This window comes from Streptomyces sp. NPDC041135 (assembly GCF_055592085.1).
Map to the genome: position 1 here is coordinate 225,182 of NZ_JBVIYZ010000008.1, position 55,318 is coordinate 280,499.

56 protein-coding genes and 8 tRNA genes (2 of these 64 cut by a window edge) are annotated in these 55,318 nt (G+C 70.8%); 23 read left to right on the forward strand and 41 right to left on the reverse strand.

Annotated elements, in window-relative coordinates; genetic code table 11:
- The 3 genes from ACZ6CZ_RS20865 to ACZ6CZ_RS20875 all read left to right on the forward strand — a co-directional run.
- Positions 1-987, forward strand: partial view of a M48 family metalloprotease gene (locus ACZ6CZ_RS20865; RefSeq protein ID WP_469023123.1) — the 3' portion only. It extends 927 nt beyond the left edge of the window; the window shows 987 of its 1,914 coding nt (coding positions 928-1,914); its start codon lies beyond the left edge, outside the window; its stop codon occupies positions 985-987.
- Positions 988-1,199: 212 nt separating this feature from the next.
- Positions 1,200-2,696: a N,N-dimethylformamidase beta subunit family domain-containing protein gene (locus tag ACZ6CZ_RS20870; RefSeq protein WP_469023125.1), complete on the forward strand. Its 1,497-nt coding sequence runs from the start codon at positions 1,200-1,202 to the stop codon at positions 2,694-2,696.
- Positions 2,697-2,792: 96 nt separating this feature from the next.
- A complete protein-coding gene (locus ACZ6CZ_RS20875) occupies positions 2,793-3,692 on the forward strand; it encodes a phosphoribosylaminoimidazolesuccinocarboxamide synthase (RefSeq protein ID WP_469023127.1) in 900 nt (299 codons plus the stop codon).
- Between the two features lie 37 nt (positions 3,693-3,729).
- Here the strand turns inward: ACZ6CZ_RS20875 and ACZ6CZ_RS20880 are convergent.
- The 4 genes from ACZ6CZ_RS20880 to ACZ6CZ_RS20895 all read right to left on the reverse strand — a co-directional run bounded on the left by ACZ6CZ_RS20880 (position 3,730) and on the right by ACZ6CZ_RS20895 (position 5,048).
- Positions 3,730-3,805, reverse strand: a tRNA-Gly gene (locus ACZ6CZ_RS20880).
- Between the two features lie 536 nt (positions 3,806-4,341).
- Positions 4,342-4,414: transfer RNA gene (locus ACZ6CZ_RS20885), tRNA-Gly, on the reverse strand.
- 84 nt (positions 4,415-4,498) lie between these two features.
- A tRNA-Gly gene (locus ACZ6CZ_RS20890) sits at positions 4,499-4,570 on the reverse strand.
- 160 nt (positions 4,571-4,730) lie between these two features.
- A complete protein-coding gene (locus ACZ6CZ_RS20895; RefSeq protein WP_469023130.1) occupies positions 4,731-5,048 on the reverse strand; it encodes a histone-like nucleoid-structuring protein Lsr2 in 318 nt (105 codons plus the stop codon).
- Positions 5,049-5,402: 354 nt separating this feature from the next.
- Between ACZ6CZ_RS20895 and purS the strand changes: the two genes are divergently transcribed.
- From purS to purM, 7 genes are all read left to right on the forward strand, one after another.
- Positions 5,403-5,675 (forward strand): phosphoribosylformylglycinamidine synthase subunit PurS, encoded by a 273-nt coding sequence (purS, locus tag ACZ6CZ_RS20900; RefSeq protein ID WP_020940955.1) that lies wholly within the window; start codon positions 5,403-5,405, stop codon positions 5,673-5,675.
- Positions 5,672-6,376, forward strand: coding sequence for a phosphoribosylformylglycinamidine synthase subunit PurQ (purQ, locus tag ACZ6CZ_RS20905; RefSeq protein ID WP_469023132.1), 705 nt, complete (start codon positions 5,672-5,674; stop codon positions 6,374-6,376). Before purS ends, purQ begins: the two co-directional genes overlap by 4 nt.
- On the forward strand, positions 6,373-8,631 hold the full coding sequence (gene purL / locus ACZ6CZ_RS20910) for a phosphoribosylformylglycinamidine synthase subunit PurL (protein WP_469023135.1): 2,259 nt from the start codon (positions 6,373-6,375) through the stop codon (positions 8,629-8,631). Before purQ ends, purL begins: the two co-directional genes overlap by 4 nt.
- A gap of 131 nt (positions 8,632-8,762) precedes the next feature.
- Positions 8,763-9,560, forward strand: coding sequence for a maleylpyruvate isomerase family mycothiol-dependent enzyme (locus ACZ6CZ_RS20915; RefSeq protein ID WP_469023137.1), 798 nt, complete (start codon positions 8,763-8,765; stop codon positions 9,558-9,560).
- A 1-nt stretch (position 9,561) separates the two neighbouring features.
- The gene (locus ACZ6CZ_RS20920) at positions 9,562-9,741 is read left to right on the forward strand and encodes an META domain-containing protein (RefSeq protein ID WP_469023139.1); all 180 of its coding nucleotides are present in this window, start codon (positions 9,562-9,564) and stop codon (positions 9,739-9,741) included.
- Between the two features lie 61 nt (positions 9,742-9,802).
- On the forward strand, positions 9,803-11,332 hold the full coding sequence (gene purF, locus ACZ6CZ_RS20925; protein ID WP_469023142.1) for an amidophosphoribosyltransferase: 1,530 nt from the start codon (positions 9,803-9,805) through the stop codon (positions 11,330-11,332).
- A 34-nt stretch (positions 11,333-11,366) separates the two neighbouring features.
- Positions 11,367-12,467 carry a phosphoribosylformylglycinamidine cyclo-ligase gene (gene purM, locus ACZ6CZ_RS20930; RefSeq protein WP_469023145.1) on the forward strand — a complete coding sequence of 367 codons (1,101 nt, stop codon included), beginning with the start codon at positions 11,367-11,369 and terminating at the stop codon, positions 12,465-12,467.
- Between the two features lie 82 nt (positions 12,468-12,549).
- On the opposite strand, the gene ACZ6CZ_RS20935 is transcribed toward purM, so the two are convergent.
- Positions 12,550-12,801, reverse strand: coding sequence for a DUF3073 domain-containing protein (locus ACZ6CZ_RS20935; RefSeq protein ID WP_469023148.1), 252 nt, complete (start codon positions 12,799-12,801; stop codon positions 12,550-12,552).
- A gap of 320 nt (positions 12,802-13,121) precedes the next feature.
- Complete coding sequence (locus ACZ6CZ_RS20940; protein WP_469023151.1) at positions 13,122-14,231, reverse strand: Leu/Phe/Val dehydrogenase; 1,110 nt, start codon at positions 14,229-14,231, stop codon at positions 13,122-13,124.
- Between the two features lie 200 nt (positions 14,232-14,431).
- On the opposite strand from ACZ6CZ_RS20940, the gene ACZ6CZ_RS20945 reads away from it, so the two are divergent.
- The gene (locus tag ACZ6CZ_RS20945) at positions 14,432-15,274 is read left to right on the forward strand and encodes a DUF8083 family protein (RefSeq protein ID WP_469023155.1); all 843 of its coding nucleotides are present in this window, start codon (positions 14,432-14,434) and stop codon (positions 15,272-15,274) included.
- 564 nt (positions 15,275-15,838) lie between these two features.
- Entirely contained in the window at positions 15,839-16,045 is a 207-nt protein-coding gene (bldC, locus tag ACZ6CZ_RS20950; RefSeq protein WP_003949541.1) for a developmental transcriptional regulator BldC, read from the forward strand.
- 486 nt (positions 16,046-16,531) lie between these two features.
- On the opposite strand, the gene ACZ6CZ_RS20955 is transcribed toward bldC, so the two are convergent.
- The 3 genes from ACZ6CZ_RS20955 to hrpA all read right to left on the reverse strand — a co-directional run bounded on the left by ACZ6CZ_RS20955 (position 16,532) and on the right by hrpA (position 21,142).
- Positions 16,532-16,864, reverse strand: coding sequence for a DUF6274 family protein (locus ACZ6CZ_RS20955; protein WP_469023158.1), 333 nt, complete (start codon positions 16,862-16,864; stop codon positions 16,532-16,534).
- A 137-nt stretch (positions 16,865-17,001) separates the two neighbouring features.
- Positions 17,002-17,076, reverse strand: a tRNA-Asp gene (locus ACZ6CZ_RS20960).
- A gap of 94 nt (positions 17,077-17,170) precedes the next feature.
- Positions 17,171-21,142 carry an ATP-dependent RNA helicase HrpA gene (gene hrpA, locus ACZ6CZ_RS20965; RefSeq protein ID WP_469023160.1) on the reverse strand — a complete coding sequence of 1,324 codons (3,972 nt, stop codon included), beginning with the start codon at positions 21,140-21,142 and terminating at the stop codon, positions 17,171-17,173.
- Positions 21,143-21,325: 183 nt separating this feature from the next.
- Between hrpA and ACZ6CZ_RS20970 the strand changes: the two genes are divergently transcribed.
- The gene (locus ACZ6CZ_RS20970) at positions 21,326-22,384 is read left to right on the forward strand and encodes an ABC transporter permease (protein WP_469023163.1); all 1,059 of its coding nucleotides are present in this window, start codon (positions 21,326-21,328) and stop codon (positions 22,382-22,384) included.
- 398 nt (positions 22,385-22,782) lie between these two features.
- Positions 22,783-23,022, forward strand: a complete 240-nt coding sequence (locus ACZ6CZ_RS20975; protein WP_469023166.1) for a hypothetical protein — start codon at positions 22,783-22,785, stop codon at positions 23,020-23,022.
- Positions 23,023-23,568: 546 nt separating this feature from the next.
- On the opposite strand, the gene ACZ6CZ_RS20980 is transcribed toward ACZ6CZ_RS20975, so the two are convergent.
- The 3 genes from ACZ6CZ_RS20980 to ACZ6CZ_RS20990 form a co-directional block, all read right to left on the reverse strand.
- On the reverse strand, positions 23,569-24,627 hold the full coding sequence (locus ACZ6CZ_RS20980; protein WP_469023407.1) for an HTTM domain-containing protein: 1,059 nt from the start codon (positions 24,625-24,627) through the stop codon (positions 23,569-23,571).
- A 79-nt stretch (positions 24,628-24,706) separates the two neighbouring features.
- Complete coding sequence (locus ACZ6CZ_RS20985) at positions 24,707-25,474, reverse strand: DUF5819 family protein (protein WP_469023169.1); 768 nt, start codon at positions 25,472-25,474, stop codon at positions 24,707-24,709.
- Positions 25,475-25,673: 199 nt separating this feature from the next.
- Positions 25,674-27,119: an ice-binding family protein gene (locus tag ACZ6CZ_RS20990; RefSeq protein ID WP_469023171.1), complete on the reverse strand. Its 1,446-nt coding sequence runs from the start codon at positions 27,117-27,119 to the stop codon at positions 25,674-25,676.
- 774 nt (positions 27,120-27,893) lie between these two features.
- Between ACZ6CZ_RS20990 and ACZ6CZ_RS20995 the strand changes: the two genes are divergently transcribed.
- Positions 27,894-28,133: a hypothetical protein gene (locus ACZ6CZ_RS20995; RefSeq protein WP_469023173.1), complete on the forward strand. Its 240-nt coding sequence runs from the start codon at positions 27,894-27,896 to the stop codon at positions 28,131-28,133.
- A gap of 458 nt (positions 28,134-28,591) precedes the next feature.
- On the opposite strand, the gene ACZ6CZ_RS21000 is transcribed toward ACZ6CZ_RS20995, so the two are convergent.
- Positions 28,592-28,876, reverse strand: a complete 285-nt coding sequence (locus tag ACZ6CZ_RS21000) for a hypothetical protein (protein WP_469023175.1) — start codon at positions 28,874-28,876, stop codon at positions 28,592-28,594.
- 378 nt (positions 28,877-29,254) lie between these two features.
- Between ACZ6CZ_RS21000 and ACZ6CZ_RS21005 the strand changes: the two genes are divergently transcribed.
- Positions 29,255-29,617: a hypothetical protein gene (locus ACZ6CZ_RS21005; protein ID WP_469023178.1), complete on the forward strand. Its 363-nt coding sequence runs from the start codon at positions 29,255-29,257 to the stop codon at positions 29,615-29,617.
- Positions 29,618-29,909: 292 nt separating this feature from the next.
- On the opposite strand, the gene ACZ6CZ_RS21010 is transcribed toward ACZ6CZ_RS21005, so the two are convergent.
- The 4 genes from ACZ6CZ_RS21010 to ACZ6CZ_RS21025 all read right to left on the reverse strand — a co-directional run bounded on the left by ACZ6CZ_RS21010 (position 29,910) and on the right by ACZ6CZ_RS21025 (position 31,820).
- Positions 29,910-29,983: transfer RNA gene (locus tag ACZ6CZ_RS21010), tRNA-Phe, on the reverse strand.
- A 24-nt stretch (positions 29,984-30,007) separates the two neighbouring features.
- Positions 30,008-30,082 (reverse strand) — tRNA-Asp (locus ACZ6CZ_RS21015).
- Positions 30,083-30,119: 37 nt separating this feature from the next.
- Positions 30,120-30,192 (reverse strand) — tRNA-Glu (locus ACZ6CZ_RS21020).
- 80 nt (positions 30,193-30,272) lie between these two features.
- Entirely contained in the window at positions 30,273-31,820 is a 1,548-nt protein-coding gene (locus ACZ6CZ_RS21025; RefSeq protein WP_469023181.1) for a metallophosphoesterase, read from the reverse strand.
- Between the two features lie 146 nt (positions 31,821-31,966).
- Here ACZ6CZ_RS21025 and ACZ6CZ_RS21030 point away from each other — a divergent pair, with 146 nt between their 5' ends.
- The 6 genes from ACZ6CZ_RS21030 (at position 31,967) to ACZ6CZ_RS21055 (ending at position 37,841) form a co-directional block, all read left to right on the forward strand.
- Positions 31,967-32,317, forward strand: a complete 351-nt coding sequence (locus ACZ6CZ_RS21030; protein WP_469023185.1) for a metallopeptidase family protein — start codon at positions 31,967-31,969, stop codon at positions 32,315-32,317.
- Between the two features lie 85 nt (positions 32,318-32,402).
- Entirely contained in the window at positions 32,403-32,912 is a 510-nt protein-coding gene (locus ACZ6CZ_RS21035; RefSeq protein ID WP_469023188.1) for a hypothetical protein, read from the forward strand.
- A gap of 235 nt (positions 32,913-33,147) precedes the next feature.
- Complete coding sequence (locus ACZ6CZ_RS21040) at positions 33,148-35,331, forward strand: DEAD/DEAH box helicase (RefSeq protein WP_469023191.1); 2,184 nt, start codon at positions 33,148-33,150, stop codon at positions 35,329-35,331.
- Between the two features lie 187 nt (positions 35,332-35,518).
- Positions 35,519-37,060, forward strand: coding sequence for an amino acid permease (locus ACZ6CZ_RS21045; RefSeq protein ID WP_469023193.1), 1,542 nt, complete (start codon positions 35,519-35,521; stop codon positions 37,058-37,060).
- An 88-nt stretch (positions 37,061-37,148) separates the two neighbouring features.
- Positions 37,149-37,221, forward strand: a tRNA-Lys gene (locus tag ACZ6CZ_RS21050).
- Between the two features lie 383 nt (positions 37,222-37,604).
- Entirely contained in the window at positions 37,605-37,841 is a 237-nt protein-coding gene (locus ACZ6CZ_RS21055) for a helix-turn-helix domain-containing protein (RefSeq protein WP_469023196.1), read from the forward strand.
- 478 nt (positions 37,842-38,319) lie between these two features.
- On the opposite strand, the gene ACZ6CZ_RS21060 is transcribed toward ACZ6CZ_RS21055, so the two are convergent.
- Complete coding sequence (locus tag ACZ6CZ_RS21060; RefSeq protein ID WP_469023199.1) at positions 38,320-38,523, reverse strand: hypothetical protein; 204 nt, start codon at positions 38,521-38,523, stop codon at positions 38,320-38,322.
- Positions 38,524-38,674: 151 nt separating this feature from the next.
- Between ACZ6CZ_RS21060 and ACZ6CZ_RS21065 the strand changes: the two genes are divergently transcribed.
- Positions 38,675-38,920: a GntR family transcriptional regulator gene (locus tag ACZ6CZ_RS21065; RefSeq protein ID WP_469023202.1), complete on the forward strand. Its 246-nt coding sequence runs from the start codon at positions 38,675-38,677 to the stop codon at positions 38,918-38,920.
- 41 nt (positions 38,921-38,961) lie between these two features.
- Here the strand turns inward: ACZ6CZ_RS21065 and ACZ6CZ_RS21070 are convergent, their stop codons facing one another.
- The 23 genes from ACZ6CZ_RS21070 to ACZ6CZ_RS21180 all read right to left on the reverse strand — a co-directional run.
- Complete coding sequence (locus ACZ6CZ_RS21070) at positions 38,962-39,327, reverse strand: hypothetical protein (RefSeq protein WP_469023205.1); 366 nt, start codon at positions 39,325-39,327, stop codon at positions 38,962-38,964.
- 1 nt (position 39,328) lies between these two features.
- Positions 39,329-39,763 (reverse strand): hypothetical protein, encoded by a 435-nt coding sequence (locus ACZ6CZ_RS21075; RefSeq protein WP_469023209.1) that lies wholly within the window; start codon positions 39,761-39,763, stop codon positions 39,329-39,331.
- Positions 39,763-40,032, reverse strand: a complete 270-nt coding sequence (locus ACZ6CZ_RS21080; RefSeq protein WP_469023212.1) for a hypothetical protein — start codon at positions 40,030-40,032, stop codon at positions 39,763-39,765. The genes ACZ6CZ_RS21075 and ACZ6CZ_RS21080 overlap by 1 nt, the downstream gene beginning before the upstream one ends.
- 12 nt (positions 40,033-40,044) lie before the next feature.
- Entirely contained in the window at positions 40,045-40,386 is a 342-nt protein-coding gene (locus ACZ6CZ_RS21085; protein ID WP_469023214.1) for a hypothetical protein, read from the reverse strand.
- Between the two features lie 9 nt (positions 40,387-40,395).
- Positions 40,396-41,196 carry a peptidoglycan-binding protein gene (locus ACZ6CZ_RS21090; protein ID WP_469023217.1) on the reverse strand — a complete coding sequence of 267 codons (801 nt, stop codon included), beginning with the start codon at positions 41,194-41,196 and terminating at the stop codon, positions 40,396-40,398.
- A complete protein-coding gene (locus ACZ6CZ_RS21095) occupies positions 41,193-41,408 on the reverse strand; it encodes a hypothetical protein (protein WP_469023220.1) in 216 nt (71 codons plus the stop codon). Before ACZ6CZ_RS21095 ends, ACZ6CZ_RS21090 begins: the two co-directional genes overlap by 4 nt.
- Before the next feature lie 71 nt (positions 41,409-41,479).
- Complete coding sequence (locus tag ACZ6CZ_RS21100; protein WP_469023222.1) at positions 41,480-41,692, reverse strand: hypothetical protein; 213 nt, start codon at positions 41,690-41,692, stop codon at positions 41,480-41,482.
- Positions 41,689-42,489: a hypothetical protein gene (locus ACZ6CZ_RS21105; protein WP_469023225.1), complete on the reverse strand. Its 801-nt coding sequence runs from the start codon at positions 42,487-42,489 to the stop codon at positions 41,689-41,691. The genes ACZ6CZ_RS21100 and ACZ6CZ_RS21105 overlap by 4 nt, the downstream gene beginning before the upstream one ends.
- A 4-nt stretch (positions 42,490-42,493) precedes the next feature.
- Positions 42,494-43,576 (reverse strand): hypothetical protein, encoded by a 1,083-nt coding sequence (locus tag ACZ6CZ_RS21110; RefSeq protein WP_469023227.1) that lies wholly within the window; start codon positions 43,574-43,576, stop codon positions 42,494-42,496.
- Positions 43,573-44,631 (reverse strand): hypothetical protein, encoded by a 1,059-nt coding sequence (locus ACZ6CZ_RS21115; protein WP_469023228.1) that lies wholly within the window; start codon positions 44,629-44,631, stop codon positions 43,573-43,575. Before ACZ6CZ_RS21115 ends, ACZ6CZ_RS21110 begins: the two co-directional genes overlap by 4 nt.
- Before the next feature lie 12 nt (positions 44,632-44,643).
- Entirely contained in the window at positions 44,644-45,516 is an 873-nt protein-coding gene (locus tag ACZ6CZ_RS21120) for a phage distal tail protein (RefSeq protein ID WP_469023230.1), read from the reverse strand.
- 11 nt (positions 45,517-45,527) lie between these two features.
- A complete protein-coding gene (locus ACZ6CZ_RS21125; RefSeq protein WP_469023232.1) occupies positions 45,528-49,556 on the reverse strand; it encodes a phage tail tape measure protein in 4,029 nt (1,342 codons plus the stop codon).
- A gap of 3 nt (positions 49,557-49,559) precedes the next feature.
- On the reverse strand, positions 49,560-49,850 hold the full coding sequence (locus ACZ6CZ_RS21130) for a hypothetical protein (RefSeq protein WP_469023233.1): 291 nt from the start codon (positions 49,848-49,850) through the stop codon (positions 49,560-49,562).
- A gap of 20 nt (positions 49,851-49,870) precedes the next feature.
- A complete protein-coding gene (locus tag ACZ6CZ_RS21135) occupies positions 49,871-50,392 on the reverse strand; it encodes a hypothetical protein (RefSeq protein WP_469023236.1) in 522 nt (173 codons plus the stop codon).
- Positions 50,392-50,871: a phage tail tube protein gene (locus tag ACZ6CZ_RS21140; protein WP_469023239.1), complete on the reverse strand. Its 480-nt coding sequence runs from the start codon at positions 50,869-50,871 to the stop codon at positions 50,392-50,394. The genes ACZ6CZ_RS21135 and ACZ6CZ_RS21140 overlap by 1 nt, the downstream gene beginning before the upstream one ends.
- A 75-nt stretch (positions 50,872-50,946) precedes the next feature.
- Entirely contained in the window at positions 50,947-51,276 is a 330-nt protein-coding gene (locus ACZ6CZ_RS21145) for a hypothetical protein (protein WP_469023242.1), read from the reverse strand.
- 13 nt (positions 51,277-51,289) lie between these two features.
- Complete coding sequence (locus ACZ6CZ_RS21150; RefSeq protein WP_469023245.1) at positions 51,290-51,712, reverse strand: hypothetical protein; 423 nt, start codon at positions 51,710-51,712, stop codon at positions 51,290-51,292.
- A gap of 4 nt (positions 51,713-51,716) precedes the next feature.
- Positions 51,717-52,115 (reverse strand): hypothetical protein, encoded by a 399-nt coding sequence (locus tag ACZ6CZ_RS21155; RefSeq protein ID WP_469023248.1) that lies wholly within the window; start codon positions 52,113-52,115, stop codon positions 51,717-51,719.
- On the reverse strand, positions 52,115-52,525 hold the full coding sequence (locus ACZ6CZ_RS21160; RefSeq protein ID WP_469023250.1) for a DUF6093 family protein: 411 nt from the start codon (positions 52,523-52,525) through the stop codon (positions 52,115-52,117). The genes ACZ6CZ_RS21155 and ACZ6CZ_RS21160 overlap by 1 nt, the downstream gene beginning before the upstream one ends.
- Positions 52,522-53,073, reverse strand: coding sequence for a hypothetical protein (locus tag ACZ6CZ_RS21165; RefSeq protein ID WP_469023252.1), 552 nt, complete (start codon positions 53,071-53,073; stop codon positions 52,522-52,524). The genes ACZ6CZ_RS21160 and ACZ6CZ_RS21165 overlap by 4 nt, the downstream gene beginning before the upstream one ends.
- 1 nt (position 53,074) lies before the next feature.
- On the reverse strand, positions 53,075-53,590 hold the full coding sequence (locus ACZ6CZ_RS21170; protein WP_469023254.1) for a hypothetical protein: 516 nt from the start codon (positions 53,588-53,590) through the stop codon (positions 53,075-53,077).
- A 13-nt stretch (positions 53,591-53,603) separates the two neighbouring features.
- Positions 53,604-54,587 (reverse strand): major capsid protein, encoded by a 984-nt coding sequence (locus tag ACZ6CZ_RS21175; RefSeq protein WP_469023255.1) that lies wholly within the window; start codon positions 54,585-54,587, stop codon positions 53,604-53,606.
- Between the two features lie 16 nt (positions 54,588-54,603).
- Positions 54,604-55,318, reverse strand: partial view of a hypothetical protein gene (locus tag ACZ6CZ_RS21180; protein WP_469023257.1) — the 3' portion only. The gene runs 29 nt beyond the window's last position; the window shows 715 of its 744 coding nt (coding positions 30-744); its start codon lies off the right edge, out of view; the stop codon is at positions 54,604-54,606.

Genomic DNA, 55,318 nt, shown 5'->3' on the forward strand with positions numbered 1-55,318 from the left:
GTCGTCGCGGCGCTCACCGAGCTGTCCCGGCGCGACCGGCTGGCCGAGGGCTTCGCCTCCCGCCTGGGCGAGCGCCCCGCCTGCGACCTGCTGGAGGAGCCGGGCGCGGTCGACGAGGCCGCCTCCCTGCTCGCCGCCCGGCTCTTCCACGGCGGCCCCGCCGAGCCGGGCGCGCACTGGGCGCCGGTGGGCTGGCAGGAGTACCCCGAGGAGGTCGTCGACCGCACCTGGCGCGCCGACGCCGCCCGGCTGCACCGCGTCCTGGACTCCCTGGGCGTACGCCCCGCCCCTGGCTCCACCACCGACCAGGCCGGTCCCACCCTGGCCCGCGTGCTGGAGCACCTCACCGACACCGACACCGACCCGGCCGCCGCCGCGACGACCGCCCCGGACGCCTACCAGGCACGCGGCACGGGGGCGCGAACGGCCGCCGCCGACCACGGCACCGGCTCCCGCGCCACCGGAGCCCGAGCCGGCGCCTACGCCGACGACGACGAGGACGGCACCGGCAACGAGCGCGGCGCCGCTCTCGCCGCCGGGCTGAGCGCCGAGCTGGCCCGCGAGGAGGCCGCCTCGGCCGCCGCCCCCAAGGCCGCCGCCCGCGAGTCCGGCCCGGGCCGGGGCGCGGCCGGGCAGGAGCCGGCCGTGCCGGGCACCGCCGTAGCGGCGCCCGCCCCCGCGGGGCCGGACCTCGCCCTCTGGGACGACGCCGCTCTGCCCCTGTTCCCGCTGCGCCCCCCGCGCACCGCCCGGGAACTCCTCGCCGAGCACGTCACGGCGATGGTGTGCTGCGCCGCCGTCGACACGGCCGGTGGTGCCCCCGCGCTGGACTGGCTCGACGGCCCCTCGCTGCTGCTGGGCGGCGAGCGGGCCGCCGACCTCGGCCCCAAGGTCCGCAGCCTGATCGAGGAGGGCGACCCGGGACCGCTGCGGGCCTGGCTGGTCGCCACCGGCATACGGCCGGAGAAGCCGGTGCGGCTGGTCTGAATCGGGACCGCCTCCGCGTCCGGCCCCGGTCGCCCGGCCCGCGGTCCCGGGTCAGGAAACGGAATATCTGGTTCCACTTAAGGTCAATTCGCAACGACCAGTGACCGGACGCGTGCGTGATGTGATGTGCTGGGACCGACCTCGCGCGCGGCACGAGCGTGCGACCTACGCAGAGCGACCGAGACACGGGGGCATGAGGGAGGGGAGCGTCCATGGCCTCGGACCACATCCGCCGCTGGGAGTCCGGAGCGCTCGCGCATGCCGTCACCGACCCCTTCGGCCAGGGCCCGGTCCCCTGGCTGCGCGGCAGCGAGACCTACTTCGACGACACCGGCCACGTCGTCCCCTGGTACGTCGACCCCAGCCGCCCGCAGCCCACCGGTGAGAACCCCCGGGTCCCCGCGCCGCGCCCGGCCGGCGGCGGACCGCGCTCGGCCGACGACGTGCACCGGCAGATCAAGGGCTTCACCTCCACCGGCGCGGTGGCCCCCGGCGAGGCCATCGACTTCCACATCACCGTCGACCCGCCGCAGCAGTTCAGCGTCGACATCTACCGGATCGGCCACTACGGCGGCGACGGCGCGGCGAAGATCACCACCAGCCCGCGTCTGTCCGGCATCGTCCAGCCCCCGCCGCTGGCCGCGGACCGCACGGTCTCCTGCCACCACTGGTGGCTGTCCTGGCGCCTCCAGGTCCCCTCCTACTGGAGCGTCGGCGCCCATGTGGCCGTCCTGACCACCGCCGACGGCTACCGCTCCCACGTGCCGTTCACCATCCGCGACGACCACCCCGCCGACCTGCTCCTGCTGCTCCCGGACGTCACCTGGCAGGCGTACAACCTCTATCCGGAGGACGGCCGCACCGGCGCCAGCCTCTACCACGCCTGGGACGACCGGGGCCGGCTGCTCGGCGAGGCCGACGCCGCCACCACGGTCTCCTTCGACCGGCCCTACGCGGGCGCGGGCCTGCCCCTGCACGTCGGGCACGCCTACGACTTCATCCGCTGGGCCGAGCGCTACGGCTACGACCTCGCCTACGCCGACGCCCGCGACCTGCACGCCGGCCGCGTCGATCCCACCCGCTACCGGGGCCTGGTCTTCCCCGGCCACGACGAGTACTGGTCGCCGCAGATGCGCCGCGCGGCCGAGGTGGCCCGCGAGCACGGCACCTCGCTGGTTTTCCTCTCCGCCAACAGCCTGTACTGGCAGGTGGAGTTGGGCCCGTCCCCGTCCGGCGTCCCGGACCGCCTGCTGACCTGCCGCAAGCGCAAGGGCCCCGGCAGGCCGGTCCTGTGGCGCGAGATCGACCGGCCCGAGCAGCAGCTGATGGGCATCCAGTACGCGGGCCGCGTCCCCGAGCCGCACCCGCTGATCGTGCGCAACGCCCGCCACTGGCTGTGGGAGGCGACCGGCACGCAGGAGGGCGACGAGATCGCGGGCCTGGTCGCCGGCGAGGCCGACCGCTACTTCCCGCGCACCGCGCTCCCGGGGCACGACGAACGCATCCTGCTCGCCCACTCCCCCTACACCGACAGTGCCGGCGTCCTGCGCCACCAGGAGACCTCGCTCTACCGCGCCCCCTCCGGCGCCCTGGTGTTCGCCTCCGGCACCTTCGCCTGGTCCCCGGCGCTGGACCGTCCCGGCCATGTGGACGCCCGCGTCCAGCGCGCCACGGCCAACCTCCTCGACCGCATCTGCAAACGGGACTGAGCCCGCGCGCCCGCCGGACCCGTGCGACCCGCTGTCCGCGGCCGGTGTCCCGTACGGGACAATCGAGGCACTCAGACAGAACCACGGGGAGGAACCGTGTCCGGATTCGTCGAAAAGCCCGAGCCGATCGAGGTTCCGGGTCTGGTGCATCTGCACACCGGAAAGGTGCGCGATCTGTACCGGAACGAGGCGGGCGACCTCGTGATGGTCGCCAGCGACCGCATCTCCGCCTACGACTGGGTGCTGCCCACCGAGATCCCCGACAAGGGCCGCATCCTGACCCGCCTCTCCCTGTGGTGGTTCGACAAGCTGCGCGACCTGGCCCCCAGCCACGTGCTCGGCACCGACCTCCCCGAGGGCGCTCCCGCGGACTGGGCGGGCCGCACGCTGGTCTGCAAGTCCCTCGACATGGTCCCGGTGGAGTGCGTCGCCCGCGGCTACCTCACCGGCTCCGGGCTCGCCGAGTACCGCCAGAGCCGTACCGTCTGCGGTCTCGCGCTGCCCGAGGGCCTGGTCGACGGCTCCGAGCTGCCCGGCCCGATCTTCACCCCGGCCACCAAGGCCGAGGTCGGCGAGCACGACGAGAACGTCTCCTACGAGGAGGTCGCCCGCCAGGTCGGCGCGGAGACCGCCGCCCAGCTGCGCCAGGCCACGCTGGCGATCTACTCCCGCGCCCGGGACATCGCCCGCGACCGGGGCATCGTCCTGGCGGACACCAAGTTCGAGTTCGGCTTCGAGGGCGACACCCTGGTCCTGGCCGACGAGGTGCTCACCCCGGACTCCTCCCGTTTCTGGCCCGCGGACCAGTGGCAGCCGGGCCGGGCGCAGCCGTCGTACGACAAGCAGTTCGTGCGGGACTGGCTGACCTCCGCCGAGTCCGGCTGGGACCGCACGGGCGAGCGGCCGCCGCCGGAACTGCCGCAGCCGGTGGTGGAGGCGACGCGGGCCAAGTACGTCGAGGCGTACGAACGGCTCACGGGCACCAGCTGGTCCTGACGCGAAAGGCCCCCGGGGGAACCCGGGGGCCTTTTCGTGGAGCGGACGACGAGGTTCGAACTCGCGACCTCAACCTTGGCAAGGTTGCGCTCTACCAACTGAGCTACGTCCGCACTGCGCCGTGGCGCGGAAGCAACTATACCCAACCCGGCCCCCGCGCGGGACGCCCTCGCCGCGGGACACGCGGCGCCCGGCGTCCCGTCGAGGCCCCGGGCGGAATCTCGGGCGGGGTCCGCCGTGCCGCCGTTCCCCGGTGGGCCGCTGCCCGCCTCCGCCTGCCCGCCCGGCCCGCCCGGCCCGCCGGGCTCCCGCGCGGCCGGCGGTGGGACGAGCGCCCGTGACGGCCCGGGACTCAACTCCGGCCGCCGACAGGCGTCTTCCGGCGGTCGCCGCCGAGGCCGGTCCGCGCCGCGGCTGCCGGGTGCCCGCCGGGTCCGGCCGCCCGCGCCCGCTCCGGGGCGGACCGCGCACGCCGCCGCGAGGGAGCGCCGCAGGTGCCGGGCCGTCCCCGCCGGATGCCGAGCGGCGGTGCGTCGCCGGGCGGTCCTGCTTGCGCGGATGTGGCCGTCTTCACACCGTCCCCGCGTGCGGGCGGCGTGGTCCGGACAACGAGAAGACCCCGGTCCGATGGACCGGGGTCTCGTTCCCGAGCGGACGACGAGGTTCGAACTCGCGACCTCAACCTTGGCAAGGTTGCGCTCTACCAACTGAGCTACGTCCGCACTGCCCCCGACCGGCTCCCACCGATCGGTGCGAGCACCAGCCTACCTGATCCACAAGAGCCCTTGTGACGGTCGGCGGTGCAGAGCGGGTGACAGGAATTGCACACTGCGCCTTCCCCCTGGAAGGGGGATGTTCTACTACTGAACTACACCCGCGTGGACCTCGGGGGTTCCGGCCTTTCGGCCCTCGCCCCTCGGCGTGCTCCAGACATTAGCTGATCAGCAGGGGGGTAGCGCAAGTCGGTGGCCCCCGGCGCCCAAGTCGGCCCCTCCCAGGGTCCGCTGACGGGCCCTGGGAGCGGCTGCCCGCACGGCGTCACTGCGCCGCGGTGAACGCCTCGTAGACCTTCTTGGGGATCCGGCCGCGGGCGGGGACGTCCATCTTGTTCGCCTGGGCCCAGGCGCGGACCGCCGCGGGGTCGGGGGCGACCTCCGTCTGCCGGTACGCCTTGCCCGACCTCGACCGCTTGCGGCCGGCCTCCACGTAGGGCGCGAGCGCCTTGCGCAGTTTCTTGGCGTTGCCTTCATTCAGGTCGATCTCGTACGACTTGCCGTCGAGGCCGAAGGCGATCGTTTCCGCCGCTTCCGAGCCGTCGATGTCGTCAAAGAGAGTGACCACGACCTTCTGCGCCACGAATATCGGTCCCTTCGTGCGACACCGCGTCGCCATGACGTGCCAGGACGCCATGGGGGATACGACCCGGATGTCGACTGTCCGCCAGTTATCGAGCAAAGTATCGGCTATTGCCAATTCATTTGTACAGTGCCCGGCAATGCAAAGTGAAGCCTGACTAAATCCGCCCGCGTGTCCGGGCGCAATAGATGTCGGGGGCCGATCCGTCGAACTTTCCCAGAACTTTTCGCCGGACCGCCCGTTCGACACCTGATCGTGATGGCGGTCACGTAGCTTCCTCCAACTCTACCCGCGTAGAAATTTTGTGCGGGTAGTCTGAAGGAACCTGCTCAGCACCACACACCGGGAGTGCCAGTGGCACGCGTCGTAGTCGACGTCATGCTCAAGCCGGAGATCCTCGACCCCCAGGGCCAGGCGGTCCAGCGGGCGCTGCCGCGCCTGGGTTTCGACGGCATCTCGGACGTCCGCCAGGGAAAGCGATTCGAACTGGAAGTTGACGGGCCGGTCGACGAGGCCGCGCTCGCGCGCATCCACGATCTTGCCGAATCCTTCCTCGCCAACACCGTGATCGAGGACTTCACCGTCAAGGTCGAGGAAGCGGCGGAAGTCGCGGAGGCGGCGAAGTGACCGCTCGTATTGGGGTCGTCACTTTCCCGGGAAGTCTCGACGACCGGGACACCCAGCGCGCGATCCGTCTCGCGGGCGCCGAACCGGTCGCCCTCTGGCACAAGGACAAGGACCTCCACCAGGTCGACGCCGTGGTGCTGTGCGGCGGTTTCTCGTACGGCGACTATCTGCGCGCGGGTGCCATCGCGCGTTTCTCCCCGGTGATGGAGCCCCTCGTCGAGCAGGCGAAGGCCGGTCTCCCGGTCCTCGGCATCTGCAACGGCTTCCAGATCCTCACCGAGGCCCACCTGCTGCCCGGCGCGATGCTCGGCAACGACCACCTGCACTTCATCTGCCGCGACCAGAAGCTGCGGGTGGAGAACGCGGGCACCGCCTGGACGAGCGACTACCGCGAGGGCCAGGAGATCCGCATCCCGCTGAAGAACATGGACGGCCGGTACGTCGCCGACGCGTACACGCTGGACAAGCTGGAGGCCGAGGGCCGGGTCGCCTTCCGCTACCTGGTCGAGGGCGACGCCGCCGACGGGTACGGCAACCCCAACGGCAGCCTCCGCGACATCGCCGGGATCAGCAACGAGGCCGGGAACGTCGTGGGCCTCATGCCGCACCCCGAGCACGCCGTCGAGCCGCTGATCGGCAGCGGCCGCACCGACGGGCTGCCGTTCTTCACCTCGATCCTCAAGAAGCTGGTCAACGCATGAGCCGGACGCCTCTGGACACGGTCGAACACGCGGCCGCAACCCCCGACGTCGAGCTGCCCTGGGCCGAACTCGGTCTGAAGAAGGACGAGTACGAGCGGGTGGTGGAGATCCTCGGCCGCCGCCCGACCGGCGCCGAACTCGCCATGTACTCGGTCATGTGGTCCGAGCACTGCTCGTACAAGAGCAGCAAGGTGCACCTGCGCCAGTTCGGCGAGAAGGCCCCCCAGTCCGACGCGCTGCTCGTCGGCATCGGCGAGAACGCCGGTGTCGTCGACGTCGGCCAGGGCTACGCGGTCACCTTCAAGGTGGAGTCGCACAACCACCCCTCCTACGTCGAGCCCTACCAGGGCGCGGCCACCGGCGTCGGCGGCATCGTGCGCGACATCATCGCGATGGGCGCGCGCCCGGTCGCGGTCGTCGACCCGCTGCGCTTCGGCGCCGCCGACCACCCCGACACCAAGCGCGTCCTGCCCGGCGTCGTCGCCGGCATCGGCGGCTACGGCAACTGCCTGGGGCTGCCCAACATCGGCGGCGAGGTCGTCTTCGACGCCTGCTACCAGGGCAACCCGCTGGTCAACGCCGGTGCCATCGGCGTGATGCGGCACGAGGACATCCACCTCGCCAAGGCCTCGGGCGCCGGCAACAAGGTCATCCTGTACGGCGCCCGGACCGGCGGCGACGGCATCGGCGGCGCCTCCATCCTGGCCTCCGAGACCTTCGACGACGCCAAGCCCTCCAAGCGCCCCGCGGTCCAGGTCGGCGACCCCTTCCAGGAGAAGCTCCTCATCGAGTGCACCCTGGAGGCGTTCGCCGAAAAGCTGGTCGTCGGCATCCAGGACCTCGGAGCGGCCGGGCTGTCCTGCGCCACCTCCGAGCTGGCCTCCAACGGCTCCGGCGGCATGCGCGTGACCCTGGACGACGTACCGCTGCGCGACTCCACGCTCTCGCCCGAGGAGATCCTCATGAGCGAGTCGCAGGAACGCATGTGCGCGGTGGTCGAGCCGGCCAAGGTCGAGCGCTTCCTGGAGATCTGCGCGAAGTGGGACGTCATCGCCACCGTCATCGGTGAGGTGACCGACGGCGACCGCCTGGAGATCTACTGGCACGGCGGCAAGATCGTCGACGTCGACCCGCGGACCGTCGCCCACGAGGGCCCGGTGTACGAGCGCCCCTACGCCCGCCCGGACTGGCAGGACGCCCTCCAGGCCGACGACGCGAACAAGCTGCCCCGGCCGGCGACGGCCGAGGAGCTGCGCGAGCAGGTGCTGAAGCTGGTGGCCTCGCCGAACCAGGCGTCCAAGAAGTGGATCACCTCGCAGTACGACCACTTCGTGCAGGGCAACACCGTCCTCGCCCAGCCCGAGGACTCCGGCATGATCCGCGTCGACGAGGAGACCGGGCTCGGCGTCGCCATCGCGACGGACGGCAACGGCCGCTACGCGAAGCTGGACCCGTACCACGGCGCCCAGCTCGCCCTCGCCGAGGCCTACCGGAACGTGGCGACCACCGGCGCCAAGCCGCTCGCCGTCTCCGACTGCCTGAACTTCGGCTCGCCCGAGGACCCGGCGGTGATGTGGCAGTTCGCGGAGGCCGTCCGCGGTCTGGCCGACGCCTGCCAGCAGCTCGGCACCCCGGTGACCGGCGGCAACGTCTCGCTCTACAACCAGACGGGCGAGGCCGCCATCCACCCGACCCCGGTCGTGGCCGTCCTCGGCGTCATCGACGACGTGGCCCGCCGCACCCCGGTCGCCTTCCAGGAGGAGGGCCAGCTGCTCTACCTCCTCGGTGACACCCGCGAGGAGTTCGGCGGTTCGGCCTGGTCCCAGGTGGTCCACGACCACCTCGGCGGGCTGCCCCCGAAGGTCGACCTGGAGCGGGAGCGGCTGCTGGCCGAGATCCTGATCTCCGCCTCCCGCGACGGCATGATCGACTCCGCGCACGACCTGTCCGACGGCGGTCTCGTCCAGGCGGTCGTGGAGTCGGCGCTGCTCGGCGGCAAGGGCGCGCGGCTGATCGTCCCGGACGGGCTGGACGCGTTCACCTTCCTGCTCTCCGAGTCGGCCGGCCGCGCGGTCGTCGCGGTGCCGCGCTCGGAGGAGGTCCGGTTCAACGACATGTGCGGTGCGCGCGGCCTCCCGGTCACCCGCATCGGCGTCGTCGACGGCGACGCGGTCGAGGTGCAGGGCCAGTTCACGCTGTCCCTGGCCGAGCTGCGCGAGGCGCACGAGGCCACCATCCCGGCGCTGCTGGCGTAACGCCCGCGGCCCGGTCCGCAGCAGGCCCGCGGGCCCCGTCCGGAGTACCGGGCGGGGCCCGCGCGCGTCCGCGGCCGGAGCCGGGCGCACGGCCTTGGGCCGCCCCGCCGTGACGGCATAGGGTCGCTGCCATGCCCACGGCCAGACGACGCGCCCGCACCTACGACCCCGCCAGGACCCGCGCCGCGGTGACCGCCCAGCTCGGCCACGTACGGCAGGCCGTGCGCGGCCTCTCCGCCGGGCAACTGGCGCTGCCCACCCGGCTCGGCGCGTGGACCGTGCGCGACCTGGTCGCGCACATCGGGATGGCGGTCACCGCCGTCCACCGGGCGCTCGAGCGCCCGGAGCCGCCGAAGGCGGACGCCGTCCTGCTCGACTGGCCCTTCGCCACGGCCGCCAACGCCGGGGCCATCGACGAGTTCACCCGCGCCCTGGCCGACCGGCACCCCGACCTCGACGCCTACCTCGCCGGTGTCGAGGACTCCCTGGCCGCGGTCCTCGGCGAGCACTCCGGCGGCCGGGTGCTGGAGACCAACGCGGGGGCGCTGCCGCTGGACGACTACCTCGTCACCCGCACCGTCGAACTCGTCGTCCACACCGACGACCTGAACGCGGCCGTGCCGGGCCTGGAGGTGCCGTTCGACCGCCAGGCCGTGGCCGCCGCCACCCGGCTGCTCGCCGACGCCCTCGCGGTGCGGGCGCCCGGCGCCTCCACCGAGGTACGGGTGCCGCCCTACGCCGTCGTGCAGTGCGTCGAGGGGCCCCGGCACACCCGCGGCACCCCGCCCAACGTGGTCGAGACCGACCCGCTGACCTGGGTCCGGCTCGCCACCGGCCGGCTGTCCTGGGCGGACGCCGTGGCCGGGGCGCAGGTCAGCGCGAGCGGGGAGCGGGCGGACCTCGGCGCCCTGCTGCCGCTGCTGACGTGAGGTGAACCCGGTCGCCGCTCGCGCGCCGGACACCCGGATGATGTGCGAAGCCTCACTCATGGACACCGAAAGGCGGCCGCCGCGGCTGTTCGGCCACCCCGCCGGCCACCGCCTGGAGCAGCCGCCCCTCACCCTGACCAGCGCAAACGGCGAGACGGTGACCGCGCGGGCGGGCGAGTGATCCACTGCGGCCTGGCATCCCCAATTCGGACCAGTGGTCGACCTCGCCTACACTCGGTGGTGTGCCACGTGGTGACGGTCGACTCAATCACGATCTGCTCCCCGGTGAGAAAGGCCCCCAGGACGCTTGTGGCGTCTTCGGTGTCTGGGCTCCGGGCGAAGAGGTCGCAAAGCTCACGTACTTCGGGCTCTACGCCCTCCAGCACCGGGGCCAGGAATCCGCGGGAATCGCGGTCAGCAACGGCTCCCAGATCCTCGTCTTCAAGGACATGGGCCTGGTCTCCCAGGTCTTCGACGAGACCTCTCTAGGTTCGCTCCAGGGCCACATCGCGGTCGGACACGCCCGCTACTCGACCACCGGTGCCTCCGTGTGGGAGAACGCCCAGCCGACGTTCCGTGCCACCGCGCACGGCTCCATCGCGCTCGGTCACAACGGCAACCTGGTCAACACGGCGCAGCTCTCCGAGATGGTCGCCGACCTGCCCAAGGACACCAACGGCCGCTCGACCCGGGTGGCGGCCACCAACGACACCGACCTGCTGACGGCCCTGCTGGCCGCCCAGGTCGACGAGGACGGCAAGCCGCTGACCATCGAGGAGGCCGCGCACGCGGTCCTGCCGAAGGTGCGCGGCGCGTTCTCCCTCGTCTTCATGGACGAGCACACCCTCTACGCCGCCCGTGACCCGCAGGGCATCCGCCCGCTGGTCCTGGGCCGCCTGGAGCGCGGCTGGGTGGTGGCCTCCGAGTCCGCCGCCCTGGACATCTGCGGCGCCAGCTACGTCCGGGAGATCGAGCCCGGCGAGTTCGTGGCGATCGACGAGAACGGCCTGCGCACCTCGCGATTCGCGGAAGCGAAGCCCAAGGGCTGTGTCTTCGAGTACGTCTACCTGGCCCGCCCGGACACCGACATCGCCGGCCGGAACGTCTACCTCTCCCGCGTCGAGATGGGCCGCCGTCTCGCCAAGGAGGCCCCGGCCGAGGCCGATCTGGTCATAGCGACGCCGGAATCCGGCACCCCGGCCGCCATCGGCTACGCCGAGGCCAGCGGCATCCCCTTCGGCGCCGGCCTGGTGAAGAACGCGTATGTGGGGCGGACCTTCATCCAGCCCTCGCAGACCATCCGGCAGCTGGGCATCCGCCTGAAGCTGAACCCGCTGAAGGAAGTCATCAAGGGCAAGCGCCTGGTCGTCGTCGACGACTCCATCGTGCGCGGCAACACCCAGCGGGCCCTGGTCCGGATGCTGCGCGAGGCGGGCGCCGCCGAGGTGCACATCCGCATCTCCTCCCCGCCCGTGAAGTGGCCCTGCTTCTTCGGCATCGACTTCGCCACCCGCGCCGAGCTGATCGCCAACGGCATGACGATCGACGAGATCGGTACGTCCCTCGGCGCCGACTCCCTGGCCTACATCTCCCTCGACGGCATGATCGAGGCGACCACCATCGCCAAGCCGAACCTCTGCCGCGCCTGCTTCGACGGCGAGTACCCGATGGAGCTGCCGGACCCGGAGCTGCTCGGCAAGCAGCTCCTGGAGACCGAGCTGGCGGCCGGTCCGGCGGCCACGGCTGCGTCCGACGCGATCCGTCGCCCGTAAGCCCCGTAGCAACCAACCCGAAAGATCCCAGGCAATGTCTGCTGTGTCAGATCGGTCGTCCTCGACGACGGGCCCTTCCACCGGTGCTTCCTACGCGGCTGCCGGAGTCGACATCGAGGCGGGCGACCGCGCCGTCGAGCTGATGAAGGAGTGGGTGAAGAAGACCCGCCGCCCCGAGGTCCTCGGCGGCATCGGCGGATTCGCCGGCCTCTTCGACGCCTCCGCCCTCAAGCGCTACGAGCGCCCCCTGCTCGCCTCCGCCACCGACGGCGTCGGCACCAAGGTCGACATCGCCCGGCAGCTGGGCGTCTACGACACCATCGGTCACGACCTGGTCGCCATGGTCATGGACGACATCGTGGTGTGCGGTGCCGAGCCGCTGTTCATGACCGACTACATCTGCGTCGGCAAGGTGCACCCCGAGCGGGTCGCCGCCATCGTCAAGGGCATCGCGGAGGGCTGCGTGCTGGCCGGCTGCGCCCTGGTGGGCGGTGAGACCGCCGAGCACCCCGGCCTGCTGGGCGCGGACGACTTCGACGTCGCGGGCGCCGGCACGGGCGTCGTGGAGGCCGACCGGCTGCTGGGCGCGGATCGTATCCGTACGGGTGACGCGGTGATCGCCATGGCGTCCTCCGGGCTTCACTCGAACGGGTACTCCCTGGTCCGCCACGTGCTGCTGGAGCGCGCGGGCCTGTCGCTCGACACGCACCTGGCGGACTGCGGCCGCACCCTCGGCGAGGAGCTGCTGGAGCCCACGAAGATCTACTCGCTGGACTGCCTGGCGCTGACCCGCACCACCGACGTGCACGCGTTCAGCCACGTCACCGGCGGCGGGCTCGCCGCCAACCTGGCCCGGGTGATCCCGGACGGCCTGCACGCGCGCGTCGACCGGGCCACCTGGACCCCGGGCGCGATCTTCGACCTGGTCGGCACGACCGGCGACGTGGAGCGCCTGGAGCTGGAGAAGACCCTCAACATGGGCGTCGGCATGATCGCCGTCGTCCCGGCGGAGTCCACCGAGGCGGCCCTGTCCACGCTGGCCGACCGCGGGGTCGAGGCATGGGTCGCGGGCGAGGTCACCGCGCGCGGCGACCAGGAGACCGGCGCCGAGCTGGTCGGGACCTACGCGCACTGATCACGGCGCTGTCCGGATCTGCGGACAGCACAGAACCCGGTCGGTGGCAGTGCCACCGACCGGGTGAGTGCTCAGTACAAGGTCAAGCGCCGCGACGGTGTTGTGAAGGACCTTGATCCTCGTCCTCGTCGTCGTCCCCATAGAGGTCGGCGTACCGAGAGTAAAGATCGTCCTCATCATGCTCATCGTCCTCGAACGGCTCGCCGTTCGGCGGCTGGCTCGAAGTCGATGCGCCCAGTTCACTGGCCAGACGTGACAGGTCAGTCCCACCGCTGTTGTACTTCAGCTGGCGGGCGACCTTTGTCTGCTTGGCCTTGGCCCGGCCGCGCCCCATGGCTCGACCCCCTCGGTGACGGGGCTCGACGGCCCCAGAGTCTGACACGCGTTCATGATCCGGAACGGACCCTCCGCAGAGAGGCCGGTCCGTAGGGCTTCCACGGTACCTGAGCCCGCGCCCATACGGTACGTCGCCCGCAGCACGCGCGTGTGCACAGGACCCTCGAGGTGCCCTGTCCTCGCTGGTCAGTGGCGATTTTAACCACTTATCGGGGTACGACCCGCCGGTGGAAGTGAGAGTTCTCTCTAAGTTCCCGCCGACGGGTACCGCTCACTTGTGCGATCGGGCGCGCGATCGGACCCCCGGGCCGGCCCGGATCAGCGGGCCACCACGCTCCCGGCCCGCTCCTCCGCCATCCGCTGCTCGGCGATCCGGTCGGCCGCCGCGGCCGGCGGAATCCCGTCCTGCTTCGCACGTGCGAATATGGCCAGCGTGGTGTCGAAGATCTTCGCGGCCTTCGCCCGGCACCGCTCGAAGTCGAAGCCGTGCAGCTCGTCGGCGACCTGGATGACACCGCCGGCGTTCACCACGTAGTCCGGCGCGTAGAGGATCCCGCGGTCGGCGAGGTCCTTCTCCACACCCGGGTGGGCGAGCTGGTTGTTGGCCGCGCCGCACACCACCCGGGCCGTCAGCACCGGCACGGTGTCGTCGTTCAGGGCGCCGCCGAGCGCGCAGGGCGCGTAGATGTCCAGGCCCTCGACGCGGATCAGCGCCTCGGTGTCGGTGACGGCCGTGACGCCCTCGGGGTACTGCTCCAGGACGCGCAGCACGGACTCCGGGCGCACGTCCGTGATCACGACCTCGGCGCCCTCGTCCCGCAGGTGGCGCACCAGGTGGTGGCCCACCTTGCCGACGCCCGCGACACCGACCTTGCGGCCGCGCAGCGAGGGGTCGCCCCACAGGTGCTGGGCGGAGGCGCGCATGCCCTGGTAGACGCTGAAGGCGGTGAGCACGGAGGAGTCGCCGGCGCCGCCGTTCTCCGGGGAGCGCCCGGTCGTCCAGCGGCACTCGCGGGCCACGACGTCCATGTCGGCGACGTACGTGCCGACGTCGCAGGCGGTGACGTACCGGCCGCCGAGCGAGGCCACCATGCGCCCGTAGGCGAGCAGCAGCTCCTCGCTCTTGTCGCGCTCGGGGTCTCCGATGATCACGGCCTTGCCGCCGCCGTGGTCCAGGCCGGCCATGGCGTTCTTGTACGACATCCCGCGCGCCAGGTTGAGGGCGTCGGCGACGGCCTCCGCCTCGGTCGCGTACGGGTAGAAGCGCGTACCGCCGAGGGCCGGGCCCAGGGCGGTGGAGTGGATGGCGATCACGGCCTTGAGGCCGCTTGCGCGGTCCTGGCAGAGCACGACCTGCTCGTGGCCCCCCTGATCCGAGTGGAACAGGGTGTGCAGGACCTCAGCGGGTGCGCCGGTTACGTCGGTCACGGTGGTGACTCCTCGGTATGTGCGGCGGTCGAAAGACCAGCTCCCGTGCGGGTGGCGGGTGCCGTGGGATGAGCGTAGAGCCTGCGCCCACACACCATCCGCGCAGTGTTCAGGATCACTCTCCGGGGCCGCGCGCGCACGCATCCGCGTGGCACGATTCGCAGGTGTTTCGAGGCGGGTCGGAGGGGGAGTGAGCAGGCGTGCCCAAGGTGTCCTCGGTGGTCGTCCCCTACGCCGCGTATCTGCGCGTGTACGAGCCGCTGGCCGCCTTCCCGGAGGCGGAGCGCGAGCACTGGGCCCGGTACGCCCGCCGCCCCGAGCGCCCCTCCTACCAGGACGAACTGCGCCGCTCGCTGGCCGACTTGCTGCCCACCCCGCCGGTGGCGGTGCCGGTGCACGAGAGTGCCGACGCCTTCGTGCTGGAGGCCGACGGGGTGGTCTGCGTCTGCCCCTGGCGCACCCGGCTGCGCGGCTGGCAGGCCCTGGACGGCCTCGCCGAGGAGCTTCCGCCGCCCGTCCTGGACGCGGTGCTGCCCCCGCTGGTGCGCCACCAGGCCGCCCAGGACTACGAGCGCTGGCTCGTGCGCAACCCCGACGCCCGCCCCTGGATCCGCACCGCGACCTGGCAGGTCCCGCTGAACTGGTTCGTGCTGGTCTCCGACGAGGAGCGCCGGTTCGACGAGGGCACCCGCGAGGTGCCGCCCATGCTGCGCTACCGCACGCCGATGGTGCAGGCCAGGCGCCGGGTGGCCCGGGGGCTGCGCACGCTGCGGGACACGGTGGCCGAGGGGCCGCTGATCGACGGCCTGCTGGACGTGGGCCGCTGGCTGGAGGAGTTCCACCCGCGCTCGCTGGTGGAGCTGGACTACGGCGGCCTGGTGCACACCGTCCCGGCCGGCGAGCTGGCGGACGACCACTCGGCGGCCGACGTGGCCGAGGGCATCGACGCGCTGCGCCGGGGCGACGAGGCGGCGGCGGGCGCGGCGTACGCGCGGCTGGCGGAGCGGTGGCGGTCGGTCCGGGACCGCCGGTCGGCGAACTGACGCACACCCGGCACCGCATAAGTGACACGCGTCACAGCTGAGACGGCGTCGAACAGCGTACGGTCAAGCCCACTTCAAACGAACGGACGGGACGTTGGCCCCGATCCGGGCGTTTGTGTCAAGGCTGGAGCAAGGGTGACGGACCGCACGTACGGGGCCCTTGCGTCCCTTCCCCCTCCCCATGCCAAAATAGGACAAGGAGCCCGGGGAGGGCTCCTTCTGTCCACGTGTGCTGCACTGTGGGCGGATTCTCAGCATTGCACGCTTTGGGGGGTCTGATGCCTGGTCTGACGCCTCCTGATCGCCCTGTGACTGATCGTCACAGTGGCGTGACTGTCCGCTATGGCATGGTCCATCGGCTTCCGTCGCTGATGAACACCTGGGAGGGCAATTCCATCGGTTTGGCCGACGCGGCTGGACAGATGGTGTAGTTGTAGTGCCGAGGACAAGCCGTTCGTCCTATAACCGACTCGACTCGCGTCCGCCATTTCGGGCAACGCGGGTCAAGGTGCAGAATTTAGAGGAAAGAACCGAGAAGGTTCGGTTCTCCCGAGGAGGCCGCTCATGACCGCTCGCACCCCTGATGCCGAGCCGCTGCTGACCCCGGCTGAGGTCGCCACCATGTTCCGTGTGGACCCGAAGACGGTCACGCGGTGGGCGAAGGCCGGCAAGCTCACTTCGATCCGTACGCTCGGCGGGCATCGGCGCTACCGCGAGGCCGAGGTCCGTGCTCTGCTCGCGGGCATCCCGCAGCAGCGCAGCGAGGCCTGAACAACTGAATAACCGGGCGAAACGGCTGGTCCCCCAATCGGCCGAGGAGCCCGGACCCCTAGCTCCAAGCGACGCGGGTCCTGCCCCAACAGGCCCCACGCCCAAGCCAAGAGAACGTCACAGGCAGCCAACAGGGTGCGTCGTGGATCGCGCTGGACTCCGCCGGGTCCAGCGCGATCTTTTTTGTGCGCGGCCCGGCCGGAGTCCTGTCGGACTCTGGGCGGCCGTGTCGGTTCCGCTGTGGGGTCTCCTTGAGGCCGGTGCAATTGCACATATTAAATTGACCGGTTGTAGGAGAGGTGTAAGTACCGATGTTTCAAAAACTCATGCGGTGACACCCGTCACATGCCAGGGCGCTTGTTGCCGCTGGCTTATGTGCGCTAGTGGAAGCGGACGCTCCACCACCCCACGGACGGACGGGTGTTGAGCCCGGCGGCGACTCGGCGGCGGCCGGACGCGGTGCGCGGGCGTGCGGCTCGGCGGCGCTCACGCGGTCCGCGGGCTTCCGTTCTCGGCGCCGTCCGCCGCCACGGCGTCCACGCCGTCCGTCACGGCCGTCCGCGCGGTGGAGGGATCACCGTCCTGCGCGCCCGGCGCCTCCCGGGCTCCTGCGGCCCCGGGCGCCCCTGACGCCTCCTCGGCCCCCTCCGGCTCTCCGGCGGCCTCCCAGGGCTCAGCGGCGCAGGGAGGGGCGTCCATCGCCAGCCGCAGCAGCCGGCGGCAGACCGGACAGCGGCCGGTGTGGTGGCGGTAGCCCGAGGCGGCCGCCAGATGCGCCCGCAGGAGTGCCCCTGTCTCGTGCCTGACCGATGCCGCCATCCGCCACCTCCAGGACCGCACAGCGGAACGAGCCCTGTTCCTTGGGTACCGACGGAATGTGACGCCGTCAAGACCGAGGCGGCGGCCCGGACACGACGAAGGCCCGCGCCTCGGATGAGGGCGGGCCTTCTGCACTGCGGTCCTGACGGGATTTGAACCCGCGGCCTCCACCTTGACAGGGTGGCGAGCACTCCAAACTGCTCCACAGGACCAGGTTTCGCGGCACTTGGTGTTGCGCTGTGCTGCGAGAAGGACTGTACAGGAGGGTGAGCCCCCTGGTCGAACTCACCCACCGTGCCGCCCCCGTCACGGCACGGCCGCGTCGATCGCCTTCACGATCCGCTTGTCGGACACCGGGTACGCCGTGCCCAGCGCGTGGGCGAAGTAGCTCACCCGCAGCTCCTCGATCATCCAGCGGATGTCCAGCACCGAGGAGGGCACCGGCCGTCCGGCCGGCAGCTGCTCCAGCAGCCAGGCGTACTCGTCCTGCATCTCGTGCACCTTCTGCATCCGGGTGGTGTCCCGCTGCACGCTGGTCGGCATCTGCTGCAGCCGCCGGTCCGCCGCCACCAGGTAGCGCATCAGGTCCGGCAGCCGGCGTATCCCCGCCCACGTCACGAACCCGGGCTTCACCAGCTCGTCCAGCTGCTTGCGCACGTCCGCCAGGTTGGCCAGCAGCACGGGGCTGCGCACGGCCTTCAGCCGCCGTTCACAGGCCTGCCAGGCGGCCAGCACCTGCTCCACCTGCCCGACCGTCCGCACGGTCGTGTCGACGATGTCCGCGCGCACCTTGTCGAACAGCTTCCGGTACGACTCCTCGTCCCAGGCCGGGCCGCCGAAGTCCCTGATCAGCTGGTCGGCCGCGGCGGTCGCGCAGTCGTCGAACAGGGCCTGGACCGAGCCGTGCGGATTGGCGGACAGGGCGAGCTTCTGGGCGTTCGTCAGCTTCTCGGACGCGAACTTCGCGGCGTTCACCGGGATGTTGCGCAGGATGAGCCGCCGGGTGCCCCGCCACATCGCCGCCGCCTGCTCCGCCTCCGTGTCGAACAGACGGACCGAGACCGTGCCGGCCGCCGGTCCGTCGTCGACCAGCGCCGGGTAGGCCTTCACCGGCTGCCCGGCCCGGCGGGTCTCGAAGACCCGGGGGAGGGAGCCGATCGTCCAGTCGGTCAGGCCCGAGCGCTCCACCGACTCCCCGCCCTGCCGCTCGGCGGTGGCCGCGGCGGCCTGCGAGAGCGCCTGGCGGGCCTTCGGCTTCAGGCGCAGCTTCAGCGCCTGAAGGTCCTTGTCCTCCGCCAGTTTGCGGCGGCGCTCGTCGACGATCCGGAAAGTGATCTTCAGATGGTCGGGAACCCTCGCCCAGTCGAAGTCGTCCGCGTCGAAGGGCACGCCGACCATCCGCTTCAGCTCGCGGGCCATCGTCACCGTCAGCGGCTCCTGGAGCGGCACCGCCCGCTCCAGGAACGCCTTGGCGTAGTTCGGCGCGGGCACGTAGTGGCGGCGGACCGGTTTGGGCAGCGAGCGGATCAGCTCGGTGACGACCTCTTCCCTGAGGCCCGGGATCTGCCAGTCGAAGCCCTCGTCCGTCACCTGGTTCAGCACCTGCAGCGGGACGTGCACGGTGACGCCGTCCGCGTCCGCGCCCGGCTCGAACTGGTAGGTGACGCGGAACTTCAGCGGCCCCTGGCGCCAGGTGTCCGGATAGTCGGCCTTGGTGACCGCCTCCGCCGACTCCCGGATGAGCATCTCCCGCTCGAAGTCCAGGAAGTCGGGCTGCTCGTGCCGCTTGTGCTTCCACCAGGAGTCGAAGTGGGCACCGGAGACGACGTGTTCGGGCACCCGCTGCTCGTAGAATTCGTACAGCGTCTCGTCGTCGACCACGATGTCCCGGCGCCGGGCGCGGTGCTCCAGCTCCTCGACCTCGCTCAGCAGCCGGCGGTTGTCGGCGAAGAACTTGTGGTGCGTGCGCCAGTCGCCCTCGACGAGCGCGTTGCGGATGAACAGCTCGCGGCTGACCTCCGGGTCGATCCGGCCGTAGTTGACCTTCCGGTCGGCGACGATCGGCACGCCGTACAGCGTCACCTTCTCGAACGCCATCACGGCCGCCTGGTCCTTCTCCCAGTGCGGTTCGCTGTACGTCCGCTTGAGCAGGTGCCCGGCGAGCGGCTCGACCCACTCCGGTTCGATCCGCGCGTTGACCCGGGCCCACAGCCGGCTGGTCTCCACCAGCTCCGCCGACATCACGAAACGCGGCGGCTTCCGGAAGAGGGCCGAGCCCGGGAAGATCGCGAACTTGGCGTTCCGGGCGCCCAGGTACTCGTTCTTCGCGCCGTCCTTGACGTCCTTCATGCCGATGTGGGACAGCAGACCGGCCAGCAGGGACACGTGGACGCGGTCGCCGGGCGCGTCCTCCTCGTTGAGGTGGATGCCCATCTGCTTGGCGACCGTGCGCAGCTGGCTGTAGATGTCCTGCCATTCGCGGATGCGCAGGAAGTTGAGGTACTCCTGCTTGCACATCCGGCGGAAGGACGACGAGCCGCGCTCGCGCTGCTGCTCGCGGACGTAGCGCCACAGGTTGAGGAAGGCGAGGAAGTCGCTGGTCTCGTCCTTGAAGCGGGCGTGCTGCTGGTCGGCCTGGGCCTGCTTCTCCGCCGGGCGCTCGCGCGGGTCCTGGATGGACAGCGCGGCCGCGATCACCATGACCTCGCGGACACAGCCGTTGCGGTCGGCCTCCAGGACCATCCGGGCCAGTCGCGGGTCGACGGGCAGCTGGGCGAGTTTGCGCCCGGTCTCCGTCAGCCGCTTGCGCGCGTCCTTCTGGGCGGGGTCCAGCGCGCCCAGCTCCTGAAGCAGCTGCACGCCGTCGCGGATGTTGCGGTGGTCCGGCGGGTCGATGAAGGGGAACTTCTCGATCTCGCCGAGGCCGGCCGCGGTCATCTGCAGGATGACGCTCGCCAGGTTGGTGCGCAGGATCTCGGCGTCCGTGAACTCCGGGCGGGCGAGGAAGTCGTCCTCCGAGTACAGCCGGATGCAGATGCCGTCGCTGGTCCGGCCGCAGCGGCCCTTGCGCTGGTTGGCGCTGGCCTGCGAAACCGGCTCGATCGGCAGCCGCTGCACCTTGGTGCGGTGGCTGTAGCGGGAGATGCGGGCGAAGCCGGGGTCGATGACGTACTTGATGCCGGGCACGGTCAGCGAGGTCTCGGCGACGTTCGTCGCCAGCACGATCCTGCGCCCGGTGTGCGGCTGGAAGACGCGGTGCTGCTCGGCGTGCGACAGCCGGGCGTAGAGGGGCAGCACCTCCGTGAACCGGTACTTCTTCTTCTCCAGGGCGTCCGCGGTGTCCCGGATCTCCCGCTCGCCGGAGAGGAAGACCAGGATGTCGCCCTTGCCCTCCGCCATCAGCTCCTCGACGGCGTCGGTGATGGCGGTGATCTGGTCCCGGTCGGCGTCCGCCGCGTCTGCGCCCCCTTCGGGGACCTCCTCCAGCAGCGGCCGGTAGCGCACCTCCACCGGGTACGTCCGCCCGCTCACCTCGACGATCGGCGCGTCGCCGAAGTGCCGGGAGAAGCGCTCGGGGTCGATGGTCGCGGAGGTGATCACGACCTTCAGGTCCGGCCGCCTGGGCAGCAGCTGGGCCAGGTAGCCGAGCAGGAAGTCGATGTTCAGGGACCGCTCGTGGGCCTCGTCGATGATGATCGTGTCGTAGGCGCGCAGCTCGCGGTCGGTCTGGATCTCGGCGAGCAGGATGCCGTCCGTCATCAGCTTGATGAAGGTGGCGTCCGGGTTCACCTGGTCGGTGAACCGCACCTTCCAGCCGACGGCCTCGCCCAGCGGCGTGTCCAGCTCCTCGGCGACCCGCTCCGCGACGGTGCGGGCGGCGATCCGGCGGGGCTGGGTGTGCCCGATCATGCCGCGGACGCCGCGGCCCAGGTCCAGGCAGATCTTCGGGATCTGGGTGGTCTTGCCGGAACCGGTCTCACCGGCGACGATCACGACCTGGTGGTCGCGGATGGCGGCCGCGATGTCGTCCTTCTTCTGGCTGACCGGGAGCTGTTCGGGGTAGCTGACGACGGGCAGGCGGGCGCGCCGCTCGTCCATCCGTGCCTCGGCCTTGCCGACCTCGGCCTCGATCTCGGTGATGACGGCGGCGCGGGCCTCGGGCTTGCGGATCTTGCGCGCGCCCTCGAGCCTGCGGCCCAGCCGGTGGCCGTCGCGCAGCGACAGTCCGGTCAGGCGGGAGGCGAGGGAGCCGAGGGCGGAGGCGGGATGCGTAGACATACGCCCTCCAGGATCTCACCTCGGCCGAACGACCGGCGAACGATTTGCCGGCGGGCCTGTCCGGCCGCGGCGGGGCGGGGCCGGGCAGGGCCGCCGGGCGTGCCGCTCGCGGGGCCCCGGGAGGGCCGGAGACGGGTGGTCCCGACGAGAAGGACGGTGGCGAGATGATCTAGCGTGGGGTGTATGTCGGAAACGTCGCACGGGGCTCACGGCCGCTCACCCACCCGCGCCGAGCGCTGGGCGGCGTTCCGGGAGTCCCCGTTCCTGCCCGCGACCGTGCTGCTGCTGATCCTCGGCGCCGCGGCCGGGCTCTTCGCCGGTTCCTACACGTACGCCATGGCCAACCCGACCCCGCACACCATCCCCACCGCGGTCGTCGGCGCCGGTGACGGACCGGCGGGCCGGCGGTTCATCGACGGCATGGAGCAGGCGCTGCAGGCCTCACTGCGGTTGCGGCGGTACGGCAGCCGGGCGGCCGCGGTGCGGGCGGTGGACGAGCAGAAGGTGTTCGCGGTGGTCGAGGCGCCCCCCGGCGGGGGGACCATCACCCTGGACGTGTCCGGGGCGTCCGGCGCGACGGTCGCGCAGCTGCTCGGGGAGGCCGCGCTGAAGGTGGGCGAGTCCACCGGCACCCCCGTGGTGATCCGCGACCTCAACCCGCTCCAGCGGGGCGATCCGCGGGGGCTGGCGATCTTCTACATCTCCCTGGCGGCCGTCATCATCGGCTTCGTCGGCGCCATCCAGCTCAGCGTGCACGCGCGGGCCCTCAACCCCCTGGAGCGCATCGCGTTCACCGCCGCCTACTCGCTGCTCGGCGGGTTCGTCATCGCCGCGGTCGTGGACTGGCTGCTGGGGGCGCTGGACCTGCCGTTCGTGGAGTCCTGGCTGATCCTGGCCCTGACGATGTTCGCCTCCGGCATGGTGTTCACGATGTTCAACACCCTGGTCGGACGCTGGGCCATGCTGCCGACCTGGGGCCTGATGGTCCTGCTCGGCAACCCCTCCTCCGGCGGCGCCGTCTCCTGGCCGCTGCTGCCGTCCCCGCTCGGGATCATCGGCCGCTGGCTCCCGCCCGGCGCCTCGGTGAACGCCCAGCACACCGCCGTGTACTTCGCCGGACACCAGCACGCCTTCCCGTTCCTGGTCCTGGCGGGCTGGGCGGTCGTCTCCTGCGCGGTCTTCCTCACCTGGCGCCACCGCCACCCGGGCGGCCGCCCCAGCCAACCGGCGCACGCGGCTTAAATGAGTCGGGGGGACCTTCCGGCATACGCGAACACCCCCGCCGGAGGGTTTCCGGGCGGGGTGTTCTGGGGTGGCTGGGGCCGGGGTCGAACCGGCGACCTTCCGCTTTTCAGGCCGTGTCCTGGTGGGATGGCGCCTGCTCCCAGGCGGAGTGAGTGGCAGCCGGCGGCCGTGGTTGTGCGCCGCTGTTGGCGTACGGGTTGGCGTACGCCCGCGCGTCCACCACGGTTTTCAAGACCGGCCTCTGAGGCGCTCCCGCGGCCCTCTGACCCGGCCTTTCGCCGCTAGTGCGATTCGCACGCCTGCGTGCGTCTATTACGCGGCGCTGCGCCCGGAAGAGGTGTCGATGCTCAGTCGCCGACCAATGCGACCTCCCCGCAGAAGGCTGGGGCCGGCTCATGCCCGCCGGCGCACGGCCGCAGGTGGGTTCGGCCTGGACCGACGACGGCAAGCCGTACGAGAAACGACAGCCGAAACACCGGGCCCACCGCGCGGTCCGCCCGGAGCCCATCCCGCCCGTACTGGTCGCCGTCCTCCAGCGCTACTACGCCAAGGTCCTGGATGGCGAGGAGACCAGGGTGAACGCCCTCATCGAGCAGGGTCTCGCGGAGCAGGACGGCACGACCGGAGAGCCATGATTCCTGGCCGCAGGTTGGCCGCACGCCCTGGTCAGAGCTGGGATACCGGCGAACCGGGGTGAGACAAGGTGCACGCAGAAGGGATGCCCCGAATGCTGGGGCACCCCTTCTGACCTGCAACGCTTGTCACCTGCGCGGAGGCGGTGAGATTCGAACGCACGGTGACACCGCTGCCACGACGGTCCCTTGGGCCGCTCGGGCAACCCACCTGTGCCCCGGCCCACCTGGCCGGGAGCCGGTCTCGCGCGGCGTCCGTGGTCCACACGGTCCACTGGCTTCGTTTCCCTTCGTCCGATCGATCAGACACACGGGGTCGCCCCCCGGCACCCAGAGCAGCGCTGTAAGCCCATCTCGTCAAACTGACGTGAAAAAAAGCTCTACCTGTGTCGTCGCTCCGTCAGCCTGAGTTCCTGGAGACCGATCGCGAGAGGGGCCGCAGGCACAAAGCACCCGTCGTCGGTTCCAACTATCCCGGCAGCTCTGCCCAACTCCGGTACCTTCGACGAACTCGCCGTCCGCCTGGCCGCCACCCTAGAACGGGGCCCCTCACCGGCGCGAAAATGTGTGCTGCGGCGGCACGAGTACCGGCTCTCCCGGGGGCGGGGTCTTCACATCCCGGGCGTCTGTCCGCCGGGCGACACCCCGCCACAGCTGTCCGAGGTACCGGTAGAAGCGGTCCGGGAGGAAGACGGCGTCCGCGACGATCATCGCGCCGGAGAAGAGCGGCAGGCCCAGGAACACCGCGATACCCACGTGCATAGTCAACAACACGACCAGAGCCGGGTACTTGAGCTTGCCGAACAGGACGAACGGGAAAGCCACCTGCACCAGCACGGTCAGGTAGCAGGTGATGGCGATCAGCAGGACGTGTCCGTCCGCCAAGGTGGAAAGCCCGGGCCAGGGCCGGAACAGGTCGAGGTTCAGGGCGTAGTGGAGGGCGGTGCCGTTGCCCCAGGAGGCGCCCTGCACCTTGTACAGGCCGGCGGATCCGTAGAGGAAGCAGACCTGGGCGGCGATGACGAGCATGCCGCAGTTGTGCAGCACGGTGATCACTGTCAGGCGCGCGTCGTGGAGGTGACGTCGCAGCTCGCCGGATGCCTGGCTCAGCAGAAGTCGCCCAGCCTTGCCGTCGGAGGCTGAAAGCCGGGCCCTGCGCGCGTCGAGGGACCAGCGCCGGCCGCATGCGGTGACGACGAGGTAGAGGGCCATGAGGAGGATGAGGTTGTCCCCTCCGTCCGTCATGAAGATCGCCTTGGCATGGAAAGACGCCACTACGACCGCGAAGAGCACGGATACCGCTCTGGTTCGCCAGCCGAGCATGAACAGTGCCGAGATGACGAGGGCTGCCGTGTAACAGACCTCGAAGTAGGCACGGCTGTCGGACACGGTGAGGATGCTGACCCAGCCGGTCTGGTCGAAGAGTTGCCTGGCCAGTGTCGGCGTCCACGGTGAACCGGGACCCCAGATCTCGTCGCGGTGGAGAAACTCGCGCAGCAGGAAGGTGAAGTAGAGGAACCCGTACCCGATGCGCAAGACCGCCGCGGCGTACAGGGAGATCGGCTGCTCCAGCAGAAGGGTGAGTAGCGTCGCGACGCGGGTCAGCATCTGCTGCGGCACGTGGGCGCCCGCTTGCCCGGTGCCGTGTCCGGATCGCGACGGCGTGGTCACCCGGGTCGATGTCGGCTCAGCGTGTTGCATGACGGGTCATCTTCCACCAGGGCAGGTAACGGGTGTCGGCGGGCTTCGGTGCGGCCGCGCCGGGACCGGAGCCACCGGCTGGGGATGGCGCGGTGATGAACACGGTGATCACCCGCAGCTGGATGGATGTGAATGTGCCGTGACGATGAGCGGCGACGCGATCCGCCGCGATGTTGCGCAGGTACTGCTGGATCATCAGAGCACGCTGTGAGTGCGGCCGGTCGTCGCCGCCGTGCGTCTCAAGGTAGGAGGTATAGGCCCGGCGCAGCATGTTCTGTGCTGTATGGCTCGGGTAGGCGTTGTGTTTCACCGCGGCTGTGTCGACGGCGGTCAGGTCGAACCAGTCGCTGACCTGGACGGTTCCGTCCGGGGCGGTGTGCACGGTCCTCGCCGAGATCTGCCGGTTGGCCGACTCCGGGTCCGGGGCGAAGAGTCGCCAGTTCTGCTCGAAAAAGGGGAAGATCCAGGCATTGACCTGCCGGCTGTACTGTCGGGAGATGGAATTCGGAGGTGCCACCTGCAGGAATACCAGGAGCACGTGCACCAGGGCCGTAGCCAGACATAGGACCACAGCGACGTGCACTCCGGCCTTGACGGCGACGGGCGGCCCCGAAGGCGCTTCGGCGGCAGGAGGTCTGCCGCCCTCGTTGTGTGTGGCTTTCCCAGCGGCGGTTCCGTTCAATTGGCCGGCATCCGCTGATGCGACGCCACCCCGCACGGTCCCGCCCGACTCGTGCGGCCCGACTTCTCTCACTTGATTCTCCTGAGGTTTCACCGACGGCGTGCGGCGGAAGCGATAACGATCCGCGCCGCACGCCGTCCGTCCTGCTCACGCACGTGGGCGGCTGCCCCGCACACACCCGCTGCCGGGGAGCGCACGCACGTGATCCGACTACGCCGTCGCGAACCCCAGAGGCATGTGGGATTCGCTCCCGGCCACGCTGACCATCGCGCTAGGCACGGTCACAGTCGTAGTCGTAGTCCGTGCCGGACTGGTCGTCATAGTCGGCGAAATTGTCATACTTACTGTGCTTGCCGGTCTTGCCGAACTCATCGGTCTTGCTGAACTTGCCGGTCTTGCCGAACTCATCGGTCTTGCCGAACTTGCCGGTCTTGCCGAACTCATCGGTCTTGCCGAACATGCCGGTCTTGCCGAACTCATCGGTCTTACTCTTGCCGTGCTTACCGAACTTGCCGTGCTTACCGAACTTGCCGTGCTTACCGGGCTTACCGGGCTTGCCGGGCTTGCCGGGCTTGCAGCCATGCCCGTTTCCGCCGGTGTCGCCACCGGTCGTGCCACCCGTGGTTCCGGCGGTCGTCGAACCTGTGGTCCCGGCCGTGGTCCCGGCCGTGGTTCCAGCCGTCGTCGAACCTGTGGTCCCGGCCGTGGTTCCAGCCGTCGTCGAACCTGTGGTCCCGGCCGTGGTTCCAGCCGTCGTCGAACCTGTGGTCCCGGCCGTGGTTCCAGCCGTCGTCGAACCTGTGGTCCCGGCCGTGGTTCCAGTCGTGGTCCCGGCCGTGGTCCCGGCCGTGGTTCCAGTCGTGGTCCCGGCCGTGGTTCCAGTCGTGGTTCCGGCCGTGGTTCCAGTCGTGGTTCCGGCCGTGGTTCCGGCCGTGGTTCCAGCCGTGGTCCCGGCCGTCGTTGCACCGGTAGTGCCAGCGGCGCACTGCGGCCGGGTGATCGTGTTGGTGTCCAGCGTCACAGCACCGTTACGGGCCAGCGCCCGCCCGTCGATGGTCGCGCCCGTCGTGGCAGAGATCGACGTCAGGGCCAGGATGTTACCCACGAAGGTGGAGTCCGTGCCGAGAGTGGCCGAACTGCCAACTTGCCAGAAGACATTGCACGGCGAGGCGCCGTTGATGAGGAGCACCCTGCTGCTGGACGCCGTCGTCAGACCCGAACCGATCTGGAACACCCAGACGGCGTTGGGGTCCCCCTGCGCGTCCAGGGTGAGGGTGCCGGTAAGCCCGAGAGTGGAGGAGGCGGTGTAGACGCCCGGGACCAGCGTCAGGCCGCCGGCGTCCGCAGGAAGGGCAGCGTCGGTGGCCTGTCCGGCGGCGTCGTTGTATGCGGCGACCAGGTCGGCCTGGGCCTGGGCAGCCACCGCGTCCGCAGAGTGCTGGGCCCCGTTCACCAGGCCGGGCGGGAACCCGCTGATGGCCGTCCCCGGACTCACTCCGAGATCCCCGGTGACCACCGTGGGACCGGTGTTGGTGACGGCCGAACCGGCCAGTACCGCAAAGCTGTCCGCCGTACCCAGTGGTACAGGTGTGGCGAGGGCGCTTGCCTGCGTCGGCGTCACCGCGACTACGACGGCGGCGATCGCTACGGCAACTGCCGCCGCGATCCAAACCGACAGCGTTCGCCGTAGCGATGCAACAGGGATATTCAGCGTCATTGAGGGGCCAACTCCTCTGAGGGGATGGTGACGTCCGGCGATTCTCAATTACTCAGAATCGCCGGGTTTCTGTCGCCGTCATATTACGCAGGAAACATGGGGCGGGTTACGATGCATCTGGGTGATTCATCGAACCTGGCGAGCAAATCGCGATATGCAAAAATGCTTAATGGTCCGAATGGCTTGAATGATCCACCCGGACGGGCAACGGGCTACATCACTGAAGAAGACTTCTTATCCAGCAGAGACAGACGGCAGGCATCGCCGGAACAGAGGCTCAGCCACTGGAGTTCATGCAACCCTCGCGTGACATCGCTGAAGGCAACCGCCCCACGGGCGCCCACAGGAGCGAAACACTTCGTTGTTCTTCTTCAGCGTTCGCCCACCGATATTGAAGGCAAGCGGAATTCGGTCGTACTCGTTTCTTCCCCGTGGCACGCATGCGTCCGAGAGTGGCAGATCGCCTGTACGGGTGACGGGAGTGCAAAAGCCCACGCAGGTTGAAGAGCTTCTCCGCAGCGATGTGCGAGGATGCTTCTGACTCCGGTCACCCTGCCGCTCGGTTCACGATCCGGGCCGGTGGCGCGGACTTTTGCGCCACCGTCGTTTCTTCGGTCTCGGCCACAGGTGCAGCCAGGAGACGGGCCGCCGCTTCGCGCATGGACGGCGGCCCGCCTCCTGGCTGCGCCTCGATCCGACCCGGCCCGATTGACAGAGGGCCGCGGGGCAGTCGCCGACCAATGCGACCTCCCCGCAGAAGGCTGGGGCCGGCTCATGCCCGCCGGCGCACGGCCGCAGGTGGGTTCGGCCTGGACCGACGACGGCAAGCCGTACGAGAAACGACAGCCGAAACACCGGGCCCACCGCGCGGTCCGCCCGGAGCCCATCCCGCCCGTACTGGTCGCCGTCCTCCAGCGCTACTACGCCAAGGTCCTGGATGGCGAGGAGACCAGGATGAACGCCCTCATCGAGCAGGGTCTCGCGGAGCAGGACGGCACGACCGGAGAGCCATGATTCCTGGCCGCAGGTTGGCCGCACGCCCTGGTCAGAGCTGGGATACCGGCGAACCGGGGTGAGACAAGGTGCACGCAGAAGGGATGCCCCGAATGCTGGGGCACCCCTTCTGACCTGCAACGCTTGTCACCTGCGCGGAGGCGGTGAGATTCGAACGCACGGTGACACCGCTGTCACGACGGTTTTCAAGACCGGCCTATGAAGCGTTCCCGCGGCCTTCTGCCCCGGCTTTTCGCCGCTAGGGCGATTCCCACGCCTGTGGGTTGGCCAGAGGTTGGCCGCGGCTGCTCGCTGGCGACCTCTTCGTCCCGAAGCAACTGGGTTCGAGGTGCTGTCTTGGGCTGCTGCGCCTCTCACCTGCGGTGATAGTGCGCTGACGTACGCGGGTGTTCGCGGTTGTGCGCCGTGGTTGTCACGCAGTCAGACACTCAGCCCAGCCTCGCACACGGAGCAGGCCTTCAAAGGCCCCGTAGCGCCTCGTACAGGTCGCTGTAGGCGGCCCAGCAGTCGATGCTGCCATCGTCGTACAGGCTGCCCATGTACCAGTCATCGTCATCGACAGGCTTCACGAGACACAGGCTGTGGAACCCGAGAACGATCTCCGGGCGTGACATCTCGTGGACCTCGCCGACGCTGACCCACTTCACTGGCCGATCGGGATCCAAGGCGGTAGCTTCTCGGTCCCCTGTGACATCGCGGATCTGCTGAAGAGTCCAGCCGCAGGGGAGCCGTATGTCTGCCATCCATGGATGATCCCACTCGCCAGGGGGGCGCCGACGGGCAAGGGCTTGCTCGCCGGCGCTCACTCGTGTGCCTCGTTGCACCCCCGCCAGCCTCAGCCACGCTGCCTGTTTCGATGGCCAGCGCCTGACGGCGGTGACCGGCCGAGCCCTCAGCTTGAGAAGCTTGGGTCTTCTGTCGGTAGTTGCTGCGTCGGCCTGCGCCGGAGCGCCCCTGGAGCCTGACTGGCTGGCGCCCTGGTCCCCGTCAATCCCCGTGGTTCCCTGCACGATCTGGCACGGTTGTGGCACGACCTCTTCGTCCGCTTCCAGGAGTACGGGGCGGTGCCTGGCCGGTGCGATGCGCAGGCTGAGCAGCGTTCACGCGGTGGGGGAGGGACAGTGAGGATCAAGGATCCGGAGTACCCGGCAGCGGTCGAAGCGGCCGCGGAGATCCTGCGGAAGCGGGCCCGGCAGGGACAGACCATCACGTACGGGGAGCTGAGCGCCGAGTTGGAGGCACAGGGCTTCGATTCCATCCCGCCTCACCGCGGAGTCATGACCTACCTGCTCAAGGATGTCTGCCTCCACCGCAACGAAGACGGACGAGCAGCGATGCTCTCGGCGATCGTGGTGAACAAGGCCAGCCGGGAGCCATCCGACCAGTTCTCCGCCCTTGCCCGAAGCCTGCCCTTCTCCCGGCCGGCCAACTGGAGCTGGCGGCACGAGCAACAGCAGGTGTTCGGTCAGTACCGCGAGGAATGACGTCGGTCCTCGACACCCGCTTCAGGAGTTCGATCCGAGTCCGTGTCGGCCGCTATCGTTGGCTGGTGCGAGGACCGGACAGGGTTGCTGGTGTACGCCCTCGTACCCCTCGGCCCCTGCGCGGATCTTCAGATCGACTACGACGGCAGGTCGGGCCTGGGGCGACCCGCTGGAGGGGCGCCACTCTGAGGCACCTGATCAAGCCGTTGGCGTAGCGGTTGGCGTAAGCGGCACGAAAGAGCCCCTCCCCGGATGCATCGGGGAGGGGCTCAAGCCCTGGTCAGGGCGGTTGTGGCTGGGGCCGGGGTCGAACCGGCGACCTTCCGCTTTTCAGGCGGACGCTCGTACCAACTGAGCTACCCAGCCACGAGGCTTCCGAGGAAACCTCAGCGGTCCTGACGGGATTTGAACCCGCGGCCTCCACCTTGACAGGGTGGCGAGCACTCCAAACTGCTCCACAGGACCAAGCTGTGCGTGCAACAGTGTCGCACACGGTAATGCGTGCCCCCAACGGGATTCGAACCCGTGCTACCGCCTTGAAAGGGCGGCGTCCTAGGCCGCTAGACGATGAGGGCTATCGGCCCGCCTGGGCGCCTCTCAGCGCGTCGGGGACGTGAGAAGCATATGGGATGGCGCGGGGTATCGCCAAAACGGTTTACGGCGCCGTCGGGGAGGCCGTGCCGGAGGGCGCCGTGGGGCTGGGCGTGGCACCGGGCAGGTTCTCCTCCGGCAGGTGGCGGCTGACCTCGGCGGTGGTCAGGCCCAGGCCGCCCAGCTTGATCGCGTCCCAGGCCTGGAGGCGGCGGCTGTCCCGGTCGAAGTACAGGATCGACGCCTCGATGGGTGCCGGGTAGCTGCGCTCCACGGCCCGCAGCCCGCTGCCGCCGGTCGAGCCCTCCATCCGCAGCCGGGTGCCGTACTTCAGCACCTGCGTGCCCTCGTGGTGCAGATGGCCGCAGAGCACCAGCGGCACCTCGCCGTCCGTCTCCCGCGCGGCGACCGGCTCGTGGGCGACCGCGACGTCCACCGGGGTCCCGGCCGCCCGCTGGTCGCGCAGCGCGCTCGCCAGGCGGTCGCCGGCCAGCCGCTCGGCGGCGTCGCCGCCGGTCGCCGACGAGCGGTCGGGGGTGAACTGCGGGTCGCCGATGCCGGCGAAGCGCAGCCCGGCGACGGTCACCGCCCGGCCGTCGTCCAGCACGCGCACGTTCCGCATCCGGGCGAGGTAGCGCTGGGTGGCCGCGGAGTCGTGGTTGCCGCGCACCCACACGTACGGCACGCCCAGGTCCGCCACCGGGTCCAGGAAGCCGTTCTCCGCGGCCGTGCCGTGGTCCATGGTGTCGCCGGAGTCCACGATCACGTCGACCTTGTACTGGGCCACCAGCGAGGTGACGATCTTCCAGCCGGCCGGGTTGAGGTGGATGTCGGAGACGTGCAGGACCCGGATGGTGGTCGGGTCGGGCTGGTAGGCGGGCAGCGTCGAGGTGACGTCGTACAGCTTCGTCACGTTGGTCACCAGACGGGCCAGCTCCTGCTGGTAGACGTCGAACTCGGTGACGATGCTGCGGGCGTTGCCGACGACCGAGGGCGCGGAGGACAGCAGGCCGGAGAACCGCGGCTCCAGGACGGACCTGGGGTTCCAGGTGGCGTAGGCGGTCGCGCCCGAGGCGGCGAGGAGGGCGAGGGCCAGGCCGCCGGCGGCGAGGGCGGGGCGCGGGCGGCGGTAGACGGCGAGGCCGAGCGCGGTCGCCCCGGAGACCACCGCGACGCAGGAGCGCAGCGCCAGGTCGCGCGTGCCGTGCTCGACGTCCCGGACGACCTCGTCCTGGAGCCCGGAGAGGCGTTCGGGGTGGTCGACGAGGGCCTGGGCGCGCAGCGGGTCGAGCTGGTCGACGTTCACGTCCAGGCGGACCGGCGCGACATGGCTGTCCAGGGACAGCGCGCCCAGCGGGGAGACGTTGATCTTCGTGCCGCCGGTCAGGGACGGGCGCAGGGCCATCGTCGTGTTCACCGGGCCGACCGGGGCCCGTACGGCGCCGACGATCAGCAGCCCCAGCCAGGCCCCGGCCAGCACGACCGCCGCGAGCCCGAGGGCGCGCAGCCACGGGTGCGGCCGGGCGGCGAGTTCCAGCCGGGGCAGCGGACGGGGGCGGCGGGCGCGGCGGAGGCGGAGACGGCGGGGGCGGTGCGGGGTGCGGTTCGGCATGCGGTCCGGGACTGGGACGGGGAGGCGGGCGGCCATTGGGCCCGTATGCCCGGATCGCGGTGCGGATATGCGGCACTCCGGGAGCGCCCGCCGGATGCGCGCGGTTTCCGCTCTCCCGCGGCCGCCTCGTGCCGGACAATGACCGTGTGCTGGAGATGACGCGCGAGGAGTTCGAGGAATTGGTCGCCGAGGCGCTGGACCGGATTCCGCCGGAGCTGACGCGGCTGATGGACAACGTCGCGGTGTTCGTCGAGGACGAACCGCCCGCCGACGACCCCGGACTGCTCGGCCTGTACGAGGGGACCCCGCTGACCGAGCGCGGCGAGTGGTACGCGGGCGTGCTCCCGGACCGGATCACCGTCTACCGGGGCCCGACGCTGCGCATGTGCGGCACGCGTGAGGACGTCGTCCAGGAGACCGAGGTCACCGTGGTGCACGAGATCGCCCATCACTTCGGCATCGACGACGCCCGACTGCACGCCCTCGGGTACGGGTGACCCGATTCGAACGCGGCGCGTGTCCTCTTGCGGGCGGCGGGAGTTGGGGAGGTTGACTCCCGTACTCGCCCCGGAGGTGGCCGCCGTGCGCCCCTTGAACGTACCCGTCCGACTGGCCACCGCGGTGCTCGTCGTCACCGCTGCCGCCGGCTGTGTGAGCGTGGGCGACGACGCGGGCCGGGCCCGGCCCGCCCACTCGGCGGGTCACCCGGACGGCGAGGCACCGGACGGCGGGCCGGCGGGATGGGGCGGCGGCGGGTACGGCGTGCAGGGCGCCGACGGCCGGCGCGGGCACGGGGGCAGGGCGAAGCGGGGCGCGTCCGCCTCGGCCTCCGCGACCGCGTCCGGGCGGGCCAGCGCGTCGGCGGCGCCCGCGAAGCCGGGCCGGACCGTGAAGCCGGGGGAGCCGGTCCCGACCAGGGCCGAGCCGGTGCCCACCCAGACGTCCGCCGCGCCCCCGCCGCCGGAGACCTCCGCGCCGCCGCCGCCCGTCACGGAGCCGCCCTCGGCGGAGCCGTCGTCGTCGGCCCACGAGGAGCCGGGGCCGCAGCTGGTCCAGCGGGAGCCGGCTCCCCGGGCGGGCGTACCGGTCTAGTCTCCCTGCCCGCCTGACCGTCTGACCTGGTGTTTCGGGGACGGGTTTGCCTTGAGGGGTGATGGGTGCGTATGGTGGTAGATCGTTTGATCCCATTTGCCCGGCGCCAACGCAGAAGCGCGCCGTGTGGCGCGTTCTCTCCTTTGCCGTGGCTGACCGCATAGAGGCGGTCGTGATGCGAAACACGGAGTTGACGGGCGCGTGCCGACGAGACTCCGGAAGGTTTCGCATTCGCATGTCCATTTCCAGTACTGATCACGTCGTCATGCCCGAGGCTGTCGAGCCCGAGGCCGAGACGGTCGACGAGACCAGCACCCCCGAGGTCACGTTCGCGGACCTCGGACTCCCCGAGGGTGTCGTGCGCAAGCTCGCGCAGAACGGCGTCACGGCCCCCTTCCCGATCCAGGCCGCGACCATCCCGGACGCGCTGGCCGGCAAGGACATCCTCGGCCGTGGCCGCACCGGCTCCGGCAAGACGCTGTCCTTCGGCCTGCCGCTGCTGACGCAGCTGTCCGGCGGCCGCACCGAGAAGCTGAAGCCCCGCGGCATCATCCTCACGCCGACGCGTGAGCTCGCGATGCAGGTCGCGGACGCCCTCCAGCCGTACGGCGACGTCCTCGGCCTCAAGATGAAGGTCGTCTGCGGCGGTACGTCGATGAGCAACCAGATCTACGCCCTGGAGCGCGGCGTCGACGTCCTCGTCGCCACCCCGGGCCGGCTGCGCGACCTCATCAACCGCGGCGCCTGCTCCCTGGAGAACGTCCAGGTCGCCGTCCTCGACGAGGCCGACCAGATGTCCGACCTGGGCTTCCTGCCCGAGGTCACCGAGCTGCTCGACCAGATCCCCGGCGGCGGCCAGCGCATGCTGTTCTCGGCCACCATGGAGAACGAGATCTCCACGCTGGTCAAGCGCTACCTAACCGACCCGGTCACGCACGAGGTCGACAGCGCCCAGGGCAACGTCACCACGATGTCCCACCACATCCTGATCGTGAAGCCCAAGGACAAGGCGCCGGTCACCGCCGCGATCGCCTCCCGCAAGGGCCGCACGATCATCTTCGTCCGCACCCAGCTGGGCGCCGACCGCATCGCCGAGCAGCTCTGCGACTCCGGCGTGAAGGCCGACGCGCTGCACGGCGGCATGACGCAGGGCGCGCGCACCCGGGTGCTGGAGGACTTCAAGAAGGGCTACGTCAACGCGCTCGTCGCGACCGACGTCGCCGCCCGCGGCATCCACGTCGACGGCATCGACCTGGTCCTGAACGTGGACCCGGCCGGCGACCACAAGGACTACCTGCACCGCGCCGGCCGCACGGCCCGCGCCGGCCGCACCGGTACGGTCGTCTCCCTGTCGCTGCCGCACCAGCGCCGCCAGATCTTCCGCCTGATGGAGGACGCGGGCGTCGACGCCGGGCGTCACATCATCCAGGGCGGCGCGGCCTTCGACCCGGAGGTCGCCGAGATCACCGGCGCCCGTTCGATGACCGAGGTCCAGGCCGAGTCCGCGGGCAACGCCGCCCAGCAGGCCGAGCGCGAGGCCGCCCAGCTCGCCAAGGAGCTGGAGCGCGCCCAGCGCCGCGCGACGGAGCTGCGCGAGGAGGCCGACCGGCTGGTCGCCCGCGTCGCCCGTGAGCGCGGCGAGGACCCGGTGGCCGCGGTGGCCGAGGCGCAGGCCGCGGTCGAGGAGCAGGCCGTGGCCGAGGCGGCCGTGGCGGAGCAGCCGGCGGCCCGTGACACCGAGCGCGACGAGCGCCCGGCGGCCACGGGATCGTACGAGCGCCGTGACGACCGCGGGGGCCGTCCGTTCGAGCGTCGTGACGACCGCGGGAGCCGTGGCTTCGACCGTCGCGACGACCGCGGTGGCCGTGGCTTCGAGCGCCGCGACGACCGCGGTGACCGTGGCGGCCGTCCGTTCGAGCGCCGTGACGACCGCGGGAGCGGGAGCCGTGGCTTCGAGCGCCGTGACGACCGTGGCGGGCGTTCCTTCGAGCGCCGTGACGACCGCGGTGACCGCGGGGGCCGTTCCTTCGAGCGTCGTGACGACCGCCGTGACGACCGTGGCGGGCGTTCCTTCGAGCGCCGCGACGACCGCGGTGACCGCGGGGGCCGTACGTTCGAGCGTCGTGACGAGCGCCGTGACGACCGTGGCGGCCGCAGCTTCGAGCGCCGCGACGACCGTGGCGGCAGCAGCTCCTCCTTCCGCCGGGACGAGCGTGGCGGCCACCGCGGCAGCGACCGTCCGTTCAACCGCGACCGCCGTGACGACCGCCCGGGCTTCCTGCCCCACACCCGGCGTCCCGCCAGCGGTGGCACCACCTCCGGTGGTCACGAGCGCCCCTACGGCCGTCGTGACGACCACCGCGGCACCGGCTCCTTCGGGCGCCGCGAGGACAAGCCGCGCTGGAAGCGCAACGGCTGACACCCGGCGCGCGACCGCCGGCGGCCGGTGACGACCGCTGACGGCTGACGCCACCGGCGCCGACCGGCGCCGACATGCGAAGGGCCCGTACGAGAACGCTCGTACGGGCCCTTCGCACGTCCGGTGCGGTGCTTTCCGGCCTCCGGGTGACGCATGTCACGGCTCCTGCCAGGGCATTGCTGGGGGCATGACAGAAGACGCGAACGCGGGTGCGCCGGGCCGTCCCGGCGGGCCGTCGGACGAGGAACGGCTCGCCCAGCTCGGCTACACGCAGGTCCTGGCCCGCCGGATGTCGGCGTTCTCCAACTACGCCGTCTCCTTCACCATCATCTCGGTCCTGTCCGGCTGCCTGACCCTGTACCTGTTCGGCATGATCACCGGCGGCCCCGCCGTGATCACCTGGGGCTGGGTCGCGGTGGGCCTGATGACCCTCTTCGTGGGCCTGTCGATGGCCGAGATCTGCTCGGCCTACCCCACCTCCGCAGGCCTCTACTTCTGGGCCCACCGCCTGGCCCCGCCGCGCTCGGCCGCCGCCTGGGCCTGGTTCACGGGCTGGTTCAACGTGCTCGGGCAGGTCGCCGTGACCGCCGGCATCGACTTCGGCGCCGCGTCCTTCCTGGGCGCGTACCTGAACCTCCAGTTCGGCTTCGAGGTGACGCCCGGCCGCACGATCCTGCTCTTCGCGGCGATCCTGGTGCTGCACGGCCTGCTGAACACCTTCGGCGTGCGGATCGTGGCCCTGCTCAACAGCGTGAGCGTGTGGTGGCACGTCCTCGGCGTGCTCGTCATCGTCGGCGCGCTGGCCTTCGTACCGGACCACCACCGGTCGGCGTCCTTCGTCTTCACCGAGTTCGTCAACCGCACCGGCTGGGGCAGCGGCTTCTACGTCGTCCTGCTCGGCCTGCTCATGGCCCAGTACACCTTCACCGGCTACGACGCCTCCGCCCACATGACGGAGGAGACCCACGACGCCTCGACGGCCGGGCCCCGGGGCATCGTCCGCGCCATCTGGACGTCCTGGATCGCGGGCTTCGTCCTGCTGCTCGGCTTCACCTTCGCCATCCAGTCCTACGACCGGGAACTCGCCTCCCCCACCGGGGCGCCCCCGGCCCAGATCCTCCTGGACGCGCTCGGCGCGACGGCGGGCAAACTGCTCCTGCTGGTCGTCATCGGCGCCCAGCTGTTCTGCGGCATGGCGTCGGTGACGGCGAACAGCCGCATGATCTACGCCTTCTCCCGCGACGGCGCCCTGCCCTTCTCCCGCGTGTGGCACACGGTCAGCCCGCGCACCCGGACACCGGTGGCGGCGGTGTGGCTGGCCGCGCTGGCCGCCCTGGCCCTGGGCCTGCCCTACCTGATCAACTACACGGCCTACGCCGCCGTCACCTCGATCGCCGTCATCGGGCTGTACGTCGCCTACGTCATCCCGACCCTGCTGCGTCTGCGCAAGGGCGACGCCTTCGAGCGGGGGCCCTGGCACCTGGGCCGCTGGTCGCGTCCGATCGGCGTCGTCTCGGTGGCCTGGGTGGTGGTGATCACGGTTCTCTTCATGCTCCCCCAGGTCTCCCCGGTCACCTGGAAGACCTTCAACTACGCCCCGGTGGCCGTCCTGGCCGTCCTGGGCTTCGCGGCGCTGTGGTGGGCGGTGTCGGCCCGGCACTGGTTCCTCAGGACCGGCCACCGGCGCGACCGCTCGGGCGCGGCCCCGCTGGAGCCGGCCGACACGTGAACCCGGGCGCCCCGCGACGCGGCCGGGTCCCGATACCCGATCGGCGACACGGCCGCGTCCCGCTATGCTCGGGGAGGCAACATCGCCTGGGCCCTTAGCTCAATTGGCAGAGCAGTGGACTTTTAATCCATTGGTTGTGGGTTCGAGTCCCACAGGGCCTACAGGTTGGACCCCAGCTCAGTGCACGACGGAGCTGGGGTCCTGTCCTTTTTGACCGGTCGTCATGATCGCTAGCTGGCCCGTAGCTGGCCCGAGAGTCGAGTGATCATGATGCCTGCGAGTCGTGCGGCCTCCCGGAAATAGGAGCGGGCGGCCGCCCCTTGGGGGGGGCGGCCGCCCTGCCCCGCTTCCGGTGTCCTCTCCGAGGTCACGCCGAGAGACTCGTGCCTGGCCCCAGCACCGTTGGCGGGTTCATTCCGCAGCTGGCGGACCAGCGGCGGGAGATGGTGTTCCGCATCGGGCGATACCCGCGCGGCACTAAAGATCAAACAATGTAGGCCTACCGCTACAGACATGGTGATCATGGTCGCGGAAGGTGGGGCGGGTGCCTTCTGCCCTGCCGCCGCCGGACTGGGTGCTCGCTGAGCGCCGGGCCATCGGCGAGCGCGTCCGGGCTGCTCGTCTCCATGCCAGCCTGAGCCAGGAGCAGGTGTCCCTTCGGTCCGGTGTGGACCGGGCCTCCGTCGTACGGATCGAGCGGGGCCAGCAGTCGCCCACCGTCGACACCCTGATCCGCATTGCCGCGGCGATCGGCGTCCCGCTGCGAGACCTCGTTGGGTGACGGCCGCCCCCGACGGGGTACGGAGGCGGCCGTCGGCCCGAGGCCGCCCGGGCCGGCGCGCCGGGCGGACGCGGGGGTCTACCAGGCGGTGCGGGTGTACGGATGCCAGTGCCCGCCGGCGCCGTCCCGGGGCGGATGCCCAGCAGGCTCGGTGCAGTGAACCCACGTCTCGGGGTGTTCGGCCCAGCAGTAGCCGGAGATCCCTGCGCGAGGGCGTACCGCCGCGGTGGGCACGGTCTTCTCCTTCATGGCGTAGCTCCCGTGTGTCTATCCGTCTTCGGCCTCCGCGGCCGGGAGGGGCAGCGCGGACCGCACTCGTAGACGTCCACGCTCAGGTCGTGCGCCCCCTGGCCGCCGGTGGCCCGGCCGGCGAGCCGCGCCGAGACCTTCGCGAGGGACGTCCCGCACCAGCAGCACGCCCAGCCCGAGTACTGGGCGCGCGTCAGGGAGGTAGCGGACGGCGGCTCCGGTCTCCACGTCATGACCGGTCGGCGAGCGGGACCAGGCCGTGGGTCGTGCGGCAGTCCTCGCACGCCAGGCGGTGACCGCCCGACCCGGAGCCCTGCTCCTCGATGCTGATGAGGCGCACACCCCAGGAGTGGGCCTGATGCCAGGCGCACCAGCCGTAACCGCTCGGGCGGGGGGTGTCCGCCGTGCCGCTGTCCTGCGTAGGCTTCGCCATGTCGATGCTCCCTCGAAGCGTCGGCCATGCCCCCGGGTCGTTCGCGCGGCCGCGGGGGTCTTCCACGTCCGACGCTACGCCCACTTGTCAGGTGTTGTCAGGTGACGTCACCCGACGGGAAGCATCGTCGTATGCCTCCTACGGTCGTTATATGACCCTGGACCTCGACGGGCCCGAGCCTCTGTACGAGCAGATCGCGCAGATCCTCGCGGCCCGGATCGCCGACGGCACCTACCCGCCGCGGCGCCGCATCCCGAGCGAGGCCGGGATCGTCGAGGAGTTCGGCGTCTCCCGGCCCACCGCGCGGGCGGCCGTGCAGCTGCTCGCCGAGCGCGGCCTGGTCCAGACGGTCCGCGGCAAGGGCACCTTCGTAGCCGACGCGCCACCCCAGACATGACGAAGCGGCCCCGCGCTCCTCGAGGGAGCGCGGGGCCGCGGTCACGTGCCGATGTCATGGAGGTACGGGCGGACCTCCTCCGGGATGGGCTGCGGGGGCGGAGGCGGCTCGAGGCGCTGGTCCCGCATGTAGGCGACCAGCGAGCGGGCCCAGCTGGCGATGTACCGCAGGGCGAAGTCCTGGGCGGTGAGCCGGACCCGGTCGGCCTCGGCCTGCTGCCTGTCGTGTTCGGCCTCCCGCTCCAGGCGCTCGATGTGCGAGCTGAGCCGGTCTGTGACGGCGGTGAAGTCGTCGCGCCTCTCCGCGCCACGCGGCCGCCGCGGCTGGCGCCGGCCGACGATGGCGGTCAGGATGCCACCCGCGGCCGTGACCAGAGCCACGGCCAGGGCGCTAAGCGCGGTCAGCATCTCAGGTCTCACTCGGCGGCTCCGATCGTGCGCGCGGCGACGGCTCCTGCCAGCCGATGGCCACCAGATTCACCCCGCCCCACGCCCCGAAGATCGTGGCGATGACCCACCCCTGGGGCGACTGGTGGAGCGGCCACCAGGACAGCAGGTACGCCATCGCCCACGGGGTGGAGATGAGCCACACGGCGAGGAAGCCGGGCCAGTCCCGGCGAGGTGGCAGCCAGGCACAGACGAGGGCGAGCACGCCCGCGGCAACCCAGGCCCACCCCCAGAAATCCAGCGGCCGCAACTTCAGCAGCAGCGCCAGGCCCGCGGGGTCGCCGGTCGGCTGGAACACCTGGCCTGTCCCGTAGCCGATGGCCATGAGTCCCTTGAGAGTGAGGAGCGCGCCACGGCGGCCCAGCTGCTGCCGGAGCCGCCGGGCCGCCGCGCGCATCACACGCCCTTGACCAGAGACGCGCTGTTCTTCGAGCCGAACGCTCTGGCCGCCATGCCCTTCAGCAGGGTGCCGGCCGCGGCGATTCCGGCCGCGGCCATGGTCTCCCAGAAGCTGGCGTGGAACATGTCGGCCGGGCCGGCCGCGATGGCGACACCGCCCGCGGCGACGACCGCCGTGGCCAGGGTGCGCTCGGCCAGGTCGCGGGCGTAGGTCTCCGCGGTCTTCACGACGGTGTCGACGTCGCCGGGCAGATTGATCTCGGACATGGGTTCCTCGTTTCAGACGGGCTGCGCGAGGGAGCGGCAGCCGATGACGGTTCCGGAGGCGTTGCGGACCTCGCGGTAGGGGACGAGCAGGTCGGAGCGCCGGTCGGCGAGCGCCAGGGCGACTACGAGGGAGACGATGTACTGCACGCCGTCCCGCTTGGGCGGCAGGTTCTGCGCGTGCCCGTACTCGACCAGCACGGGCCACATGCCGCTGCTGACTTCGATCGTGGCCAGTCGCGCGGGCGTTCCCTCGGGCGGGAAGACGGTGCGCAGGTGCGGGTCGAAGTCGTCGCTACCGTCCTCGCGTTCGGCGGCGTACAGGCGGATCGGGTGCGGGGTCAGGTTGAGGATCACGTCGCCGCCTTAGACGTTGGGCACGTGGAGCGTGGCCCACGACGTCGGCCCGGGCGGCCACTTCGCGTCCGCACCGCTGTAGCCGAGGGACCGCTGGTACGCCTCGTAGGCGCGCACGTCGGCCTCGCCGAGCTTCGGGCCCGGGCCGACCTTGTAGTACCGACCGAAGCCGCGGGCGATGAGCCGCCGACCCATCGCCGTGAAGATCTTCGAGGAGCGGCCGACGGCGGGCTTGCTCCCGGCCATGAACAGCTGCGCCCCCGGGAACGGCTCGTACTTCGGCACGGCGGGGCCGCCGCCGGTGCCGGCCGGACGGGGCGCGCCCTTCTGCACCCACGCGTACAGCGGGCCGCCCGGGCACGCGGTGGCGTAGCCGTCCCGGTGGCCCTTGATCTCGCTCTCCGCGCCGTGAGCGCGCAGCAGCTCGATGCCGTCGCGGATCGCGCCGAGCATCTCGTCGGTGGGCTCGGTCAGGCCCTCGCTGCCGACCAGGCCGACGATGGCGTAGTGCGCGATGTTCAGCGGCTGGTTGCCGTTGGCGCCGGTCCGTCGGCCGATGCCGCGGCCCTCGAGGAGGTAGCCGTGCGGGCAGGCGCCGTAGTTGTAGGCGATGTCGGAGTAGTTCTCCTTGGTGTTCGCCAGGTGGGAGCGGCGGATCGCCTTCCACTCCGCGATGCACGCGGCGTGATCGGTCAGCAGGGACCGGCTGACCGGCGTGCCTTCGTAGTGGACCTTCACCCCGCGGGTGGACGCCTGGAGTGGCGCGGCCGACACCGGCCAGCCCAGCTCCGTCCGAGTGACGAGCTTCATCGGGTGCCCTCCTGCTCCGCGTCGCCGACGGCCTGGTCGCCGGTGACGTGGTCGGCGACGGCCGCGGCCGCGGCGATCCAGGCGCCCTGAACGGTGTCGCCGAGGTCGTCCCACGCGGGCATCGGCCGGCCGTCGTGGGTGAGGCCGCTAGTGGCCTCGCTGTAGGCGAGGTACGCGAGGCGCCCGAGGTCGCTCGGGGAGTGCTGTTCCATGGGTGCTCCAGACGTGACGAACGCCCCGGCCGACGGCGCGGGGCGTGGAGGGTGGGGAAGTACGGGGCAGGTCAGGAGACCTCGGGCTGCGGGTCCAGCAGCGTGCCGGACACGATGGTCATGTTGTGGCGGCACAGGCCGCACTGGATGACGACCCGGCCGCCGTTCGAGTAGCAGGGGTTGACCTCGAACGTCTGGCCGAAGTTGACGCAGGCCTCGTTGTCGTCCCGGGCGCTCACGTCGTAGTACAGGCCGGGATCGAAGCTCACAGGAGGAGTGCTCATATGCCGAATACCACCCAGTTCACAGAGGTCGTTGTCGTGTTGGTACGGGTCAGCCAGATGGTCAGCCCACCGGAGGTCACGTTGTTGATGCCGACACCGGTGACCTGCGTGCCGGGCAGAGAGGTTGCGGGCGTGGCGACGGCGTAGAAGGTGTTGCCCTTCAGCCCGAGCCCGGTCACAGCCATCGAGGTGGGAGTGTTCGCGGCTGACGGGGTGATGGACACCGAGCCGTAGGCGATGTTGGAGGCGGTCATCACCCCGAGGACGTCGAGGTTGCACTGGTTGCTGTTCTCGCCCTGGATGTACACGTAGGGGTTGCCGCCCTCGAACGTGGACTCCAGGGTGAGGATGGCCCGGTGCGCGGTGGGTGCCACGTTCCCGCTGGTCAGGATCAGGTCGGTGTACTGGTAGGCGTCGGAGTCGTAGGTGATCCCGGCGGGCACGGCGACCAGGCCGTCCTCCACCGGCCGGAACCGCAGCTCCCCGCTGCGCAGGTAGGCGCTGATGTTGTTCGGCGTCTGCAGGCCACGGGTCCACAGGCCTCCGCCGCCGGCGTCGTCGGGCCCCAGCTCGGCCAGTACCGTCTCGCCGTCCTGGGCGTACAGGCGGAGCGACGTGGTCTTCTGACTGATCTCGACCCGCCGCCCGGTCTTCGCGGTGCGCACGGTGCCGATGGTCGCCGACGTCAGCCGGCGGGCCGCCCGCAGCTCCTTCACCTCCCGTTCCAGGGCGGCCAATTTGCGGGCGATCGTGGTGGGGTCGGGCGGCAGCTGGTCGAGCTGTCGGACGGCACTCATCGGCTCACTCCTGTACGAGGATCGGGCGGACGCGGTCGGCTGCGGGCTCGAGCTCCCAGGACCAGCAGCGGGCGACGACGTCCGCGCCGTTCGGGTGCCGGCGCGACTGCTCGACGGCGAGATGGACGGTGTCGCCCAGTCCCCAGTCGACGCCGACGCGCGGCGACTGGGAGGCGACGGCCTGCATGGTCCACACCTGGGCGCCTTGGCACATCACGGCGAGAGACGAGGTGGCGTGGGCGACCAGCTGGTTGGGGTCGGTGATGCCGCTTGCCGGTGTGTAGCGGTACTCCCAGACGGGCCAGCCTGCGGCGAGGAGGGCGGTGGCGGTCTGCGGGGTCGACGTCAGGCGGGAGTCGCCCTCGCCCTCGCCGCGGGCCAGGACGCGGGTGGCGCCCTTGCCCTGTTCGTAGGACTCGCTGAAGTTGTAGTCCGAGACGCAGCCGGGGAAGTCGAATACGGTCTCAGGGGATGCGGCCTGAGTGCCGATCTGTTGGCGGACCCGCAGCGGGAACTGGAAGCCGGTGTGCCCCGCGTTCCAGGCCGCGTCGATCGTCCACTCGGGGCCGCCGTCCAGGCCCATGATCTCGTTGAGGCAGGACAGGATCGACCGGTCGTCCCCGTCGTTGCTGAAGTAGTCCATGGTGGTGCCGGTGGCGACGGCGTCGATGACGAGCGGCGGCCCGCTGGTGAGGGCCGGGGTGACCAGGGAGCTGATGACGGACGCCTGGTCTACGCCGAGCAGGGTCTGGGTGCCCGGGTAGCGGGCGTCCAGGTAGGCCTCCAAGGTGACCGCGCCGAGCTGCACCGTGGCAGCGCTGCCCCCGTCGCGCGGCAAGACAGCGCCGGCCCAGATCGGAGTATCTGTCGCCGTGTCGACGGCGACGAGCAGGGACCGCCCCGGCGCGACCGCCGCTTCCCACTCCGCCGGCGCCCCGTCCAGGGCGAGATCCAGCTGCAGGGTGGTGTACGCGCCGAGCTTCCTGGACAGGGCACCGGTCGGCTTGAGGGAGGGCAGGTCCTCCACGATGCCGCCGGTGAGCATGTCGCAGCCGTACCAGGCCAGTTGGTAGGGGCCGGTTGTCACGTGGTCGCCTCGTACTGACCGATGATCACCAGCTTGTTGCCAGACACCCATGTCCACGGCGAGATGCTGTCGGCCACGCCGGAGGACACGGCCCCGCCGCCTGGCGACCCGGAGTCCATGTAGACCAGGACGGTGAGGCCGTCGGTGCTGGTCTGCGCAATGCCGGATACGCCCTTGCTGGTGCCCGGCTCCATGCTGGCCTTGCCGATGGGGAAGCTGGTGACCGCGGCCGGGAAGGGGAGGGAGAAGGTCCAGTTGTCGCCCGCCGTGGCCCCCGACCCGAAGTTCGTGCCAGCCCCGAAAATAATGTTCATGGTGAAAATGACGGTTCTGCCCATCTTGGTGTAGCGGCAGTTGACCGTCGCGTCACCGAAGGCGGGCAGGTGAGCACCGGTGGTCGTCGACCAGGTCGGCGTCCAGGAAGTCCACGCACCCTGTTGCTTCTGGTACGTGTCCCAGCTGCTGCCGTTCCAGATCAGCAGGTTGCCGCCCGTGTAGTACGCCTGCCCGGCATACGGGCTGGACGGCGCCGTGGACGACGGCAGGATGCCGCCCGGCGCCACGGTGTTGGGTCGGATGGTCTGGCTGACCGAGGGCGAGCCGCCGCCGGACGCCGGCACGCTGATCGTGGCTAGCTCCACTCCCGTCTGCCCCACCGGAATGGTCGGCGCGACCGGGGTGGAGGCCGCCGTGCCAGCGAGGTAGACGGGCTCGGCCTTGCGCAGTCCCGTGCCGTCCAGGTCGGTGTCCCACACCCGCAGGTAGACCAGGTCGATACGGGCGAGCGTGGCATGCGCCGCGGTCAGCGTCAGGGTGAAAGCGCTGTCGAGAGGGCAGACGTACACACCCTCACCGGCCGGGCCGGCCACGGCCATCACACCGGTGGAGACGGTGATCGTGGTACCGGACACGGAGACGTCGTATCCGCCGGTGCCGGGCCGGATGCCGCTCCGGCCGCCGCGCGCGGTCCCGTTGCTCATGAACTGCATCGCGGTCGCCCGCCGCAGCTCCTGCGCGTCGTAGGTGGTCGTGTTCATCCACAGGGCGTCAGGCATGGGGGTCCTCTCTCACATCCATGCGGGTCGCCACTGCGCGGTGAGCGTGGCAGACGGGTCGTAGGCGGCGGCGCGGAAGTCGACCCGCGTGCTGCCGCCGGCGGGGATCTCCGGCCAGGTGGTGACCGTGAGGTAGCGGCGCCGGCTGGCGGTGCCGTTGAGGGTGACGGTCCGGGCGCCGCAGTCGATGACGAGGGACTCGCCGGCCGCCAGGGTCTGGCTGTAGGCCAGGGTGATCGGATCTCCGGACCCGGAACTGGCACTCACGATGACCTTCGGACTCTGGACCGGACCGGTGACCGTGAACACGGGGCGGGTGGAGAACGTGCCCGGGTTGGTCGCGGTGACCGCTCCCGCGGTGACCGTGGCCGCCACCGTCAGGGGCGTGGTGGCGGGGAGGGTCAGACCGCCGCTGCTGGAGGGCAGGACGGTCGTTGCCGACTGCAGGGTGGTGGCGTACCGGCGCGGATCGGCCGCCGTCACCATCACGCTGTACGAGCCCACCGTGTCGGTGACGTACTGGATCAGCGGCTTACCGCTGCGCCGGACGGTCACCTGCTTCGGCGTGGTCTCCTGCACGATCAGCAGCGTGTCTGTGAGGGCCGCCGCCACGCGCAGCTGGTCCATGGCCTGCTCGAGCTGGATACGCGAGGGGGCCACGATGGTGCCGCCCAGGGTGATCGGGCGGGATCCCAGGTACACGGGGGACGCCCAGGCGCCGTGATCCCCTTCCCGCTCGGTGAACTCCGACCTGACATCGGGCGAGTCCCAGCCGTCCAGCGTCTGGAGGTACCAGGCGACTCCTGCGGAGTCGACGACCCCCAGGCTCACGCTGCCCAGCGCGGCCTGGAGGCCGGCCAGGGTGGCACCTGGCGTATTCGACACCCCTCCCCCTTTCAGCCCACGAAACCGATGACGCGGGCAATGTCGTGTGCCTGCTCGGCGGCGGTCTGCTTGGCGCCGTAGAGGTTGACGGTGATCTGCCGGGTCACCTCGCGTGCGACGGCGGAGGCCGAGACCGGGCCTCCGCCGTACCGGCCGGCGGGCACCAGCTGGTAGCCCATCGCCGCGGCGGACCGGGCCAGGAGACCGCGAGAGCGCGCGCTGTTGTTCCACGGAATCCACGCCTCAACATCCCCGGCCTCGCCGCCCAGGACCATCGTCGGGCGGGTGAGGATGCCGCCGAGCGCCATCGCTTTCCCGCCCTGCTGCGTCCACTCCTTGACGAACTCGTCCCGGTTCGCGGGCGGTAGAGCCTTGATCTGGCCACTCATCTTCGGGACCAGGGCGCGGATGGTGGCCACGTCCAGGCCAGCCGAGATGAGGTCCGAGAAACCGCGGCCGGGACCGCCGCGCAGCGTGGACAGCAGCACCAGGGAGTTCGCGAGGTCCTCGCCGCTCAGGGTGCCTTCGGCGTTCTTCACGCTGTCATTGGCCTTCTTGGCGGCCTTGCTGTCGCCGGCGGCCTGGTGGGCAAGCTCCATCGCGGAGGCGTCGCCCTGGGCGGCCAGGGCCTGAGCGAGATCCCCGAACCCGGCCGCCGCCAACTTCTGCAGGTCGGCGGCGAACTGCTGGGACTCCTTGGTGGAGCTGTTGAGCTGCTTCGAGAAGTCGCTGAGGGTGGCCTTGGCCATGTCGCCGGTCTTCTTCAGCTTCTCCGTGATCCGCTTGAACTCGGCGTCGCTCGCTCCGGCGAGGGCGTTGACGAGGTCCTGCCCTTCCGCGCCCATTCCCTCAAGCATTTTCTGCAGCTCGGTCCCGCCTCGGGCACCGACCTTGTTGAGGTTCTTCCGCCACCTCTCGGTCGCGGCCACGCTTTCGTTCAGCTGGGTCTCGTAGGCCTTGAGGTTGAACTTCGCCGGCGCCTTGCTGCCGTGCTTCAGGCCCAGCTCCTCGTCGGCCTCGTTGACGGCTCGTCGGTCCTTCCGGACCGTGGCGTCCGTCTTCTTCTTCGCCGACCGCGCCTTATCGACGCGCTCCTCCGCGGCCCGGAGCTGGGCCCGGGTGTGGTGGTGCTTACGGACGTCGGACAGATGCCTCTCAGCAGCCTTCAGGTCGTCGGCCGCCTTCTTCTGCGCCTTCAGCGCGGCCGTGAGGTCGTTCCACGCCTTCTTGAGGTCGGCCACCTCCTGGTCGTAGCGCTGCTTGGCGTCCGTCGTGCCGCCCAGCACCGGCGCCCCGGTCGGGGTGTAGGTGAAGCCAGCCAGGCCGCCCGAGGCGAAGCGCATGGCGTTGAGCCGGTCGAACATGTGCAGGCCGTACTTCCGGACGGCCGCCGCCTTGATGACGTACTCGCCGTTCGAGATCAGCGCCGGAATGCTGTCCGAGGTGCCCGTTCCGGGCCCGCGTACCGCTCCGCCGAAAGGCACCGCCTGGACATCGCCGCCGGTCGCGTAACGGCGCACCAGGCCGCCGCCAGCCTTGTGCGGTCCCTGGCTGTAGTACTGCGACGGGTCGACGCCGGTCTTCACCCCGTTGATCCGCACCGTCACGGTCGTGCCGTGCAAACCGTTGACGTAGCCCTGGATCGCACCGATCGCACCGAGCGGGCCGCCGGTCGGGATGGTGACCGAGACCCTCCCGCCCTTCATGTGGGTGACCTTGAAGCCGAGCCCCTTCAGGGCCGACTCGGCCTCCGAGGTCAGGGCAGACATGGTGAACGACTTGCCCTTGGTGTTCGCGATCTTGTTCTGGACCGCCTGGAGGTCCGTCATGGCGCTGCTCGTCTTGGCGTCCACCGTCGTAGCCACCGAGGCCGGCAACTTGAGGTAGGCCTTCGTCAGGCTGGCGATAGCGTCCTTCGAGAAGCCAGCCGCCTCCATCTGCTTCTTCAGCAGGCCGATGTCCTGCTGAAGGACCGCCTGCCCCGCCTGCTGGGAGTCCTTCTGCTTTGCGACGGCCTCGGCGTGCTGCATGGCGGCGTCGGCCGCGTCGAGGAACGCGCCCTTCACCTTGCGGCCCTTCTCCGAGGTGACGTCCAGGGAACGGCCGTTCTCGCGCACCGTGTCCGTCAGGTTCTTCAGCGACTCCCGGAAGCTGATCTCTTGCTGGGCGGCCGAGATGGACGCGCCGTTCAGCTCGCTCAGCTTGTCCGACAGCTTCTCCGCCTCGGAGCGCTGGTCCTTCAGCTCATCGGCGGTCAGCCCGGCTTGCTGGCCCAACTGGGACTGTGCGTCAGCGGACAGCTTCGTCTGGGTGTCGGCAGAGACCAGCGCGTCCGCGTAGCCGGGCAGCAGCGTGCGGACCTTCTCCGTGCTGGTGCCCTGGGCCTCCGCGGCCGCGGCCATCTTGTTGAACGCCGTCTCCGCCGTGTCGGCGGCGCCGCCCTCGACCAACTGCTTCAGAGCCTCGTCGACCGCGGCGACTTGCTTGCGCGCCTCGTCCAAGTTGCGATCGTCGGAGCCCAGGTGGGTGATCTTGTAAAGGGAGTCGCCCACACGGTCCAGCACGCCCGGGTGGGCGATGCGCGCAACCGCGTCCCCGAAACCGTCCAGGTCCTCACCGAAGGTTTTCGTCAGCTCACCGGCTGCCTTGCCCCGCTTGCCCAGGTCGTACAGGGCGTTACCCATTCGCGTGATGTTGGGCGGGGCCTGCTCGAACATCGAGCTGAGCGCCTCGGTCCCCTTGCTCATCGCCTCCAACGTGAGCAGCACGACGCCGAGCCGGCCGAGCCCCATCATCATCGTGCGCGTCCTGGCCGCGGTCACGCCGAGCTGTGTGAGGGCGGTACGGGTCGCCGCGATCCGCGGCAGCAGCAGGATCATGCCGGAGGCGGCGAGGGTGACCGCGCCACCGACGCCGGTGAACAGGGTGACGGCCCGCTGCAGTTCGGGCGGCAGGCCGTTGTAGGCGTCGACCAGCCGAGTCACCCACTGGACCATGCCCCTGAGGGCTCCGTTGGCCGAGCTGCCGCCCTCGATCAGGGCGGTCTCGATGGCGCCGCGCAGCCGCTCCATGTCGCCGGACAGGTTGTCGGTCTGGATGGCGGCGACGCGGGCCGCGGCACCCGAGTCGTTGACCTCCTTGGTGTACCTCTGCACCCCGTTGGCGCCCAGCTCGTACAGGATCGTCGCCGACCGGACCGCGTCCGAGCCGAAGATGGTCACGAACGCCGAGTTCCGCGCCTCGGGGGTGAGGCCGCTGAACGACTTCTGCAGGCGGCCGGCCATCTCGGAGAGGCCGACGAACTTGCCGGACGAGTCGTAGGCGCTGAAGCCGACCTTCGCCATGGTGGCGGCTGCCTCGTCGGACTGCGGGGTGAGGCGCTGCAACATGGTCTTGAGGCTGGTGCCGGCGTCGCTGCCGATGAGGGCGTGGTCAGCGAAGGCTGCCAACGCGCCCACCGTGTCCTCGAGGGACAGGCCGGTCTGGTGGGCGAGGAGGCCACCCTGGCGGAGCGCCATCGACAGGCCGTGGATGTCGGCCGCGCTCTTGTTGGCGCCCGCGCTGAGGACGTCGGCGATGTGCCCAACGTCCTTGCCGCTCAGCTTGAACGTGTTCATCGCCTGGGCGCTGACGGTGGCCGCGTCGGCGAGGTCCATCTGGCCTGCGGCCGCGAGGGCGAGCGCCCCCTTCAGCGCTCCGCCGGTGATGTCCGCGACCGAGACGCCGGCGCGGGCCAGCTCGGCCTCGGCGTCGGCGGCCTGCGTCGCGCTGTACTGCGTCGTCTTGCCCGCCTCCATGGCGGCCGCGCGCAACTTGGCCATGTCCTTGGCGTTGGCGTTTGTCACGGCACGCACGGCCGACATGGATTTGTCGAACTTTGCCGCGCTGGCGGCGGCGATGGCGAACCCGGCCAGCATCGCTGTGCCCACCGCGGCCCCGGCACCGGCGAGCTTGCTGGTCCGGTTGGAGGCGTCGGTGAGGCTGCGGGTGTACTGGTTGACGTCCGCGCGGAGCCGGACGGTCACGGTGCGAGTGGCCACGGGTCACCTCCCGGTGGGGCGCTCGATCTGGACGTGCATGCCGTGCGAGGACCCGTTGCGGTCCTGATAGGCCTGGACGGCCTGGGCAGAGGCCGTGCACGCGTGGCAGCGGATCAGGTGGGCCTGGAACTCGAACTCGTTGGCCTTGTCGGTGGCGAGGTCCCAGGGCTGCCCGCAGTCCGGGCAGGCGTTGGCCTCCACTTCCAGCAGGGCGAGCGCCCAGGCTCGGTCCTCGTCGAGCCACAGCGGCTCGCCCTGCTCCATCACCCGGCCGAGGAAGACGGACCGGGGCACGCCCCAGGCGCGGGCCGCTTCTACTTCTCGCCGCCAAGGGCCGCCAGGAGTGCGGAGGCGGCCAGCGAGAAAGGGACGAGGTCCGCAGAGGTATGCACATCCCAGGCCGCATCGGCCAGCTTCTGGATCTCTCCCTCGTTGATGACCTCGAACAGCTCGGCGGCCTCGTCCTCGGTCATCACCGGGTCGACGCAGGCCGCGACGATCAGCGCTCGCGGGAACGTGGCGGGGTCGAACAGTTGCCCCTCGTCCGTGCTCGGGTGCGCGGCAAGCAGGTCCGAGTAGGCCTTGTCGCCGATGTACCGCAGGGTGAAAGGCACCTCGGCGGCGCGGGCCTGGTCGCGGACCTCCTTGAGCCTGGCGGACAGCGCCCGGGCCGGGTGCTCCTCGCTGAGGTCGGCCGGCTCCCAGTCCTCCGAGACTCTGCTGATCTCCTCGCTGAGGCGTTCCGCCTCCCCGGCCAGGTCGCCCCGGATGCACACCATGACCGTGCGCTCTCGGGGCTTGGCCCGCGCCAGGACGTCCTTGATGCTGGTGCCCATCAGGCCACCGTCGCGGCGGTCGCCGGCGCGTCCGTCACCTTCATCGGGGACACGAACTTCATCACTTCGTTCGCGGCGGGGCTGGAGTTCTGCGGCTCGCCGCAGGTGATCGGGTAGACCTCCACCTTCTGGCCCGTGGCCCAGGCGGTGGCGTAGGCGACGCCGCGGCGGATGACCAGGAAGCCGGACACGCCGTACTTCAGGGTCGTGAACGGGGCGTCGTCCCCGACGGTGTCACCGCGCTTGAAGGTGAGTTCGACGTCCACGCCGATCCTGCCGACGGTCTTCGTGTCGAAGGTGGACGCGAGCGAGGACGTGTCGACGTCCGCCGTGGACGGGTCGGTTTTCAGGCCGTCCGGCGTGATCCGCTTGGTGTAGTCCGCGCCAGCGGTCAGCTCGGCCACGGTCGGCGCGTTGATGTTCGCGACGGTCGACAGCCACGCCACGCGGGTCTTGCCATCGCTGATCAGGTCAGCCATTTCGCCCTCCCTGGGCATCAGAAAAGCCCTGGCCAGCGAGGCTCAGGGCTTGCGGGTGGTGGGTGAGAGGTGAGGTCAGATCCTCAGCGAGGCGACCGTCACGGAGGTGGCGGAGCTGTAGCCGATGGCGCACAGACCGTCGGAGGCGTTCTGTAGCAGGTCCGAGCTGAGCGGGCCGATCATCCGCTCACCGGCCGCGGGGACCGCGACGGTGACGTTGGAGACGACCTGCCCGCGCACGGCCGCGGTGGCGGTGAGCGTCACCGTCACCGGCGAGCCGGCGCCGTTCTTCACGTGCAGGAAGTTCCGGTCTCCCACCTCGCACTTGTCGCCGCCGCCGGTGGCCGGGGCGTAGGTCGGGGCGAGGCCGGTCAGGGCGATGACCTGGGTACTGAGCGTTGCCATGGGGTGCCCTCCATCAGGCAGGTGTCGAACAGATCCGGTACTGGACCGGGACGAAGTACAGCGGCGGGGTGACGTCGTCGTCCCGCTGGACCGGCGGCCCGCCGAGGTCCTCGGCCGGCCAGCACTGGCGGCCCTCGACGGCGAGCGGGGCCGCCAGCGCGCGGCGGACGCGGCCGGCGACCCACAGGGCCCGCTCAACGTCGCCGCCCACGCACGTGATCTGCATGGTGGTGTCGAAGTCCGAGCGCTCGTCCGCGAGGGACTCCCGCACAGCGGTCCCCGGATCGGGGTACAGGACGAGGAACTTGTCCGGCGGCGTCCAGGTGCTCTCCGCTGGCGCGCCGCCCACGTAGACCGTGAGTCCGGCGGCCGTCAGCGCGGCCTGCACGGCGTCCATGTGCGGCAGGACGTCCGGCGCGGCCTCGGGGGTCGGCATCCGGTCACACTCCCCAGGACAGGCCGCGCTCGGCGACCAGCTGCAGCTGGGCCTCGAACCGGGGCAGCTCCGCGGCCAGGGCCCGCCCGCCATCGTTGTGCGGCGGGTTCTTCACCGAGCCGTACTCCAACAAGTTGCCCAGCGCGCCCTGGGGGCCGCCCTTGTCCGGGCCGATGATGGCCATGGTGATGTCGGGGCCGTAGGACGCCAGGTCGAAGCTCACGCTGGACGGGTACGCCGGCGCGTGTCGACCCGAGGACGCCCGGGCGTTGGCTCTCCAATCCCTCTTGATGTTCAGGGCGCCGCGCATGGTGACCTGCCGGGCTTCCCGTCGCAGCCGCGGGACCGCGCGGGCCAGGTGCCGCTCCAGGCGCCGGACGTCGCTCATGTCGAAGGTGTCCATCAGGATCGGTCCTCCGTGCTGATCCGCCAGGCCGTGGCCTGGTCGCCGTACTGGGCGCCCGTCACCCACAGGACCAGGCCGACCATGCGGGCGTCCCGGGAGCCGGTGACCTCGATGCGCATGCCGGGCAGCACCCGGGCCCCGTCCGGCAGCGGCGTGTCCCATGGCAGGGACACCTCGTACTCCAGCAGGCGCACCTCGCGCTCCCCGGCCTGAGCGTCCTCCCCGGTGGCCTGGGCGACCGATCCCACGCGGGCCGGGCCCTCGTACAGGGTTGTCTGGGCGCCCGGCACCGTCTGCCCGCTGGCCCGGTCGAAGACGTCCGGGGCCTGCCCGTACAGGCGGACGGTGTCCCGCATCCGGGCCCGGGCGGCCGCGCGGCCGGCGGCGAGGACGGCGTCGAGGTTCACGACGACACCCCCCAGGTGGCCACTCCGAACGCCTGCCGGATGGTGTCCTGCTCGCCCTGGAGGAGCGAGGCGCGGGCGTCGGCGAGGGTCTCGGAGAAGTCGTCGATGGACCGCTGCTTGGTCATCAACGGGTTGAGAAGCACCCGTTTCACGGCGTCGCAGGCGACGGACATGGCGACCTGGTAGGCGACGTCGTCCTCGTCGAGTCCGTGGGAGTAGGTCACCGTCACCGGGCCGTCCCACACACCACCGTCGAGACGGACCAGGCGCTCGCCGCCGTCCCACTTCCAGGCGGTGGGGGCCAGGCCCGCGACGGCGGTGACGTCGCGGACGGGCCGCTGCGGCAGCGTCAGCACGTGTCTGTATGAGCCGCGCAGGGTGACGGTGTCATTGTCGACACGGCTGATCTGCTGGTAGTCGGCCGTCATCCGGATGAGGTTGGAGGCGTCGGCCAGGAGCCGGGCCGCCTGGGACTGCTCGACGGTGTCCAGGTCGCGGCCCATGCGGGCGGCGAGGTCCTCGGCGGTGGCGAACGGTCCCAGCGGCATGTCAGCCTCCGTACTTCTTGATCAGCTCGGCCTTGGTCAGCTTCTCGACCTGGGCGGCCTCGTCGCTGTCCTTGGCCACGCTGGCGGCGTACTCCCGCCAGACGGCCACCGGCTCGGACTGCGGCGGGCGGCCCGGGCTGCTCTGGCTGTCCGCCGGCTCCTGGGCCGGGGCGGCGGGGGCGGTCGGCTGGAGGCCGCCTCCGGGCAGGCCGGGGGCGTACACCTCGGGCCCGTGCGGGTTGGCCTCGCCGGCGTTCACCGGCGGCCGGAAGTCGCCCGGCTTGGGGTCGACGGCGGCGTCCCGAGCGGGCGAGCCGACCACCACGGTGGTCACCTCCCGCGGGTCGGGCACCTCGGGCTTCTCCGGCTCGGGCGGGTCGGCGTCGATGCCGTACCCGGCGCCGCGGCAGTACGCGATGATCGCCTCGTCGTCGGTCTCGGCGACCCCGTTGGAGAAGTGCAGGTTTCCGGGCCCCTGGCCGCTGTAGCCGGGGACCGGTGTGGTGATGCGTGCCATGGTGTGCCTCCGGTCAGCGGACGAGGATGTTGCGGAAGACGGCGGCGGCCTTGGTCGCCTTCAGGACGACGGCGGCCGGGCCGAGTTCTACTTCACCGGTCTTGACGGCGCCGGCGGTGGTGAAGTCCGGCAGCCACGTCTGCACCAGCGGAGCGCCCGCCATGGACACGCCGTGGAAGCCGTCCAGCCCGAAGCGGAGGGCGTAGATGTCGGTGTAGTTGCCGGTGACGGTCGCCACGGTCTTGTTGGTGGTGGGGATGACCGGGTTGTTGCTGCCCGCCTTGGCGCCGAGGTCCACCAGGGCGATGCCCCGGTAGGTCTCCACCCTGGAGCCGAAGTCGGCAGAAGTGGACCGGTCGAAGTAACCGGCGCGGCGGGCCAGCGACCGGATGCGGGCGATGGAGTCGATGTTGCCGAGGATGGCATCCGGCTGGCCGTCCAGCAGGGCCAGCCAGGCGTCCAGGGCGTCCAGGGCGTCGTTGGCCTTGCCCAGGTCGGCGCCGATGGTCGCACCGCGCCAGTCGGTGGACAGGGCCGCCCCGTACTCGGTGCTGGACGCGGTCAGGCTCTTGGAGAGGCCGTCGAATCCGTTGGCGTCCACTGCGGTGTCGCCGTTGATCACGGCGTCGTTGAACTTGGCGTTCGTGGCCTTGATCTTCTGCTGCATCTGCAGCGTCGTCTCGGCCGCGGCGGCCACGCGGTTCAGGACGCGGTCGATCTGGAAGCTGCCGCCCAGCGGCTTCAGGTCGACGGTGTACCGCTGCTTGGTGACCTCGGCCGGCGTGTACTCGCTGTTGATCGCGCGGAACGCGGCGTCGGCCTGGGTGATCAGGCGGGTGTAGCCGTAGGTCATCGTGGCCCCGGCCCCGGCCTGGTTGACGACGTCATCGAACGTCAGGGTCTGGAGGAGGAAGTTGTTCTTGGCGAACTCGTCGATGACCTGCGTATCGATGTCGTCGGTCGCGTTGAGCTTCGCCTGAGCGAGCGTCACGGGCATGTCTGGCTCCTAGGGGTCAGCCGCCGGTCTTCCCGGCGAGGCGCGCGGCGACGGCCTCACCGAGGCTGGCCGCGGACTTCTTCGTCTTCTTGCGGGCGCCGCTGTCGGCGTCGCCCTGGAACCGCCGGCGGTCGCCCGTCGCGGGCGCGGCCAGGTAGGGGTCGGACTCCAGCAGGTCATCGATCAGTTCGCTGATCGCCTCCCTGTCGGGGCGGCCCTTGTCGTCCTTGGGGACGTCGGCGAGGTCGTCGCGGAGCAGCTGCGCGACGCGGGTCGGGTTGGCCAGACGGCCCGCGGCGGCGGCGATGGCCGCAGCCTCGACCCGCTCGGTCCACACCTCGGCGCGGGCCTCCTCGCGAGCGCGCTCGCGGATGGCCTCCGCGCCGTCGGCGCCGTCGTCTCCGGCCTTGCCGTCCTTCGCGGACGGCTTGCGGCCCCCATCTCCCTGGCTGCGGAGCTGGGCCTTGAGCTGACGGTTCTCCCGGCGCAGCTCCCGCAGGGCCTTCTTGCCCTTGTCGCCGAGCGCGTCGTCGTCGGCGCCGTCGCGGTCACCGTCGTCGCTGCCGTCTCCATCGTCGTCGCCCTGGTCGTCGGCGTCGTCCCCTCCGTCGTCGCCGTCCTGACCGTCACCGTCACCGTCACCGTTCCCGGTCCCGTCGCCGCCGTCGGCGTAGAGGACGAACGGGCTGGCGTAGGGGTGCGCCCAGCCGGGGACGCCCGCGGCAGCGGCC

Bases quoted from the DNA above. Each gene is read 5' to 3' on its own strand.
- ACZ6CZ_RS20980 (WP_469023407.1), bottom strand. From the start codon at position 24,627: ATGCTGACCCGCGTCGCGACGCTACTCACCCTTCTGCTGGAGCAGCCG.
- ACZ6CZ_RS20990 (WP_469023171.1), bottom strand. From the start codon at position 27,119: ATGACGCTGAATATCCCTGTTGCATCGCTACGGCGAACGCTGTCGGTT.
- ACZ6CZ_RS21155 (WP_469023248.1), bottom strand. From the start codon at position 52,115: ATGGACACCTTCGACATGAGCGACGTCCGGCGCCTGGAGCGGCACCTG.
- ACZ6CZ_RS21040 (WP_469023191.1), top strand. From the start codon at position 33,148: ATGTCCATTTCCAGTACTGATCACGTCGTCATGCCCGAGGCTGTCGAG.
- ACZ6CZ_RS21105 (WP_469023225.1), bottom strand. From the start codon at position 42,489: ATGAGTGCCGTCCGACAGCTCGACCAGCTGCCGCCCGACCCCACCACG.
- ACZ6CZ_RS20915 (WP_469023137.1), top strand. From the start codon at position 8,763: ATGCCCACGGCCAGACGACGCGCCCGCACCTACGACCCCGCCAGGACC.
- ACZ6CZ_RS21045 (WP_469023193.1), top strand. From the start codon at position 35,519: ATGACAGAAGACGCGAACGCGGGTGCGCCGGGCCGTCCCGGCGGGCCG.
- ACZ6CZ_RS21095 (WP_469023220.1), bottom strand. From the start codon at position 41,408: ATGGAACAGCACTCCCCGAGCGACCTCGGGCGCCTCGCGTACCTCGCC.
- ACZ6CZ_RS21170 (WP_469023254.1), bottom strand. From the start codon at position 53,590: ATGGCACGCATCACCACACCGGTCCCCGGCTACAGCGGCCAGGGGCCC.
- ACZ6CZ_RS21115 (WP_469023228.1), bottom strand. From the start codon at position 44,631: ATGCCTGACGCCCTGTGGATGAACACGACCACCTACGACGCGCAGGAG.
- ACZ6CZ_RS21000 (WP_469023175.1), bottom strand. From the start codon at position 28,876: ATGGCAGACATACGGCTCCCCTGCGGCTGGACTCTTCAGCAGATCCGC.
- ACZ6CZ_RS20970 (WP_469023163.1), top strand. From the start codon at position 21,326: ATGTCGGAAACGTCGCACGGGGCTCACGGCCGCTCACCCACCCGCGCC.
- ACZ6CZ_RS20870 (WP_469023125.1), top strand. From the start codon at position 1,200: ATGGCCTCGGACCACATCCGCCGCTGGGAGTCCGGAGCGCTCGCGCAT.
- ACZ6CZ_RS21060 (WP_469023199.1), bottom strand. From the start codon at position 38,523: ATGGCGAAGCCTACGCAGGACAGCGGCACGGCGGACACCCCCCGCCCG.
- ACZ6CZ_RS21075 (WP_469023209.1), bottom strand. From the start codon at position 39,763: ATGCGCGCGGCGGCCCGGCGGCTCCGGCAGCAGCTGGGCCGCCGTGGC.
- ACZ6CZ_RS21140 (WP_469023239.1), bottom strand. From the start codon at position 50,871: ATGGCTGACCTGATCAGCGATGGCAAGACCCGCGTGGCGTGGCTGTCG.
- ACZ6CZ_RS21165 (WP_469023252.1), bottom strand. From the start codon at position 53,073: ATGCCGCTGGGACCGTTCGCCACCGCCGAGGACCTCGCCGCCCGCATG.
- ACZ6CZ_RS21145 (WP_469023242.1), bottom strand. From the start codon at position 51,276: ATGGCAACGCTCAGTACCCAGGTCATCGCCCTGACCGGCCTCGCCCCG.
- ACZ6CZ_RS20955 (WP_469023158.1), bottom strand. From the start codon at position 16,864: ATGGCGGCATCGGTCAGGCACGAGACAGGGGCACTCCTGCGGGCGCAT.
- ACZ6CZ_RS21070 (WP_469023205.1), bottom strand. From the start codon at position 39,327: ATGCTGACCGCGCTTAGCGCCCTGGCCGTGGCTCTGGTCACGGCCGCG.
- ACZ6CZ_RS21175 (WP_469023255.1), bottom strand. From the start codon at position 54,587: ATGCCCGTGACGCTCGCTCAGGCGAAGCTCAACGCGACCGACGACATC.
- hrpA (WP_469023160.1), bottom strand. From the start codon at position 21,142: ATGTCTACGCATCCCGCCTCCGCCCTCGGCTCCCTCGCCTCCCGCCTG.
- ACZ6CZ_RS20995 (WP_469023173.1), top strand. From the start codon at position 27,894: ATGCCCGCCGGCGCACGGCCGCAGGTGGGTTCGGCCTGGACCGACGAC.
- ACZ6CZ_RS21135 (WP_469023236.1), bottom strand. From the start codon at position 50,392: ATGGGCACCAGCATCAAGGACGTCCTGGCGCGGGCCAAGCCCCGAGAG.
- ACZ6CZ_RS20975 (WP_469023166.1), top strand. From the start codon at position 22,783: ATGCCCGCCGGCGCACGGCCGCAGGTGGGTTCGGCCTGGACCGACGAC.
- ACZ6CZ_RS21065 (WP_469023202.1), top strand. From the start codon at position 38,675: ATGACCCTGGACCTCGACGGGCCCGAGCCTCTGTACGAGCAGATCGCG.
- ACZ6CZ_RS20935 (WP_469023148.1), bottom strand. From the start codon at position 12,801: ATGGGGCGCGGCCGGGCCAAGGCCAAGCAGACAAAGGTCGCCCGCCAG.
- purM (WP_469023145.1), top strand. From the start codon at position 11,367: ATGTCTGCTGTGTCAGATCGGTCGTCCTCGACGACGGGCCCTTCCACC.
- ACZ6CZ_RS21100 (WP_469023222.1), bottom strand. From the start codon at position 41,692: ATGAGCACTCCTCCTGTGAGCTTCGATCCCGGCCTGTACTACGACGTG.
- ACZ6CZ_RS21150 (WP_469023245.1), bottom strand. From the start codon at position 51,712: ATGCCGACCCCCGAGGCCGCGCCGGACGTCCTGCCGCACATGGACGCC.
- bldC (WP_003949541.1), top strand. From the start codon at position 15,839: ATGACCGCTCGCACCCCTGATGCCGAGCCGCTGCTGACCCCGGCTGAG.
- ACZ6CZ_RS21080 (WP_469023212.1), bottom strand. From the start codon at position 40,032: ATGTCCGAGATCAATCTGCCCGGCGACGTCGACACCGTCGTGAAGACC.
- ACZ6CZ_RS21025 (WP_469023181.1), bottom strand. From the start codon at position 31,820: ATGCCGAACCGCACCCCGCACCGCCCCCGCCGTCTCCGCCTCCGCCGC.
- ACZ6CZ_RS21090 (WP_469023217.1), bottom strand. From the start codon at position 41,196: ATGAAGCTCGTCACTCGGACGGAGCTGGGCTGGCCGGTGTCGGCCGCG.
- purL (WP_469023135.1), top strand. From the start codon at position 6,373: ATGAGCCGGACGCCTCTGGACACGGTCGAACACGCGGCCGCAACCCCC.